55 protein-coding genes, 1 tRNA gene and 2 other RNA genes (1 of these 58 running past the window's edge) are annotated in these 57,671 nt (G+C 33.8%); all 58 read right to left on the reverse strand.

Annotated elements, in window-relative coordinates; translation table 11 throughout:
- Window positions 1–97: 97 nt before the first annotated feature.
- Window positions 98–1,171, reverse strand: a complete 1,074-nt coding sequence (mnmA, locus tag LJ207_RS08420; RefSeq protein WP_229346008.1) for a tRNA 2-thiouridine(34) synthase MnmA — start codon at window positions 1,169–1,171, stop codon at window positions 98–100.
- A 31-nt stretch (window positions 1,172–1,202) separates the two neighbouring features.
- On the reverse strand, window positions 1,203–2,390 hold the full coding sequence (locus tag LJ207_RS08425; protein WP_229346009.1) for a cysteine desulfurase family protein: 1,188 nt from the start codon (window positions 2,388–2,390) through the stop codon (window positions 1,203–1,205).
- Complete coding sequence (locus LJ207_RS08430; protein ID WP_229346011.1) at window positions 2,359–2,808, reverse strand: RrF2 family transcriptional regulator; 450 nt, start codon at window positions 2,806–2,808, stop codon at window positions 2,359–2,361. Before LJ207_RS08430 ends, LJ207_RS08425 begins: the two co-directional genes overlap by 32 nt.
- A 99-nt stretch (window positions 2,809–2,907) precedes the next feature.
- Entirely contained in the window at window positions 2,908–3,537 is a 630-nt protein-coding gene (locus LJ207_RS08435) for an IMPACT family protein (protein ID WP_229346012.1), read from the reverse strand.
- A 2-nt stretch (window positions 3,538–3,539) separates the two neighbouring features.
- Complete coding sequence (locus LJ207_RS08440; RefSeq protein WP_229346014.1) at window positions 3,540–4,871, reverse strand: replication-associated recombination protein A; 1,332 nt, start codon at window positions 4,869–4,871, stop codon at window positions 3,540–3,542.
- Window positions 4,872–4,881: 10 nt separating this feature from the next.
- The gene (locus LJ207_RS08445) at window positions 4,882–5,460 is read right to left on the reverse strand and encodes a 5-formyltetrahydrofolate cyclo-ligase (protein WP_229346016.1); all 579 of its coding nucleotides are present in this window, start codon (window positions 5,458–5,460) and stop codon (window positions 4,882–4,884) included.
- 124 nt (window positions 5,461–5,584) lie between these two features.
- Window positions 5,585–5,760: non-coding RNA, 6S RNA (gene ssrS, locus LJ207_RS08450), on the reverse strand.
- A 118-nt stretch (window positions 5,761–5,878) separates the two neighbouring features.
- Window positions 5,879–7,654, reverse strand: coding sequence for an aspartate--tRNA ligase (gene aspS / locus LJ207_RS08455; RefSeq protein ID WP_229346017.1), 1,776 nt, complete (start codon window positions 7,652–7,654; stop codon window positions 5,879–5,881).
- A gap of 1 nt (window position 7,655) precedes the next feature.
- Window positions 7,656–8,930 carry a histidine--tRNA ligase gene (hisS, locus tag LJ207_RS08460; RefSeq protein WP_229346019.1) on the reverse strand — a complete coding sequence of 425 codons (1,275 nt, stop codon included), beginning with the start codon at window positions 8,928–8,930 and terminating at the stop codon, window positions 7,656–7,658.
- Window positions 8,931–9,041: 111 nt separating this feature from the next.
- On the reverse strand, window positions 9,042–10,253 hold the full coding sequence (locus tag LJ207_RS08465; RefSeq protein ID WP_229346020.1) for a SurA N-terminal domain-containing protein: 1,212 nt from the start codon (window positions 10,251–10,253) through the stop codon (window positions 9,042–9,044).
- 77 nt (window positions 10,254–10,330) lie between these two features.
- Window positions 10,331–10,957, reverse strand: a complete 627-nt coding sequence (locus tag LJ207_RS08470; RefSeq protein ID WP_229346027.1) for an MBL fold metallo-hydrolase — start codon at window positions 10,955–10,957, stop codon at window positions 10,331–10,333.
- A gap of 18 nt (window positions 10,958–10,975) precedes the next feature.
- Entirely contained in the window at window positions 10,976–11,425 is a 450-nt protein-coding gene (dtd, locus tag LJ207_RS08475) for a D-aminoacyl-tRNA deacylase (protein ID WP_229346029.1), read from the reverse strand.
- A gap of 16 nt (window positions 11,426–11,441) precedes the next feature.
- Complete coding sequence (locus LJ207_RS08480; RefSeq protein ID WP_229346030.1) at window positions 11,442–13,589, reverse strand: RelA/SpoT family protein; 2,148 nt, start codon at window positions 13,587–13,589, stop codon at window positions 11,442–11,444.
- Between the two features lie 42 nt (window positions 13,590–13,631).
- Entirely contained in the window at window positions 13,632–14,144 is a 513-nt protein-coding gene (locus LJ207_RS08485) for an adenine phosphoribosyltransferase (protein ID WP_229346032.1), read from the reverse strand.
- Window positions 14,134–16,551 (reverse strand): single-stranded-DNA-specific exonuclease RecJ, encoded by a 2,418-nt coding sequence (gene recJ / locus LJ207_RS08490; RefSeq protein ID WP_229346034.1) that lies wholly within the window; start codon window positions 16,549–16,551, stop codon window positions 14,134–14,136. The genes LJ207_RS08485 and recJ overlap by 11 nt, the downstream gene beginning before the upstream one ends.
- Window positions 16,552–16,568: 17 nt before the next feature.
- A complete protein-coding gene (locus tag LJ207_RS08495) occupies window positions 16,569–18,233 on the reverse strand; it encodes an ABC1 kinase family protein (RefSeq protein ID WP_229346036.1) in 1,665 nt (554 codons plus the stop codon).
- Window positions 18,234–18,327: 94 nt separating this feature from the next.
- On the reverse strand, window positions 18,328–19,188 hold the full coding sequence (gene secF, locus LJ207_RS08500; RefSeq protein ID WP_229346038.1) for a protein translocase subunit SecF: 861 nt from the start codon (window positions 19,186–19,188) through the stop codon (window positions 18,328–18,330).
- A 5-nt stretch (window positions 19,189–19,193) separates the two neighbouring features.
- A complete protein-coding gene (gene secD / locus LJ207_RS08505; RefSeq protein WP_229346039.1) occupies window positions 19,194–20,402 on the reverse strand; it encodes a protein translocase subunit SecD in 1,209 nt (402 codons plus the stop codon).
- Between the two features lie 29 nt (window positions 20,403–20,431).
- Window positions 20,432–20,977, reverse strand: coding sequence for a signal peptidase I (lepB, locus tag LJ207_RS08510; RefSeq protein WP_229346041.1), 546 nt, complete (start codon window positions 20,975–20,977; stop codon window positions 20,432–20,434).
- Between the two features lie 37 nt (window positions 20,978–21,014).
- On the reverse strand, window positions 21,015–21,305 hold the full coding sequence (yajC, locus tag LJ207_RS08515; RefSeq protein ID WP_229346042.1) for a preprotein translocase subunit YajC: 291 nt from the start codon (window positions 21,303–21,305) through the stop codon (window positions 21,015–21,017).
- Window positions 21,306–21,428: 123 nt separating this feature from the next.
- The gene (gene tgt / locus LJ207_RS08520) at window positions 21,429–22,538 is read right to left on the reverse strand and encodes a tRNA guanosine(34) transglycosylase Tgt (protein WP_229346044.1); all 1,110 of its coding nucleotides are present in this window, start codon (window positions 22,536–22,538) and stop codon (window positions 21,429–21,431) included.
- Between the two features lie 2 nt (window positions 22,539–22,540).
- Window positions 22,541–23,584, reverse strand: coding sequence for a tRNA preQ1(34) S-adenosylmethionine ribosyltransferase-isomerase QueA (gene queA / locus LJ207_RS08525; RefSeq protein WP_229346046.1), 1,044 nt, complete (start codon window positions 23,582–23,584; stop codon window positions 22,541–22,543).
- An 18-nt stretch (window positions 23,585–23,602) separates the two neighbouring features.
- Window positions 23,603–24,637, reverse strand: a complete 1,035-nt coding sequence (ruvB, locus tag LJ207_RS08530) for a Holliday junction branch migration DNA helicase RuvB (protein WP_229346048.1) — start codon at window positions 24,635–24,637, stop codon at window positions 23,603–23,605.
- Window positions 24,638–24,639: 2 nt separating this feature from the next.
- On the reverse strand, window positions 24,640–25,242 hold the full coding sequence (gene ruvA, locus LJ207_RS08535; protein WP_229346050.1) for a Holliday junction branch migration protein RuvA: 603 nt from the start codon (window positions 25,240–25,242) through the stop codon (window positions 24,640–24,642).
- Window positions 25,239–25,736, reverse strand: a complete 498-nt coding sequence (gene ruvC, locus LJ207_RS08540; RefSeq protein ID WP_229346052.1) for a crossover junction endodeoxyribonuclease RuvC — start codon at window positions 25,734–25,736, stop codon at window positions 25,239–25,241. Before ruvC ends, ruvA begins: the two co-directional genes overlap by 4 nt.
- 180 nt (window positions 25,737–25,916) lie before the next feature.
- Window positions 25,917–26,681 carry a YebC/PmpR family DNA-binding transcriptional regulator gene (locus tag LJ207_RS08545; RefSeq protein WP_229346054.1) on the reverse strand — a complete coding sequence of 255 codons (765 nt, stop codon included), beginning with the start codon at window positions 26,679–26,681 and terminating at the stop codon, window positions 25,917–25,919.
- 145 nt (window positions 26,682–26,826) lie between these two features.
- The gene (locus LJ207_RS08550; protein ID WP_229346056.1) at window positions 26,827–27,036 is read right to left on the reverse strand and encodes a hypothetical protein; all 210 of its coding nucleotides are present in this window, start codon (window positions 27,034–27,036) and stop codon (window positions 26,827–26,829) included.
- The gene (locus LJ207_RS08555) at window positions 27,029–27,238 is read right to left on the reverse strand and encodes a hypothetical protein (RefSeq protein WP_013406157.1); all 210 of its coding nucleotides are present in this window, start codon (window positions 27,236–27,238) and stop codon (window positions 27,029–27,031) included. The genes LJ207_RS08550 and LJ207_RS08555 overlap by 8 nt, the downstream gene beginning before the upstream one ends.
- Window positions 27,239–27,298: 60 nt before the next feature.
- An RNA gene (rnpB, locus tag LJ207_RS08560) (RNase P RNA component class A) lies at window positions 27,299–27,636 on the reverse strand.
- Between the two features lie 63 nt (window positions 27,637–27,699).
- Window positions 27,700–28,821, reverse strand: a complete 1,122-nt coding sequence (locus tag LJ207_RS08565; protein WP_229346063.1) for a Nif3-like dinuclear metal center hexameric protein — start codon at window positions 28,819–28,821, stop codon at window positions 27,700–27,702.
- A 105-nt stretch (window positions 28,822–28,926) separates the two neighbouring features.
- Window positions 28,927–29,003, reverse strand: a tRNA-Ile gene (locus LJ207_RS08570).
- A 147-nt stretch (window positions 29,004–29,150) separates the two neighbouring features.
- On the reverse strand, window positions 29,151–30,233 hold the full coding sequence (gene rpoD, locus LJ207_RS08575; protein ID WP_229346065.1) for an RNA polymerase sigma factor RpoD: 1,083 nt from the start codon (window positions 30,231–30,233) through the stop codon (window positions 29,151–29,153).
- 1 nt (window position 30,234) lies between these two features.
- Complete coding sequence (gene dnaG / locus LJ207_RS08580) at window positions 30,235–32,034, reverse strand: DNA primase (protein WP_229346067.1); 1,800 nt, start codon at window positions 32,032–32,034, stop codon at window positions 30,235–30,237.
- Window positions 32,035–32,181: 147 nt separating this feature from the next.
- Window positions 32,182–33,195: a deoxyguanosinetriphosphate triphosphohydrolase gene (locus LJ207_RS08585; RefSeq protein WP_229346069.1), complete on the reverse strand. Its 1,014-nt coding sequence runs from the start codon at window positions 33,193–33,195 to the stop codon at window positions 32,182–32,184.
- Between the two features lie 12 nt (window positions 33,196–33,207).
- Entirely contained in the window at window positions 33,208–34,011 is an 804-nt protein-coding gene (locus LJ207_RS08590) for a pyruvate, water dikinase regulatory protein (protein ID WP_229346071.1), read from the reverse strand.
- Between the two features lie 25 nt (window positions 34,012–34,036).
- Entirely contained in the window at window positions 34,037–36,097 is a 2,061-nt protein-coding gene (gene glyS, locus LJ207_RS08595; RefSeq protein WP_229346072.1) for a glycine--tRNA ligase subunit beta, read from the reverse strand.
- A gap of 5 nt (window positions 36,098–36,102) precedes the next feature.
- Complete coding sequence (locus tag LJ207_RS08600; RefSeq protein WP_229346074.1) at window positions 36,103–36,951, reverse strand: glycine--tRNA ligase subunit alpha; 849 nt, start codon at window positions 36,949–36,951, stop codon at window positions 36,103–36,105.
- 94 nt (window positions 36,952–37,045) lie between these two features.
- The gene (gene recO / locus LJ207_RS08605; RefSeq protein WP_229346076.1) at window positions 37,046–37,813 is read right to left on the reverse strand and encodes a DNA repair protein RecO; all 768 of its coding nucleotides are present in this window, start codon (window positions 37,811–37,813) and stop codon (window positions 37,046–37,048) included.
- 17 nt (window positions 37,814–37,830) lie between these two features.
- Window positions 37,831–38,514, reverse strand: coding sequence for a deoxyribose-phosphate aldolase (gene deoC / locus LJ207_RS08610; protein WP_229346078.1), 684 nt, complete (start codon window positions 38,512–38,514; stop codon window positions 37,831–37,833).
- Window positions 38,515–38,593: 79 nt separating this feature from the next.
- Entirely contained in the window at window positions 38,594–39,934 is a 1,341-nt protein-coding gene (gene mgtE, locus LJ207_RS08615) for a magnesium transporter (RefSeq protein WP_229346080.1), read from the reverse strand.
- A 33-nt stretch (window positions 39,935–39,967) separates the two neighbouring features.
- Complete coding sequence (era, locus tag LJ207_RS08620; RefSeq protein WP_229346082.1) at window positions 39,968–40,849, reverse strand: GTPase Era; 882 nt, start codon at window positions 40,847–40,849, stop codon at window positions 39,968–39,970.
- Window positions 40,839–41,261, reverse strand: coding sequence for a cytidine deaminase (locus LJ207_RS08625; RefSeq protein WP_229346083.1), 423 nt, complete (start codon window positions 41,259–41,261; stop codon window positions 40,839–40,841). Before LJ207_RS08625 ends, era begins: the two co-directional genes overlap by 11 nt.
- A gap of 19 nt (window positions 41,262–41,280) precedes the next feature.
- Window positions 41,281–42,372, reverse strand: a complete 1,092-nt coding sequence (locus LJ207_RS08630; RefSeq protein WP_229346085.1) for a DUF3048 domain-containing protein — start codon at window positions 42,370–42,372, stop codon at window positions 41,281–41,283.
- A gap of 18 nt (window positions 42,373–42,390) precedes the next feature.
- A complete protein-coding gene (locus LJ207_RS08635) occupies window positions 42,391–43,650 on the reverse strand; it encodes a hemolysin family protein (RefSeq protein ID WP_229346087.1) in 1,260 nt (419 codons plus the stop codon).
- A 28-nt stretch (window positions 43,651–43,678) separates the two neighbouring features.
- Complete coding sequence (locus tag LJ207_RS08640) at window positions 43,679–44,383, reverse strand: diacylglycerol kinase (protein WP_229346088.1); 705 nt, start codon at window positions 44,381–44,383, stop codon at window positions 43,679–43,681.
- 8 nt (window positions 44,384–44,391) lie between these two features.
- Window positions 44,392–44,823, reverse strand: coding sequence for an rRNA maturation RNase YbeY (gene ybeY / locus LJ207_RS08645; RefSeq protein WP_229346094.1), 432 nt, complete (start codon window positions 44,821–44,823; stop codon window positions 44,392–44,394).
- Window positions 44,820–47,069: an HD family phosphohydrolase gene (locus LJ207_RS08650; RefSeq protein ID WP_229346095.1), complete on the reverse strand. Its 2,250-nt coding sequence runs from the start codon at window positions 47,067–47,069 to the stop codon at window positions 44,820–44,822. Before LJ207_RS08650 ends, ybeY begins: the two co-directional genes overlap by 4 nt.
- A 2-nt stretch (window positions 47,070–47,071) precedes the next feature.
- Window positions 47,072–48,034, reverse strand: a complete 963-nt coding sequence (locus LJ207_RS08655; protein ID WP_229346096.1) for a PhoH family protein — start codon at window positions 48,032–48,034, stop codon at window positions 47,072–47,074.
- 181 nt (window positions 48,035–48,215) lie between these two features.
- Window positions 48,216–48,665, reverse strand: a complete 450-nt coding sequence (locus LJ207_RS08660; RefSeq protein WP_229346097.1) for a hypothetical protein — start codon at window positions 48,663–48,665, stop codon at window positions 48,216–48,218.
- Between the two features lie 30 nt (window positions 48,666–48,695).
- Window positions 48,696–49,679 carry a flotillin-like protein FloA gene (gene floA, locus LJ207_RS08665; RefSeq protein WP_229346098.1) on the reverse strand — a complete coding sequence of 328 codons (984 nt, stop codon included), beginning with the start codon at window positions 49,677–49,679 and terminating at the stop codon, window positions 48,696–48,698.
- Window position 49,680: 1 nt separating this feature from the next.
- A complete protein-coding gene (locus LJ207_RS08670; RefSeq protein ID WP_229346099.1) occupies window positions 49,681–50,970 on the reverse strand; it encodes an NfeD family protein in 1,290 nt (429 codons plus the stop codon).
- A gap of 62 nt (window positions 50,971–51,032) precedes the next feature.
- Window positions 51,033–51,485, reverse strand: coding sequence for a GatB/YqeY domain-containing protein (locus tag LJ207_RS08675; RefSeq protein ID WP_229346100.1), 453 nt, complete (start codon window positions 51,483–51,485; stop codon window positions 51,033–51,035).
- A gap of 23 nt (window positions 51,486–51,508) precedes the next feature.
- Window positions 51,509–51,853, reverse strand: coding sequence for a histidine triad nucleotide-binding protein (locus LJ207_RS08680; RefSeq protein ID WP_229346101.1), 345 nt, complete (start codon window positions 51,851–51,853; stop codon window positions 51,509–51,511).
- 74 nt (window positions 51,854–51,927) lie between these two features.
- Complete coding sequence (gene mtaB / locus LJ207_RS08685; protein WP_229346102.1) at window positions 51,928–53,241, reverse strand: tRNA (N(6)-L-threonylcarbamoyladenosine(37)-C(2))-methylthiotransferase MtaB; 1,314 nt, start codon at window positions 53,239–53,241, stop codon at window positions 51,928–51,930.
- 1 nt (window position 53,242) lies between these two features.
- On the reverse strand, window positions 53,243–53,995 hold the full coding sequence (locus LJ207_RS08690; RefSeq protein WP_229346103.1) for a 16S rRNA (uracil(1498)-N(3))-methyltransferase: 753 nt from the start codon (window positions 53,993–53,995) through the stop codon (window positions 53,243–53,245).
- Window positions 53,996–54,023: 28 nt separating this feature from the next.
- Window positions 54,024–55,145, reverse strand: a complete 1,122-nt coding sequence (gene dnaJ / locus LJ207_RS08695; RefSeq protein ID WP_229346104.1) for a molecular chaperone DnaJ — start codon at window positions 55,143–55,145, stop codon at window positions 54,024–54,026.
- Window positions 55,146–55,231: 86 nt separating this feature from the next.
- The gene (gene dnaK / locus LJ207_RS08700) at window positions 55,232–57,097 is read right to left on the reverse strand and encodes a molecular chaperone DnaK (protein ID WP_229346105.1); all 1,866 of its coding nucleotides are present in this window, start codon (window positions 57,095–57,097) and stop codon (window positions 55,232–55,234) included.
- Window positions 57,098–57,188: 91 nt separating this feature from the next.
- Window positions 57,189–57,671: the 3' portion of a nucleotide exchange factor GrpE gene (grpE, locus tag LJ207_RS08705; protein ID WP_229346106.1), read on the reverse strand. It continues 135 nt past the right edge of the window; 483 of the gene's 618 nt are visible here — the last part of the coding sequence; its start codon lies beyond the right edge, outside the window — the gene reads right to left on this strand; it ends in the stop codon at window positions 57,189–57,191.

The raw sequence follows: 57,671 nt of genomic DNA on the forward strand, positions 1-57,671 counted from the left end.
TTGATTATTTTTACTGCTCAAAAGAACTTGTTTTTTTGTGCTTTTTCTATGCGACGTTTATTATCTTATCAATACTCACTAGCTTTGTCAAGGAGTATTAAAAACTTTCTTTAATTATTCCTCCACCCAAAACTAAATCATCAAGATAAAAAACTACAGATTGGCCTGGAGTTACAGCTCTTTGAGGCTCTTTAAACTCTACTTTTATTTTATCTTCTCCAGTATTTTCAATAACTGCTGGAACAGGGTAACTATTATAGCGAATTTGAGCAGCTACTTCCATTTTGCCATCTAATGATGAAAATGGAATAATATTTATATCCTCTGCGATTAAAGCTTTACTGAAGACTGCTTGATCTTTACCAAGAATAACAGCATTATTTTCAGGATCCAGTTCGACTACATAAGCAGGATAACCAAGTGCTACACCTAATCCTCTTCTCTGACCAATTGTGTAATTAGAAATACCAGCATGGGTTCCAACCTTATTACCTTCACTATCTAGAATAGGGCCAGGCTGAGAAATCTCAGGATAATTCTTATCCAAAAATCTAACATAATCATCATCTGGAACAAAACAAATTTCCTGGCTTTCTGCTTTATTGTGAATTTCAAAACCTAATTCTTTTGCTTTTTGCCTTATTTCTTCTTTAGTAAAATCACCTAAAGGAAAAAGAGTTCTACTTAATTGTTCCTGATTGAGCACATAAAGCATATAGCTTTGATCTTTACTCTGATCATGGCCTTTTTTCAATAGATAACGTCCATTATTTTTTTCTATCTTAGAGTAGTGACCAGTCGCAATATATTCACAGCCTATCTCTCTAGCTTTTCTTAGTAGAGCATCAAATTTTATTTTCTTATTACACATTACACATGGATTTGGAGTTCTTGCCCGACTATACTCATCCACAAAGTAGTCTATAACCTTTTCTTGAAATTCATCTTTAAGGTTAAAAACAAAATGGGGTATATCCAGTTTTTGAGCAACTCTTTTAGCATCTCTAAGAGCAGAATATGAACAGCAGTGATCTTCTCGATCAGTTGCCTCTTCATAATCAGGAAAAATATGCATTGTTCCCCCGATAACCTCATAACCTTTTTCTTTTAATAAAGCAGCAGCAACTGAACTATCAACTCCACCACTCATTGCTATCATAACTTTCTTCATCTAATAATTACACCCTTATCTATATAAATTGTTATTTTAATGATCTTAAATGTCTAACTGTATCTTTTAAATTATCTATCAGATAATCGATTTGAGATTTATCATTAGCCAGGCCAAAAGTAAATCTAACCGCACTTTTAGCACTTTTTTCATCTGCTGAAATTGCTTTCAGAACATGAGAAGTACTAATTGAACCTGAAGCACAGGCTGAACCTGTTGAAACTGCAATTTTTTTGAGACTCAAATTATATAGGATGGCTTCTCCAGCCAAACCTTCAAATGTTAAATTTGCATTATTAGCTAATCTATTTTCACCTTCAGGACCATTTAAAGTGATATTATCGATCTCTGAAAAAACTCTTTTGATAAAATAATCTCTTAAAGCTTTTATTTTTTTTACTTTAGTGACTAATTCCTCTCTAAGAAGCTTAGAAGCTGCAGCCATACCTGCAATTCCTGTAACATTAAGGCTGCCAGCCCTTCTCTTTCTCTCCTGACTGCCACCTGATTGTTGGGGAATTAATTTAATACCACTTTTAAGATAAAGTGCTCCAACACCTTTTGGGCCATTAAACTTATGAGCAGAAACAGATAGAGCATCAACACCTAATTCTTCAACATCTACCTGCATTTGTGGCACTGCCTGCACAGCATCACTATGAAAAAAAATATTATTTTCTCCAGCAATCTCTGCTAATTCTTTAATAGCTTGAACAGTTCCAATTTCATTATTTGCTGTCATAATTGTAATTAAAATTGTATCATCTCTAATAGATTTTTTTAAATCTTTAGGATTGACAAAACCCTCTTGATCTACCTCTAAATAACTGAGCTTAAAACCCAGATGTTTTTCTAGGTATTTACAGCTTTCAATAACAGCAGGGTGTTCTATACTTGAAGTAATTATATGTTTACCCTGCTCAGCATAAGCCATTGCAATTCCTTTAATAATTAAATTATCTGCTTCTGTTCCACCTGAGGTAAATATTATCTCTTCAGCTTTATTGGCCCCAAGCAATAAAGCTATTTCTTCTCTTGCATTTTCAACAGCTCTCTCTGACTTCTCTCCTAAAAAATGTGAACTGGCAGGATTAGCAAATTTATTACTATAAAATTCCTCCATAACAGTTTTTACTTCTTTTCTTAATGGAGTTGTTGAAGCATGATCAAAATAGTATATTTCATTATTATTTAACATCTGATTTTTGTCTTCTTTCATCTTTCTTTTCAGCAAGAGCTCTCGCCAATAAATCAGCCAAAGTAGTATTTTCAATAATCTCGTTCACAGCTTCTGCCATTTCTTCCCAGAGTCCATGCATTACACATCTATCAACATAATTGCAAAAATTTTCTTCAACAACACAATCGACTGGTACAACCGGCCCTTCCAAAGCAGTTAAGATCTCGGCAACAGTTATATCTTCTGGTTCATGGTTTAACATGTATCCACCATGGGCTCCCCGAACACTTTTTACTAATTCCGCTTTGCGGAGTGTTGCAAAAAGCTGTTCTAAATATTGTTCTGATATATCCTGCCTTTCAGAAATTTTTCTAATCGGAATTGCCTTACCTTCTTCATGTTCAGCAAGATCTACCAGGGCTCTCAAACCATATCTTCCTTTTGTAGAAATTCTCATATTTTTCACCTCATATAAACTTGACTTTTGTTATCAACTTTAACTTATTCTAACATATGCCAAAAACTCTGTCAATATTGATTATTCAAATCTACTCACTTACTTAAAAAAAGTAGTTACAATCTTCAGTTCATAGTCTCCAGCAGTTTTTTTCTTGAGCCTTTTTTTAAGCGGCTCTAATTTGTCAGCCCTTATTACAGCAGCAGCTACAGCACCCTGATTACTATATTTGCTCTCATTAATTTCTGCTTCTAATGCTTCAAGTTGGGCTAAAACTATCCCAATCTTGTCAAAGCTTACCTCAACCTCTATTTTATGAAATTCATCTAATTCTTCAATCCCGGCCTCTTGTATAGCTAGCCTGGCTGTACCACCATAAGCCCTAATCAAACCACCAATGCCCAATTTAGTTCCTCCAAAATATCTTGTCACTATTATTACCGTATTTAATAAATCAGCACCTTTTATTGCTTCTAATACCGGAGGTCCTGAAGAACCAGCAGGTTCTCCATCATCATCAAAATATTCTAAAGCTTCATTTTGACCGGCTTCTACTCTAAAGGCTGAAACATTATGAGTTGCATCATCATATTTTGCTTTGATCTCATTAATCCTCATTTCAGCCTTTTCTCTTGAACTGACAGAAAAGATACTGCCAAAAAATTTACTGTCCTTGATGCTTTGTCTAACTTCAATATTTTGAGCAGGTCTTAATTTTTTTCTTGCCATAATTAATTATCAGCTCCAGCTTGATCTCCTTTTAAATAGTTCAAAAAATGCCTAACCTTCTTTTCTCTACCTAAACTGCCAGGTTGATAAAAATCTTCTTGAGTTAATTCATCTGGTAGATAATCTTGCTCAACATAATTTTTTTCATAATTATGAGGATACTTATAATCTAAGCCATGTCCTAAATCTTCAGCCCCACTATAATGGGAATCTCTTAAATGAGGTGGTACTGATGCAGCACCATGATTTTCAACATAGTTTACCGCTTTATCAATCGCCTTTATAACCGAATTACTTTTGGGAGCAGTTGCGATATAGATTACAGCTTCCGCAAGAGGTATTCTGGCTTCAGGAAAGCCAATCTGTTCTACAGCTCTAGCAGCAGACTCTGCAATAATTAAAGCAGTTGGATCAGCCATTCCTACATCTTCAGCTGCATGAATAACCACCCTGCGGGCAATAAATTTAGGATCTTCTCCACTTACTATCATTCTAGCCAACCAATAAATAGCAGCATCAGGATCTGAACCTCTCATGCTTTTAATAAAAGCTGAAATTACGTCATAATGCATGTCACCATTATTATCATAATTTAAAATTCTTTTCTGCATCGAGTCTTCGATGATCTCTTTATCTATATTAATCTGACCGTTTTTGTCTGGTGGTGTTGTTAAAACAGCCAGTTCAAGTGTATTTAAAGCAACTCTAGCATCCCCATCAGCTAATTCAGCGATAAATCTAAGATCTTTTTCAGCAAGATTAACCTCTAGTTTGCCCAATCCCCGCTCTTTATTAACTAAAGCTTTTTTTAAGATCTCAAATATTTGTTCTGCTGCTAATTTTTCCAATCTAAATATTCTTGAACGTGATAGGAGGGGAGAGTTAACTTCAAAATAAGGATTTTCTGTTGTTGCCCCTATCATTATTAAAGTCCCATTTTCAACTGAAGGTAATAAAGCATCCTGCTGAGATTTATTAAAACGGTGAATTTCATCGATAAATAAAATAGTTTTTTTATTATATAAACTTCGATTTGATTTTGCTTTTTTAATAACTTCTCTAATATCTTTAACCCCAGATGTAACAGCATTTAATTTTACAAATTCTGCTTCTGTCTGATTTGCAATTACCTGAGCAAGGCTTGTTTTTCCAGTTCCTGGAGGACCATAAAATATTAATGACTGGAGTCGATCAGCTTTAATCGCTCGACTTAATAATTTATTTTTACCAACAATATCTTTTTGACCAAAAAATTCTTCTAAATTTCTGGGTCTCATTCTATAAGCAAGTGGTTGATCTTTTTTGTCTTGATTAAGGTTTTCGAATAAATTCAATTAAAACACCTCAATTTTCAATCGTAATGATATCAGTTTGGGTAATTATCATATCAACAGCTATATCATGATCTTCAACAGGAAAATCATCAATAATAAATTCCTCATAAGCGAAAGCCACTTTTAAAGCACTTTGACCATGTTCTGCTAAAAATTTGTCATAATAACCCCCACCATATCCAATTCTATATCCTGCTTTGTTAAAAACCGCTCCCGGTACTATAATTATATCCAGATCACCAGGTACCTTTTTATTTCTTAATTCTCTTTTGGGCTCTTGTACCCCAAAAACTCCAGCCTGCAGATCTAAATCTAAATTATTAATTTGAGCAGTTCCTAAAGTACCCTCTTTTTTTAGGGTATAGGGAAGATAAAGCTTAAAACCATTTTCAATTAAAGTTTCAAGTAGGGGATAAGTATTAACCTCTTTTCGCATCGAGATATATGACATTATTTTTTGGGCAGTTTCCAAGTCCTTTAAACTTAAAAATCTTTCATTAATCTTTTTACTCCATTTATTAATTTTTTCAAAAGGAATTTTAGATCTCTTTTCTAAATAATGCTGTCTTAGTTCATTTTTAGTGGCCATTATCTCACCTCAAAATATTTTTAAAAAAAAGAAAATATCTAGCTATATCGTCTAACACTAATAATAGCAGAATTTAAGTGATTCTGCAAAAGAAAAAGCTAACCAATATTTGGTTAGCTAAAGAAAATAATCCGCCATGCCGGTTGATTATTAATTTTGATCCCTGTCTGCCAAGTGGGTGCCCTCCTACCTAGTTTGTATGTCCATCTAAGGCTTATACGCCGCAGGTAGAGACCAGGCTCCCTATGTGTAAGTGTTGGTCAAAATTTTGTTAATCATTATCGCACATAGCAGATTAAATTTATATTTTTTATTATCTTTAATCTATAATAATAGTAACATAAATGCTCCGAATCTGCAAGCAATTATCTTAACAATTTAAGCATATTCTTCTTAAAAAATTATTGCTAACTTAACTTTAAGAAAGCAGTGAAAGCCCTAATTCTTTAAGCTGTTTTTCGGCAACATTAGATGGTGCATTTGTTAGAGGAGAAGTGGCCCTCTGTGTTTTTGGAAAAGCAATGACATCTCTAATAGAATCTGTTCTAGCGGTAATCATCATCAAACGATCCATTCCAAAAGCGATTCCACCGTGAGGTGGTGTACCATAATCAAATGCCTCTAATAAAAAACCGAATTTTTCCTGCTGTTCTTCTTCACTTAAGGAAAGCACAGAAAATACTTTTTCCTGTAAAGGCCGATTATTAATTCTGATACTTCCTCCACCAAGTTCTTCCCCATTTAAAACAAGATCATAAGCGTCAGCTCTAACTGAAGCAGGATCTTCTTCCAATTTATCTATATCGGCTTCGATTGGAGCTGCAAAAGGATGGTGTTTAGCTTGATAGCAGTCTTCCTCCTCATCATACTCGAATAAGGGGAAATCAATAATCCAGACAAATTCATATACCTCCTCAGGTATTAAATCATAGTCTTTTGCTATCTTCAAGCGCAGATTAGCTAAAGCTGCTGCCACAATAGGAGCTTTATCAGCAACTATTAAGAGTAGATCTCCTTCTTCTGCCTCCATTTCACTTAAAATATTATCAATTTCTTCTTCAGATAAGAATTTTGCAATTGGAGATTTTAATTCATCATCACGCAGAGCTATCCAGGCTAAACCTTTTGCCTTAAAAAGTTTAACGTGTTCTTCAAAACTATCAATTTCACTTCTTGAAGAATCTGCTCCACCTTTAAAGTTAATTCCTTTAACCTGTCCACCAGATTTTACTGTACCACTAAATATATTAAAATCACTAGCTTCTACAATTGAAGAAAGGTCTTTCAATTCCATAGCAAAACGCAGATCAGGTTTATCAGTTCCAAACCTATCCATCGCTTCTTGATAGGGCATTTTTTTGATCTCTGAAGGAACCTCAATCTCTGCCTCAGCAAATATTTTTTCCATCAAACCATTAGTAATCTCAAATACATCTTCTCTATTTACAAAAGACATTTCCATATCAATCTGGGTAAATTCAGGCTGTCTGTTTGCTCGTAAATCCTCATCTCTAAAACAGCGGGCTATTTGAAAATATCTTTCCATTCCAGAAACCATTAATAACTGTTTAAAAATTTGTGGGGATTGTGGTAAAGCAAAAAACTGACCAGGATTGACTCTACTAGGCACAAGATAATCTCTAGCTCCTTCAGGAGTACTCTTAGTTAAAATAGGGGTTTCAATTTCCCAAAAGCCATTTTCATCTAAATAGTCTCTGGTTGCTTTAGTGATTTTATGTCTTAAACCCATAATTTTGGTCATTTTAGGTCTTCTCAAATCTAAATACCTATATTTTAACCTAATATCTTCACCGGCATCTATATCATCTTCAACCTGAATTGGAGGAGTTTTAGCTTTATCCAGAATTCTCAACTCATTAGATTTAATTTCGATTTCACCGGTATAGATATCCGGATTAATATTTCCTTCTGGTCTAAGTTCTACCTCACCCTTAATGGCAACCACATATTCAGATCTCAACTGATCAGCCTTTGCAAAAGAATCTTCACCAATATCAGGATTAAATACTACCTGGACAATACCTGATCTATCTCTAATATCTGCAAATATTACTCCACCATGATCTCGCCTTTTTTGTACCCAACCCATAATTATTATTTCTTCACCTTTATTTTTTTTAGAAATTTCTCCACAAAGGTGGGTTCTTTTAAAATCTTTTATTGTCTCTCCCATCTTACTTTTCCCCCTTATCTACTCGCTGCTTCATTTCCTTTAATAAATTTGATAGTTTAATTTCTGCTTCATTACCACTTTTCATATTTCTAATCGTAGCAGAATTATTATTAAGTTCATTTTCCCCAATAATAATTGTATATTCAGCATTCATGCGATCAGCTGATTTCATTTGTGAGCCCACACTTCTATCTAAATAATCAATTTCAGTTTTAAATTCTTCCTTTCTCAATATATCCAGTAGTCTAAAAGCCTCTTTTTTAGCTTTTTCTCCAATCACTGTAATATAGAGGTCAATACCTTCTGCTTCAACTATATTAATCTCCTTAGCCTGCAGGGATAAAAGCAGTCTTTCTATACCTAGAGCAAAACCTATTCCTGGTATATCTCGATTTCCGATCTCTTCGGCCAATCCATTATAGCGGCCACCACCGAAAACCGTGTTTTGAGCACCAAGCGCATTATCCTTGATTTCAAAAGCTGTATGAGTATAATAATCTAAACCTCTAACCAGCAGTGGATTAATAATATATTCAATATTTAAAACATCTAAAAATGACTGAACTTCAGAAAAATGAAGCTCACATTCTTCACAGAGATGTTCTGTTATTTTAGGAGCATCTTTAATTACAGCCTGACAGCTTTGATTTTTGCAGTCTAAAACTCTTAAAGGATTACGTTCAATTCTTTCCTTACACTTATCACAAAGTTCTGCTTTGTTTTTAGTCAAAAAAGTTTTTAATTTTTCCATATACTTAGGCCTACAGCTTTTACAGCCAACACTATTTAGATGAAGTTCAAAATCTTCTAGACCAAATTTTTCTAAAAGACGAATACCTAAAGATATTATCTCAGCATCTAAAGCTGGATCATTAGAAGCAATTGCTTCAACCCCTAATTGGTGAAACTGTCTGAATCTTCCCGACTGAGGTCTTTCATAACGAAACATAGGGCCAATATAATAATATTTTGTTGGTTGTGCCTGCCCATAAATTTTATTTTCTAAAAAAGAACGAATAACTGAAGCTGTTCCCTCAGGTCTTAAAGTTATACTTCTCCCAGATTTATCTTCAAAAGTATACATTTCTTTTTCAACAATATCAGTGACCTCACCTATACCTCTTTGAAATAGCTCAGTATATTCAAAGATTGGGGTTCTAATTTCCTGATAATTATAATTTTTAAAAAGCTTATGAGTTATCTCTTCTATGTACTGCCACTTTTCGATTTCCGGTGGTAGTATATCATTTGTACCTCTTGGAGCATTAAATTTCATTGCTAATTCACCTTCTGTTTTATTCTTTTTTTAAAAAATTTTAGAAAATCTATCAGCGATTTTATCCATTTTAAAAGGATAAAAAAGCTGATAGATTAAAGTTGAATCTAATTAGTTAATTGGATCTTCAATCTCGATTTCTTCTGTATCTTCGATTTCAAGATCTTCAATGTCTTCTTCGATCATTTCTTCCTCTAGTACTGGTAATTCATCTTCTTCGGCTTCCATGTCTTCACTCAAACCCTGGATTATTTCTATTTCATTATTTGCTTCTTCTTCTGCCCCTAATTGACTGAACATAACAAATAACTGATATCTTTTCATAAAATCATTTCCAGCTCTATCGGAAATTTCATTTAAGATTGCAATAGCTTCTTCTCTTTGATTCTGTTCAGCTAAAAACTGGGCATAATTAAAGCCTATATCATCATCATTAGGAAATTCTTCCATAGCCTCTGCGAAAATCTCTTCAGCCGCTTCATCATTTCCTAAAGCTGAATGAGAAAGAGCTAAATAATTATAGAAGACTGGATTGCTTTCTAATTCAATAAAGGAAGAGAATTTTTCAATGGCTTCTTCATAATTTCCTGTTCTATATTCATGATAAGCACTTAAAACCGGCTCATGAATTTCAACATCGGCATCTGCTTTAAGACCATCTAACCATTCTACTACTTTTTCATTTCTTTTGCCTTCTCTAATTTCTTCTGCAAGATCTGCTTCAACATCAGCAAATGCTGCTTCTTCTTCAGGATAACGTTCTAAATAAAGCTCTTCTAATTCTGTTTCAGAAACATCGACTTCCCCTATAGCTTCATTAATAGTCTGAGTCAATCTTTTTGATCTTTCTAAATTTCTTCTAATATCATCTCTTAAATCACCTAAGGTAAAGCCCTGTTCAGATAGGTTTTCAACTAACTCTTCTTCAGTTATTTCATTTTCCTCTAGAAGAGTATTGTAATTTTCATCTACCTCTGCTTCAGTAACTTCTACTTCAACATTAATATCATCAGCTTTTTCTAAAATTAAACGTTGTTCAATGATTGAGTCCAAAACTTCATAGCGGAAACTAATAATCTCTGAACTACTTAAAGTTCTTTGTGGTATCTGCTGCTGTAAAACAGAAAAGAATTCTTCTTCTGAGATTTCATAACCATCAACTTCAGCAATAACACCTGGATTTTCACTGCTTGGTGGCTGAGTTCCTCCTCCACCACCTCCGTTAAAATAAGCTCCATAACCCATAAAAGCACCAGTTATTACAAATGCCACAACAACTATATATACAATGATTCTACTATTATTTCTTAAAGTATTAAACAAACAACTTCACTCTCCTTTCTTGGATATTACTTTCACCTGTTTAATTTTAACTTATTAAACTCAGCATGTCAAACAGCTTAGAGCATCTTCGGCCAAACATCTTCTTTAAAGTCTTTTATATTTCCTCTTGCACCATGTCCAGGACAAAACTCTGTCTGTTCTGGAAGAGTCAAAACCTTATTTTCTATAGTTTTTTTGAGAACTTCAAAATCACTGTCTTCAATATCAGTTCTACCAATTCCATTACTAAAAATAGTGTCACCAACAAAAATAATGTCTTCTTGAGCAAGATAAAGAGCTATTCCTCCACTACTGTGTCCGGGTGTATGAATAACTTCAAATTCTAATGATTCAAAATTAATAATAGCTCCATCTTCTAAAAATTTATCTGCTGAAGGTGAAGTAATTCCATCACTAGTAAAAAATTTAGAAAGATTTTTATCTGCCGAAAGTAATTTATCAGCTTCATTTTGATGAATATAAAGCTCGGCTCCAGTTTTTTTCTTTAAAAACTCATTAGCACCAATATGATCAAAATGAGCATGTGTATTAATAATTATTTTTAAATTTAATTGATTATCTGCAAGATATTGATAAAGTTTTTCACCATCACCACCAGGATCAATAATCAATGCACTGCCATTCTCCGATATTATATAACAGCGAGTTAAAAATTGTCCTACCGAAAAGTGCTTAATTTTCAATTTTTACACCTTCTTTATTTAAAAGTTTTTATTGCTGTCAATTAGCATTGTTACCGGGCCATCATTGACAAGGCTAACATCCATCATTGCCTGAAATTCACCAGTTGCAATATCCAAACTACTTTTTTTAGCTTCTGCTACCAGATAATCATATAATTTCTCTGCCTTTTTGGGTCGAGCAGCTGCAAAAAAGCTAGGCCTCCTACCTTTACGACAATCTCCGTAAAGAGTAAACTGCGAAACAAGCATTATATCTTTATTTAGATCAAGAGCCGAATTATTAAGCTTTTCTTCCTCATCTTCAAAAATCCTTAAATTAATTATCTTATCTAACAAATAATCTGCATCTTCTTGACTATCTTCTTTAGCAATCCCTATAAACACCAATAAACCGGGGCCAATTTCCCCGGTTATTTCACCATCAACCTCTACAGTTGATTTTTTTACTCGTTGAACTACAGCTCTCATTTAAAACAACTCCTTATTAAGCAGGGTTTGATCTACTAACATTTAAAACTCCTGATATGGTTTCTATTTTCTTCATTATATCATACATGTGCTCGGTTGAACTTAATTCTAAAGACAGATTGATTATAGCTTTACTATTTTCGTCGGTTCTAGCCATAACTGATAAAAGATTTAGTTTTTCTTCTTTAATGATATGAGTAATATCATTTAAAAGTGCACTTTTATCAACAGCATCAATTCTAAGATCAACCTGATATGATTCAGTCCTACCTCTTTCCCAACTTACTTCAATTATTCTTTCAGGTTCACTATCTTGTAAACCTTTTAGATTTTTACAGTCAGTACGATGGACTGAAACCCCTCTTCCCCGGGTAATATAACCGGTAATCTCATCTCCAGGAACCGGATTACAGCATTTTGCCATCCTAACAAGCATATTCTCCATCCCTTTAACTGAAACACCTTTATCAACAGATCTTTTTTTCCTTTTTCTGGTTATATCTTTTTTGCCAATTTCTTTTTCAGCTTGATAATCACTGAATTTACTAATAACCTGTTTGGGACTGATGTTGCTGTATCCAACTTCTTCCATTAGATCTTCAACATCTTTTCTTCCTAATTCTTTGGCAATTCCCTTTAATTCTTTTTCTTTTTCTTTTTCAGTAATTTCAATATGATGTTTCTTTAAATGTTCATTGATTATATCTCTGCCTTTTGCGATAATTTCATCTTTACGTTGTTTTTTAAACCAGTGTTTAATTTTACTTCTTGCTCTCGAAGTTTTGACAAAATTGAGCCAGTCTCTAGTTGGGCCACTACTTTTTTTAGAAGTTAGGATTTCTACAATATCACTGTTTTCCAGCTTATATTCAAGGGGAACTATTTTGCCATTCACTTTTGCCCCTACACAGCGGTGGCCAACTTCTGTATGAATATGATAGGCAAAATCAACTGGAGTACCACCCTTAGGTAATGATACAACATCACCCTGAGGTGTAAAAACAAAAACTTCGTCTTCAAAAAGGTCGATTTTTAAAGTCTCCATAAATTCTTGTGGTTCTTGTAAATCTTTCTGCCATTCTAAAAGTCTTCTCAGCCAGGAAAGTTTTTCTTCAAATTTTTCATCCCCAACCTTGCCTTCTTTATATCTCCAGTGAGCAGCAATACCATATTCTGCAGTTTTATGCATATCATAGGTTCGAATTTGTACTTCTAGTGGATCTCCACTAGGAGCAATTACAGTTGTATGAAGTGACTGATACATATTTGATTTAGGCATTGCAATATAATCTTTAAATCGACCAGGCATAGGTTTCCAGATCTCATGAATAATTCCTAAAACTTCATAACACTCTTTGACATTTTCTACTAAAACTCTGACAGCAGTCAGGTCATAGATTTCGTCAAATTCCACTTCTTTACGTTTCATCTTATTGTAGATACTGTATAAATGTTTTGGTCTACCATAAATTTCTGCATCTATATCATGGTCTTCAATAGTCTCTTTTAATTTATCTATCGCTTCCTTAATGCTTTTTTCTCTTTCTTCACGATTAGTCTGAACTTTATGGGAAACCTCATAGTACATGTCAGGTTTTAAATAGCGGAAACATAAATCCTCTAATTCCCATTTTAATTTTGACATACCTAATCTGTGTGCTAAAGGTGCATATATTTCTAAAGTTTCTCTTGATTTTTCTTTTCTCTTCTCTTTTTTTAAATAATTTAAAGTCCTCATATTATGAAGCCTATCAGCCAATTTAATCAAAACTACCCTGATATCTTCAGCCATAGCAACAAACATTTTTCTTAAACTTTCAGCCTGCTGATCTTCTTTGGTTTTAAACTGCATTCTGGTAAGTTTGGTAACACCTTCAACAATATGAGCTACTTCCTCACCAAATTCTTTTCTAATATCATCACTTGTTATCTCTGTATCTTCGACAACATCATGCATCATCGAAGCTACTATGGAAATGATATCAAGTTCTAAGTCAGCTAAAATCATGGCAACACCAATTGGGTGATCCACAAAAGGTTCACCAGATACTCTGTACTGACCTTCATGAGCTTTCTCAGCATAATTATAGGCTTTAATAACTAAATCAAGATCAGGATCATCCATATAGCTTTTTATTTTATCTAATAAATTTTCTAGCTTCATATATATAAAAATACCCCTTTAGTTTTTCTCAATAAAACAGAATCAGTCAATTAACAATGATTGAACTTCATAATCTTTTAATATTTCTCTCCCATTAAGAAAATCAAGTTCTAATAAAAATCCACATGCTACTACTTCTCCCCCAAGTTCTTCTACCATTTTACTTGCAGCATATGTAGTACCACCGGTAGCTAAAAGATCATCTATGATGAGGATTTTATCTCCTTCATTAATTGCATCTTTATGTATTTCTAAAACGTTTTTACCGTATTCTAATTCATATTCCTTTTTTAAGACTTCATGTGGTAATTTACCTGGTTTTCTGATTGGAATAAAACCCCTATCTAATTCTATAGCAAGAGGGGTACCAACTAAAAATCCTCTGGCCTCTATACCAACCACATAATCAATTTCATAATCCCTAAAAAAATCAGCTAATTTAACGATAGCTTCTTTTAGAGCCTCACTATCTTTTAAAAGTGGGGTGATATCTTTAAATAAAATCCCCTTTTTGGGAAAATCAGGAATGTTTCTTATTTTAGCTTTAAGATTCATTTTCTTCCTCCTTAAAATTATTCAAGTTTTCAATCAGTGCAAATAGATTTTCAGCAAAGACAATATCTTTAAAATGAGAAAATTTTTCTATTTGCCTGGATAATTTATTATACCGTAAAGATGCTTTAAAGTCCAATTGATTTTTCTGCTCAGGCTTGAACTTTAGAACCTGACTTTTAAGATCAAATAGATCAAGTTCAGCTGCTATTTTCAACATCTGATTAAATAAAGTACTGTTTTTTAAATTGAAACTGTTGGCAAGTTCATATTCTTTTTTTATTAAATTTAAGTTGATATCAGCTCCCTGCTGAGGATTAATATTACTTAGTAAAAGCATAAATTCTTCCATCATCTCTCTACTGGGACATTTATGTTTGATTAGATTAAAATTAAAAGGGATTTCTTTTTCTGAAAAAAGCAGAATTATTTTTTTCTTTTTATCAGTAAAATTAGTGATAATCTCATTTAAATGCTCTAAACAAAAAGGAAGTGAATAAAATATTAAATGAGAAAAGCACTCTTTGTTTTTTCTTTCTTCACTAAAAAAATAATGAGCTTTATATTGCAGCTGTAGTTTCTTTTTTAGCTCTTTTTTATTTACATAAACTGCAGCTTTATCAATAAAAGAATCTTTAAGTAAATAATTGAGTTTTTGCTCTTTATTTTTATTATTTCTAAAATCATAGATCTTATAATCTTTTTTAGTGAAGACCAGTGGTGGGATATTTTCCCCTGCTTTTCTAAGATCAGATATTTTCAGCTGGATATTTTCTCTTCCCTGCCAGTGGTTAATTTCTGCCTGGGCAATTACATCGATTTTTTTAGCTGCCAACTCCGAAAAATAGTCACCCATATTAAAAGCAACAGCAGATAGATTGGAATTAAGCTTTATTTTTAAGTGATTATTTTTTTTGCCCATTTTATAATAATTTTTTAGCTTTAAATTTTGAAATAAAAACTTTGGTCTGGGATTTGCAACCCCAAAAGGACTAAAAACTTCTAATTTATTAATCAGGTCTTTATTTAGCTCCTTGATATCTAAATTTAAATCTATTTTTTTGAGCTCAAAAAAGTCTTCTTCAGCTAAGTTTTGCTTTAAATAGTTATTAAAGGCCTCTTTAAAATCTGCAATTTTGTCTTTTCTGATACTAAAACCAGCTGCTGCTTTATGACCACCAAAATTAAGCAGATATTCTTCGGCAGCTTTAAGTGCTTGATAAATATTTAGCTTTTCTATACTTCTAGCTGAAGCTTTAGCTTGCTCCTTGTTTTCAGTTAAGGCAATTAAAATAACAGGTAAATTATATTCTTCCACCAGTTTAGAGGCCACAATCCCGATAATACCAGAATGCCATCTCTGATCAGCCAAAATAATTGCTTTTTGCTCTTCAAATTTTATTGATTTAATTTTTTCTAAAGCCTGCTGATAGATTAATTCTTCTTCTTGCTGTCTCTCTCTATTTATTTTAATTAAAGAGTCAGCTATTTTTGCTGCTTTTTTATGATCATCGGTAATTAAAAGTTCTAAAGCTTTATCTGCATGGTAAATCCTTCCCGCTGCATTGATTGGAGGAGCTATAATATAGCCTACCTGACCAGAAGTAATTCTTTTACTATCAATATTTAATTTATCAATTAAGGTCTTTAAACCGAGATTTTTAGCTTTTTGCATCATTTTTAAACCATGTTTAACAATAATTCGGTTTTCTGCTTTTAAAGGAGCAATATCGGCTATAGTTCCAAGGGCAACAATTGGCAAAAAATCTTTTGCTAAAGCTTCTAATTCGAAAGACCTATCTTTCTCTAAAGCCTGAAGTAATTTAAAGGCAGTACCAACTCCAGCTATTTCACTTAAAAAATGGTTTTTTTCTTTAATTAAATGATGATTTATAACAGCATCTGCTCCTACTGGAGTTTCAGCAGGTGTATGATGATCTGTAATAATAACTTTCATCCCAAGCTCTTTGATTAATTCAACCTCTTTAAAGGCTGTAATTCCACAATCAACTGTTATTATTAAGTCAATATCCCTGGCTTTAATTTGATGAACCGCTTTTTTGCTTAAACCATAACCATTTTCAATTCTATCAGGAATAAAATAATCTACTTCGATATTAAAACGACTTTTAAAATATTTATATAATAAAGCAGTTGAAGTTATACCATCAACATCATAATCACCATAAATCAAAATCTTTTCTTTATTATTTAATGATTTATTTATTAGCTCTACTGCCTTATCCATTCCGGGCAGCAGGAAGGGATCACTTAAATATTTAAGGTCTGAACTTAAAAATATCTCTTTATCCTCTTGCTTAGTAAAAGCTCTTTCTTCTAATAAATAGTCAATTAAATTTTCACTTTTAATATTATTTTCATATTTTTTAATTTGCCAGAATTTATTCATTAAACCACACCATCTTTTTAATATTTACCAGAACGAAAAATAGAAATAATCAGTAAAAAACCCAAAAAACCTGCAAAGATATAACCAATAAAACCTAAGACTGGAATATTAAAAATCATTGGCTCCATTTCACTCTGAATTAATAAAGTTGAGCCTATTATTATGGAAGAAATAATCATACTCATCGATAAACGATTTGAAACAATATCAAGTCTGGCTATAAAGTTTTCTAAGTTTGTATGCCGGAAATTAATCGTGAAATTATCTTCTTCTATTTTTGTTAATATTTTTTTCAGTTTTGAATTAAGTTCATATTTTTTGCGGCCAAATTTCCAGACTTCTGAGCCCAATCTATTCATAATCTTTTTAGGCTGCATCCTATCTTCGATAATCTCATTTAAAAAGCCTTTACTTACTTCAATCACATTAAAATCAGGGTCTAATGCTTTTCCAACCCCTTCACTAACAGCTATAGCTCTAAATAAAAGAAAGAAATCCTGGGGCATTCTAATTTTATGTTCATAAATAAACTGCTGTAAATCTTCGAAAACTGCTTTTATTTCAATTTCTGAAAGATCACTACCGTAATATCTATCAAGCAATTTTTCCATATCTAATTGAAAGCGCCTTCTGTTAAAATCATTGGGTTTATCACCTAGAATTAAAATAACATCCATCAAAACATTAATATTTTTATTAACCAGAGCATAAAATAATAGGGCCATTAAATCCCTATCTTCCTGGGTTATTCTGCCCATCATTCCAAAGTCGACATAAGCAATGGTTTTTTCATCAGTAATAAAAATATTACCCGGATGAGGATCAGCGTGGAAAAAGCCATTAATCAAAACCTGCCTCATTAAAGCAGTAGCTCCAAGCTCTGCAATAAACTTATTATGGGGATGACTTTGATCTACTTCTCTTAATTTGCTGCCTACAATCTCTTCCATTATAATTAGATTCATAGTAGATAATTCAGAATATACTTCAGGAGCAGTAATATAAGGGTTATCAGCAAAGTCGCTTCTAAAACGCAAAATATTTGCGATTTCACCTTTGAAATTTAGTTCATCTTTGATAGTTCTTTTAAATTCTTCAACAATATTGACAGGACTAATCATAGAATGGAATAATTCTCTTTCCTCAGCAATTCTAGCTAAGTTCTGCATTATTTCTACATCAACATTAATCTTTTTTTCTATGCCCGGTCTTTTAACTTTCATAATAGCCTTTTTATTCCCTTTTAAAATAACCCTGTGGGTTTGAGCAATTGAAGCAGCAGCACTTGCTTCCTCTTCTATTTTTAAAATCTCTGTTTGATAAAGTTCTCCCAGCTCATCTTTTAAATAATTTTCGATTTCTTCAAAATCCTCTGCCGGAACTTTATCCTGTAGATTTCTCATTTCCTGTATAAAAATTGGAGGAAACACATCTGCTCTGGTGCTTAAAAGCTGACCTAATTTTATATAGGCAGGGCCAAGCTCCTGCAGTACTTCCCTAATTCTAACTGCAAGCATTTCATTTGTAGGGCGCTGTGTTTTACTAACCCTTTCTTTAAAAGGCAAATATCTATTTAGGTCAAGTTTAGCTATTAAAAAACCAAGACCATTTTTTACAAAGATCTGAGCTATCTCGCTATAACGTTGAAAATGCCGATAATGTTTGGGAAAATTAATATCCATCGCAATCACAGCCTTTTTTAAAGTTAGAAACCCCTCCAAATTTAACTCGGGAGGGGTTTTTATTAAATACTAAGTTATCTGTTATTAGAACAGCTTATTTGCTGATTCTATTTTGCCAGGTAACCAATAATGGACTGGCTACAAAGATAGAAGAATAGGTACCGGCAAACATACCAATAAATAATGCCAGCATAAATGTCTGTAATGATGCTCCACCGAAAAAGTAAATAGCAAGTATAGCAACCAAGGTTGTTATCGAAGTATTAATAGATCTTGGCAATGTATCAACAACAGCACTATTGGCCTGCTCAATAAAAGGCACCTTATGCATTAACTTCATATTCTCTCTTATTCTATCAAAGATTACAATAGTATCATTTATCGAATAACCAACAATGGTTAACAATGCCGCAACAAAAGGAGTGTTTACTTCTCTCCCGAGTATAGCAAATATACCAATTGTTATCAGCACATCATGCATAAGAGTAATAATCGATACAGCTGCAAATCTAAATTCAAATCTAAAACTTATATAAGCTACTATAGCAATTGAAGCTACCAACATTGCCAACAGGGCATTTATTCTTAATTCCTGCCCAATTGTTGGCCCAACCATATCGGTTCTTAGCATCTCCACATTTTGAAACTCATCCCTTACCGCCTCTTCAACAGCAACAATTTCATCAGAATCTAATGCCTGACCTCTTATCATAATACCTCTTAAACCATCTTGATCAGTTTCCTGAATATTAGCATCTTCAGCAATTCCAATTCTCTGTAATACTGCCCTTACATCTTCGGTTCCAACATTTTCTTCAACAGCAAATTCCATTATAGTTCCACCAATAAAATCTATACCAAAATTCAAACCATTTATTAATAAGAAAACTAAACCAATCCCTATCACAATTGATGATACTATATACCATATCTTTCTTTTACCTAAAATATCCACTTCAATTACCCCTTTCTGACCCCGAAGGCTTTTTCTGCCTGCATTAGTTTACTCCCTGTGAAAATATCAATAACATTTCTTGTCACAAAAAAGGCAGTAAACATACTAACTACAATACCTATACCAAGGGTTACAGCAAAACCTCTAACTGTACCACTTGTAAAATAGGCCAGAATCAGAGCAGTTATTATAGTGGTTACATTGGCATCTAATATTGTGATATAAGCTCTCTTAAAGCCTGAGTCTACAGCAGCCCTCAATGTTTTACCACTTTTCATTTCATCTTTAATCCTCTCAAAAATAATAATATTAGCATCAACAGCCATACCAATAGAGAGTATTAAACCTGCTATACCAGGTAAGGTAAGCACAGCCTGTAATCCGGCAAGTGTTCCCATCAACATTGCACCATAGATAGCTAATACACCTGCAGCTAAAACACCTGGGAAACGATAGTAATAAATCATGTAAGCACCTACAATTAATAAACCAATTAAACCAGCAATTATACTTCTTTGAATTGCTATTGAACCTAAGGTTGGTCCAACTGTTCTGGTTTCAATTACCTCCACTGGAACTGGTAAAGCACCCTCTCTAATTAAAATTGCATGCTCTTCAGCTTCCTGTACAGAATCATAACCTGTTATCTGTCCTCTTTCTTCAATAACAGCTTGAACTGTAGGATTTGTAAGTTGTTCATCATCTAAATATATTCCAATTCTTCTTCCCATATATTCTCTAGTAATATTTGCAAATCTATCTGAACCTTCAGAAGTTAGAGTAAATGAAACAACAGCTCTTCCATATTGATCATGATCTGCTCTAGCATCTCTAACTGCCTCACCTGACATTAAAACATCCCCATCGTCATTTCTAAATGTTAACATAGCTGTTCTACCAATAGTTTCAATTGCCTGATTTGGATTATCAACAGCAGGAAGTTCAACTAAAATTCTGTCACTTCCTTCTCGCTGAATTAAGGGTTCAGACAACCCTAATTGATTAACCCTTCTTTCAATTACCCCAACTATACCTGCCATAACACTATCATCAATTTCTCTATCTTCAGTTGGCTGGGCCTGTAATGTTATCTGGGCTCCCCCCTGTAAATCTAAGCCTAAGTTAATCCCGTAATGAAGAAATAAAAAGAGAGAAAAAGCAATAATAGCTAAGATAATGATAAATTTAATTCTTCTTTTTTGCTTATACCTCATTAAATATAAATCCTCCTAACAATAAATATCTAATTTTCAAATGATAAATCATAATCATGATGTTCAATTAGCCTCATTTCGTTCAGTGGCCAGTAAACCCAAAAAGCTTTTCCAGAAATCGAATCATAATCTACAAAACCAACTATACTATCAAAGCGACTATCAGCACTGTGATTTCTATTGTCACCTAAAACAAAAACACTCTCTTCCGGAACTTCATAAGGGCCAAAATCTCCTATTGCTTTTTCTTTGATATAATCTTCCTCTATTGCCTCACCATTTACATAAGTAACACCGTCTTTAATATAGACGGTATCATCTGGAAGACCTATCACCCTTTTAATGTATTTTTGAGCAGGAGCTCCTTGGGGACTAAATACTATTATATCTCCTCTTTCAGGAGGGTTTATTCTGTAAATAAACTTATTTACAAAAAGTCTTTCTCCATTTTGAAGTGTATCTGCCATAGAGTTTCCATCAACAACAAAAGACTGGGCAACAAAGGTAATTATAAAGAAAGCTAAAATACCTGCTATTACCAGTGACTGTAAAAATTCTTTTATCGCACCTTTCACATTATATCCCCCAGTTCATTTAAGTCCAATAATATTCTTATTTATCTGCGCTCTCTTGACTATTATTACCTTTTTCTTTGACCTTAGAAATAGCACTTTTAACAAAGTCAATATCTACTTCTGAACTAACTCTAACTCTAACATTGTTATCTCTGATTTTAACTACCTTACCTTTAATACCACCTATGGTTACTATCTGATCTCCCACAGAAAGCTTGTCCAGCATATCCTGATGTTCTTTTTTTTGTTTTTGCTGTGGTCTGATAAGGAAAAACCAAAAAATACCGAAAATTAATATCCAAGGTAAAATCGCGTACAAATATTCCATTTAATATCCTCTCCTAATTAATTATTATCTCTCATAACTATTTCAACAATAAAAATAATATTCCTGCTAAATAAAAGATTTATTACAAGAATAATATCATCAATCCTTAAGATTTTCAACAACTTACTTCAATTTGTATTTTTGATAAAACTCTTCTCTAAAATCTAAGAATCTATCTTCCTTGATTGCTTTTCGAATTTTTTCACTAAATTCAAGCATAAAGTAGAGATTATGATAGCTTGTTAACCTCACACCCAATATTTCATTTCTCTTCAATAAATGTCTAATATAACCCCGGGTGTAATTTTGACAAACATGGCAGTCACAATCTGAATCTAAAGGATTAAAATCTTCTGCATAAACTGCATTTCTAACAGTTAGTCTCCCTTCAGCGGTGAAAACCTGTCCATGTCTAGCAATCCTGGTTGGCATTACACAATCAAACATATCGATACCATAATAAACACCTTCTAATAAATCCTCAGGTGTACCTACTCCCATCAAATACCTCGGCTTATTCTTAGGCATAATAGGAGTTGTATAATCTAAAATCTTATAAATTTCTTCTTTGGGCTCACCAACACTAACTCCACCAATGGAATAACCGGGAAAATCTAATTTACAGATCTCTTTAACACTTTCTTTGCGTAATTCCGGGTAAACTCCACCCTGAATTATACCAAAAAGTGCCTGCTCACTATTTTCCATCTCTTTTTTAGATCTTTCTGCCCAGCGCAAAGTTCTATTGAGAGATTTTTCTACATAACTTTTTTCAGCAGGATAAGGTGGACATTCATCAAAAGCCATTACAATGTCTGAACCCAGATTTTTTTGGATTTGCATTGATTTTTCTGGAGAAATAAAATGCTTAGAACCATCTAAATGAGAGCGGAAATAGACTCCTTCTTCTTTAATTTCCCTCATATCTGAAAGCGAAAATACTTGAAAACCACCACTATCGGTTAAAATAGGGCGATCCCAGCTCATAAAATCATGTAAACCACCAGCTTTTTTGATCAATTCATCTCCAGGTCTGAGATATAAATGATAGGTATTGGCAAGAATTATTTGAGAATTGATCTCTTTTAATTCTCTGGAACTCATAGCCTTTACTGTAGCTTGGGTGCCTACCGGCATGAAGATCGGAGTTTCTATTTTTCCATGTGAAGTTGTTATTTCAGCTAATCTTGCCTCAGTGTTTTTAGATTCCTTTAATAATTCAAAATCAAACAAAACTAATCTTCCTTCCTGTTTAAGATCAACATCGCATCCCCTAAACTAAAAAATCTATATTCTTCTGCTACCGCTTTATTATATGCTTTTAAGATAAATTCTTTTCCGGCCAGAGCAGAGACGAGCATTAAAAGAGTTGATTTAGGTAGATGAAAATTTGTGATTAGAGAGTCAATTACCTTAAAGTCATAACCCGGATAAATAAATATATCAGTCCAACCTTTAAAAGCTTTTAAGCTTCCCGACTGAGCTGCAGCCTCTAAAGTTCTTGTCACCGTAGTACCAACAGCAACAACCTTATTCCCTCTTGCTTTAGTTTCTTTAATTTTTGCCACAGTTTCTGAAGAAATTTCAGCATATTCTGCATGCATTTTGTGATCTTCAATTTTTTCGCTTTTGACCGGTCTGAAAGTTCCTAAACCTACGTGGAGGGTAATATAATCGATCTTAACTCCATAGTTTTTTAGATCATTTAATAGCTGATCTGTGAAATGAAGTCCTGCAGTTGGTGCAGCAGCTGAGCCTCTTTTTTTGCTGTAAACTGTCTGATATCGCTCCGGATTATCTAGTTTTTGCTTAATATATGGTGGTAAGGGCATTTCACCAAGTTTATTTAAGATTTCTTCGAAACTACCAGCCTTCTCATCCCAGCTGAATTGAACAATTCTTCCCCCAAAATCGGTGTATTCCACAACTTCCGCCTCTAATATATTTTGGAATTGAACCTTGACCCCTTTTTTAGCTCTTCGCCCTGGTTTGACTAATACTTCCCAGCGTCCTTCTTTTAGTTCATTTAATAATAAGACTTCAATTTCAGTCCCGGTTGGAATCTTTTCTCCATATAACCTAGCCGGTATAACCCGACTGTTATTTAAAACCAATCTATCTCCGGGTTCTAAATATTTTTTTATATTTTTAAAAAGATCATCTTTTATCTCTTTATTCTGGGGATCTAAAACCATTAATCTTGACATATCTCTTTCCGGAAGCGGTTTCTGGGCAATTAACTCTTCCGGCAGCTGATAATCAAATTCCTCTACTCTCATTTAATAATACCTCCAAAACTAATCTGAAAATAAATCTAAATTGCGTTTTTTAACATCTTCTTTGATATTTAAATGCTGATATGCTTTTAAAGAGGCAACCCTACCTCTGGGAGTTCTTTCTAAAAATCCTAGTTGAAGTAAATAGGGTTCATAAACATCTTCAATTGTTTCTGTTTCTTCACTAATAGAGGCTGCCAGGGTATTTAATCCCACCGGACCTCCTCCAAATTTTAAGATAATTGTTTTTAATAATTTATGATCAATTCTATCTAAACCAAGCTCATCAATTTCCAGCAATTTTAGAGCAGAATCTACTACTTCCTGACTTATTATACCATCTGCTTTAACTTGGGCAAAATCCCTCACCCTTTTTAAAAGACGGTTAGCAATCCGGGGAGTCCCTCTTGAGCGTCGAGCAATCTCTAAAGCTCCATGTGCTTCAATATCAACATTTAATATTTCTGCAGAACGGAGTATGATCTCCTGCAGCTCATCTTTATTATAAAACTCAAGTCTATTGATAACCCCAAACCTATCTCTTAAGGGGGAACTTAATCTACCTGCTTTAGTTGTTGCTCCAACCAGAGTAAAAGGAGCTAAATCCAATCTAACCGATCTTGCACTTGGACCTTTGCCGATAATAATATCTAAACAGTAATCTTCCATCGCAGGATATAAAACTTCTTCAACCATTTTATTTAAGCGGTGGATTTCATCAATAAAAAGAACATCTTTGCTCTGTAAATTAGTTAAAATAGAAGCTAAATCACCAGGTCTTTCAATAGCAGGGCCAGATGTTTGATGGATATTAACATTTAACTCATTGGCAATTATACCTGCCAGGGTAGTTTTCCCAAGCCCTGGAGGACCATAAAGCATTACATGGTCAAGGGCTTCTTCTCTATTGCTGGCTGCCTCAATAAATATTTTTAATTTTTCTTTAGATTTACTCTGGCCAATATAATCTGCCAGGCTTTGAGGACGCAGCCCCTTATCTACTGCTTTATCGTCTTTTTTCTTTTTAGGAGAAACAACTCTTCTTTCATTTTCCATCTTTATCTCTCCTTACCTAGATAACTTAATACCTGTCTAATCTTTTCAGAAACAGCTAATCCATCTTCAAAGCTTATCTTCCTCAATGCTTTATTTATTTCAGAAATCTTATAACCCAGTGCTGTTAAAGCATCAACAACATCCTGTCTATCCGCATCTTCAGCTGTTTTGACTGCTGAACTCTCCTGACCAGATTTTAAATAAGCAAAGTCTTCTAATTTGCTCTGTAGTTCAAGTATTAAGCGCTGAGCAGTTTTTGGTCCAATACCAGAGATTTCTTTTAAAATAATTTCATTTTCCTGCATAATAGCAGAAATAAAACGATCAGCAGGCATGGTATTAATAATATTTAAACCGGCTTTGGGGCCAATCCCGTTGACAGTTATCAGTATTTCGAATAATTCTTTATCTTTTCTGCTGGGAAAGGCAAACAATTTTAAAGCATCTTCTCTGACATAGGTATATATATAAAGTTCTATATCATCACCAATGGTGGGCAATTTATCAAAACCTGCCAGCTCAACTTCATAACCTACTCCATTGATATTTATTATAGCCTGTCCTGCTTCTAAATAAATCAATTCTCCTTCTAAAAATCCTATCATAATCTTTCCTCCCATCCAGAATGGGCACTGTAAACATGACCATGACAAATAGAGATTGCCAGTGCATCAGCAGCATCATCAGGTTTGGGCAGTTCAACTAAATTTAATAGTGATTTAACCATCTGTTGGACCTGTCTTTTATCAGCCCTGCCATAACCAACCACTGCCTGTTTAATCTGAAGGGGAGTGTATTCAGCTACTTTTATCCCAGCCTGTGAACCAGCTAAAAGTATAACCCCTCTGGCCTGCCCAACTTTAATTGCAGTTTTAACATTTTTGTTAAAAAACAGTTCCTCTACAGCCATCTCTTCAGGTTTAAACTCTTTAATCAATTCTTGAATATTTCTGTGGATAATTTCCAGTCTTTCGATATTTTCTTTATCTGCTGAAGTTTTAATAACTCCATACTCTAAGACTTTAAAGCTGTTACTTTCTTTATCAACCAGAGCATAACCAATAGTAGCAAGCCCTGGGTCAATCCCTAAAATCCTCAATTATAACACCCACCATTCAAACATAAGTTTGAAATAATTATATCATAAAATAGCTTATTCGACAATCTAAATGCGATATTTACGGTTCATAATTAATTCGCAAAAAAATAAAGACACTTTTTACAGTGTCCTTATTAAGAGCTATAATCAGCTTAAACCAAAGAACAAATATTAACTATTTTAATCTTCTTCTGCTTCAATCTCTTCTCTAATCTCTGCTTCTATTTCAAAATTAGAGTAAACATCCTGTATATCATCATGGTCTTCTAGTTTATCTATTAAACGCAGCATCTTTTTAGCATTGCTCTTATCAAGTGATACCATATTATCAGGTATCATCGCTAAATCAGCAGAAGCAAACTCATAACCGCTCTCTTCCATAGCTTTTCTGGTTGATTCAAAATTTCCTGGTTCTGTATAAATATAAGCTTCTTCTGCCTCGATTTCTAAATCTTCTGCTCCGGCTTCAAGAGCCTCTAAAAGAAGTTCATCTTCATCAATTTCGAATTCATTAAGATCGATTATCAATTCACCTTTGCGTTGAAACATCCAGGAAACACAGCCGTTTTCACCTAAATTACCGCCATTTTTATCTAAAACATGTCTTATTTCAGCAGCTGTTCTATTTCTGTTATCTGTCATAATATCCATATATATTGCAACTCCACCTGGCCCATATCCTTCATATACAAAAGATTCATAACTCATACCTTCCAGGTTACCGGTTCCTCTTTTAATAGCTCTCTCTATATTATCATTGGGCATATTATTATCTTTTGCCTTCTGAATAGCCATTCTGAGATCTGCATTCATTTCAGGATCTCCGCCACCTTCACGAGCAGCGACAGCAATTTTACGGCTCAATTTGGAAAAGAGTTTTCCTCTCCGTTTGTCTTCTTTTTTCTTTTTATGCTTTATATTTGCCCATTTAGAATGTCCAGCCATAATTCAACCTCCTTATAATCAGTTTGCAGTTAATTTTAACATAATTACTGCTATTTTTCAATATTTGCTAGGCTTTCTTTAATAGAAAAAAAGATAATTAGTTAAAGAAACCATGACGGTTAAGCCATGGTTAATTTATAGAAAATTATTTAGCTTTTCTTAAATTTCTAACTAAATTTTGTAGTTCTTTTTTGCCATTTTCAGACCAGTGAGAAATAAATGCCTCTATTTTTTCTTTGTCGTACTCAGTTAAATTTTCTGCTATTTCATTAATATCTTTTTTGTCTATAACTTTCATCATATCGATAGATTTTTTTAATGGGTACTGTATTTTGTAGTATATTTGGTCAACCATTATTAACCTCCTCAAATTGATTTATCAATTTCTCTAAAGTAGGCATAGTTTCTCTTTCGATAAATCTTAAATATCCTTCAAGTGTAATTATTCTGTTATCAAGCACTCTTTCACTCATTTCAGGAGAATAATTATCGAATTGGTTAGTTTTGTTGATTGCTGAGTCGATATAGTTGATTAATTCTAGTACATCTTTTGGCATTTAAACACCCCTTTTTGAGTTTTTTAAAAATTACAAAAATAAAAGCCTTCAAAAAAATATGAAATAAGTTGACCTTTAAGCCGGGTTCTGTCTGGGATGATCATCTATCTAAATAAACAGTTGCCTGTTTATTTTAGCGTCCTAACCCGGAGAAGAGCGGATCACTCTTAATTTCTCCCTATTTGGACTTACTCCGGATGGGGTTTACCTGGCATTTCAGTTACCTGAAACCCGGTAAGCTCTTACCTTACCTTTTCACCCTTACCCCAAATAATTGAGGCGGTATATTTCTGTGGCACTAGCCTGGGAGTTACCTCCACCGGGTGTTACCCGGCATCCTATCCTATGGAGCCCGGACTTTCCTCATCTCAAAGAGATGCGATCATCTGGTCAACTTATTTTTTTCCATTTAAAGTATATCACCAGTCTTATAATATGTCAAGTAATTTACTCAACTTAAATCATTCCCATACTTTCCAGGGATTTGTATTTTTTTGAGACTGAATAAAATTGATATTTTGCATCGATTTTTTTTCTGCTTTTTTAGTTAATTTTTTAAATAATAATTCTTTAACAAATTTCTCACTGCCATAATGGCCAAAATCTATTAAAGCCAGATTTAATTCTTCAGCTAATTGAGCTTCATGATATTTTAAATCACCGGTGAGATATAAATCAGCTCCATTAAAAGCGGCATCTTTTATAAAGTCAGCCCCACTACCACTACAGAGAGCTACCTTTTTAATCATTTTATCTTTACTACCAATATATTTAAAATTATTTAAAGCTAATTTATTTTTAAGCTTAATTATAAATTCTTCTAAACTGAGCGGCTCTTTTAAATAGGCAATCCTTCCTATCCCTTTTGATTCTTTAAGGTTTTCTAATTTATATAAATCCCAGGCAGGTTCTTCATAAGGATGTGCTTTGATCATTTTTTTGCTTATTTTGCTAATATCTTCAGCTTTAATAATGGTTTCTAGCCTATATTCCTCCACATTATTTACTCTACCCTTTTCACCTGAAAAAGGATCTGAATCTGCTAAAGGTTTAAAGCTCCCAGTACCACTTACTTCAAAACCACTGTGGCTGTAATTGCCTATCCTACCAGCTCCATTTTCATACAGTGAATCTTTAAGTGTCTGCAGATGAGATTCGGGCACAAAAACAACTAATTTATAATAGTTCTTTTCGCTGCTGACACTTAAAATCTCGAGCTTTCTTAAATCCAATTTATCAGCTAAAAAATCATTTAAACCACCTTCAGCAATATCTAAATTAGTATGAGCTGAAAACAAGGCGATATCATTTTTAATCAGCTCCATAATTAAACGTCCTGTTTCACTTTGAGTATTAATAGAGTTAATGGCTTTGAAAATTAAAGGGTGGTGGGTAATAATCAAACCACAATCTTTGGCTTTAGCTTCCTCTAAGACTGCAGCATTTAAATCTAAGGCCAGCAGCACATTGTTGATTTCTAAACTTGGATCTCCAACCTGTAGGCCTACATTATCCCAGTCTTCGGCAAGTCTAACCGGGGCTATCTCTCCCATTAATTGAATAACTTCATCTATTTTAGCCATTAAAACTTCCTCCTTTTAAAAAATTCATAATTTCTTTAAGCAAGAAAAAAATATATATATTCAGACAAGAAAACCCTGCTCTATATCAGAACAGGGTTAATATACTGGTGGGCCCACCAGGATTTGAACCTGGGACTAACCGGTTATGAGCCGGTTGCTCTGACCAGCTGAGCTATGGGCCCGCTAAAGATTTTTTATTTGCAACGACAAGATTAATTATATGATATAAAAGCCAATAGGTCAAGACCTTTTTTGCTTTTTTTTCAACTTTTAATAACAGTAAAGTAATAAGAGCTATAAAAAGCTAATAATAACGCAATTATTCAGGATTATTCTAAATAATCCTTCAGTTTTTTACTCCGACTTGGATGACGAAGTTTACGCAGTGCTTTTGCCTCGATCTGTCTAATTCTTTCTCTTGTTACTCCAAACTCTTTACCTACTTCTTCTAAGGTTCTTGGTCTACCATCTTCTATACCAAATCTTAGTTCTAAGACCCTTTTTTCTCTTTCAGTTAAAGTATCAAGTACTCCATCAAGCTGTTCTTTTAAGAGAATATAGGAAGCAGCAGAAGCTGGCGCAGGAGAATCTTCGTCTTCTATAAAATCACCAAGGTGACTGTCTTCTTCCTCACCAATAGGTGTTTCTAATGAAACCGGCTCCTGAGCTATTTTCATAATCTCTCTAACCTTTTCAGCCGAAATATCCATTTCTTCACCAATTTCTTCTGGCTTAGGTTCTCTACCTTTTTCCTGTAACAACTGACGTGAAACTCTAATCAGTTTGTTAATGGTCTCAACCATATGAACAGGAACACGAATAGTTCTTGCCTGATCTGCAATTGAACGAGTTATTGCCTGTCTAATCCACCAGGTAGCATAGGTACTAAACTTATAGCCTTTAGTATAATCAAACTTCTCTACGGCCTTCATTAGTCCCATATTACCTTCCTGTATTAAGTCAAGAAAAAGCATTCCTCGACCCACATATTTTTTAGCAATACTAACTACCAAACGTAAATTTGCCTCAACTAACTGCTGTTTAGCCCACTCATCACCCTGTTCCATTCTTTTGGCGAGCATAACCTCTTCATCAGCTGTTAGAAGATCTACTTTACCAATTTCTTTTAAATACATCCGAACGGGATCATCAATGCCGACACCTTTTGGTACACTGAGGTCTAGACCACTATCATCATCCTCTTCCTCATCTTGCTGAAGTTTTTCATTCACAATATTTATATTCTTTTCATTAAAAAGATCATAAATTTGCTCTATATCTTCAGAATCAAGGTCTATATCCTCAAGAGCATCCATTATTTCCTCATATGTCAGCTCCCCTTGTTCTTTGCCACGGTTAATAAGAGCCTGTACTTCATCTATTTTAGCAGGACTTATATCTTTTTCAGCCACTTTAGTCCCTCCTTTCAATATTATAATTCATCTTCTGAAATGTAACTAAAATACTATTTAATTTATCAAGATCATAATTTTTACTTGCTAAAAATTTGCAAATCTTTTCTTTGCTTTTTGAGATCTTATAAGAACTGATATATTCTGCCAGTTCAAATATTCTTGCTTCACTTAAAGAACTTTTCTGTTTAACTATAATTTCTGACCAATAAGAATAAAGCTCATTATCAAGTTCATCTTTTATACTATCATTGTTAACTGAAGCGCTAATTACTCTGCCTTTAAACAGTCTATCTGCTAGCTGGGCTGCTCTACCGCTAAAGTCATCGGGAGTTAATATTTCTGAAATTTTCTCCCTTAGTTCAGGTTTAGTTATATAGTGAGCTAAAATTTGTTCTTCGATCTTTTGATAATAAGAAATCTGAGTATTTAAATCTACTTTTTTTGACTCACTATTATTTTTTTCTATATCTTTGCGATAATTCCTGCTTTTAATTTTTTTAACTTCTTTTTTTACCTCTTTTGCCAGGACTTCAGCTTTAAAGGATGTTTTTTCAGCAGCTCTTTCCAGGTATATTTCTCTTTTTAGTTCATCTTCAATCTCAGCGATCAATTTTATAATTGATTTTAAGACCTTAATTCTCACCCCTGGTTCTGTAAGATCTTTATCCTTAATTATCATTTCAATTTTAAAATCAACCAGGCTTAAAGCTTCAGCAAGGTATTCAGAAAAAATATCAGCCCCTTCTTTTCTTAACAAATCATCGGGATCATTTCCCTCAGCAAGTTGAATAACTTTTACATCAATCCCAGCATCACTTAAAATATCCAGGCCTCTTAAAGTAGCCATATTGCCGGCTGTATCAGCATCATAAGCTATATAAGCTTTTTCTGCATATCTTTTTATCAATTTAGCCTGCTCCTCTGTAAAAGCAGTCCCTAAAGAAGCTATAGAGTTCTCGAAACCTTTTTTGTGAGCCTGAATAATATCAGTATAACCCTCCATTATAATACAGCTATTCTTTTTTCTGATTGCATCTTTAGCAAGATGCAGACCATAAAGGTTTTTCTTTTTGCTAAAAATTGCTGTTTCAGGAGAGTTTAAATATTTAGGCCCATAATCAGCGGCCTCCGTTGCTAAAATCCTGCCCCCAAATGCTATTACTTCACCTCGATTGTTATAAATCGGAAAAATAACTCTATTTCTAAATTTATCATAATAAGAATTATTTTTTCCTTTTGTAATTAAACCTGCTTTGTGGATTAAATCAAGACTAAAATCTCTTTTCTTTAAAAAATTTAAAAGCAGCTGCCACTCATCAGCAGCATAACCAATTTGAAATTTATTTATATCATTTTGATCAATATCTCTTTTTTTAAGATATTCTAAAGCTTTATTTCCCATTTCTTTTTCTGTCAGTAGGTAATTATAAAATTTTGCAGCTAATTTGTTTAAGGCAAATAATTTTTCCCGTTCCTTATATCTTCTTCTCTGAGTATCACTAAGATCAGGTAATTCCATACCACTTCTTTCAGCTAAAAGCTTAATCGTTTCTGCAAAAGTGAGGTTTTCAATCTCCATCACAAAATTTATTAGATCTCCACCAGCTCCACAGCCAAAACAATGATAAAAATTATTATCAGGATTAACAAAAAAAGATGGAGTTTTTTCACTATGAAAAGGACAAAGCCCCTTATATCTATTACCTGATTTTTGCAGCTCAATATAATCAGAAACAAAATCCACTATGTCTGCATTGCTTTTTAATTCTTCAATAAAATCATCTGAATATCTGGCCAATTTATCCACCCTGACCTTTTTAATATACTTCTGTTGTAGTTATATTTCTCTAAAAAATAAATTTATCCTGCATTTAAAATAAATAACTTCTGCCTCCACAGCCCTTTAAAATTTATTCCCGAATCAAGCCAATATTCCTGCAAAAAACTAATTATTTTTTTGCAGCCAGGGAGTAGGAATAAATAATTCTTTACCCAAATTAATCGCATAGCGATCTGTCATCCCCGCAATATAATCAATGATAGCAGTTTTTTTATTAGCTTCAAATTCCAAATATTCTTCAGGTAAAAGATCAATATTTTCAAAAAAGTGTTTATAAAGCATCTTAAGCAAGCGCTTAGCTTTAGCTACTTCATTTTTACCCTTAGAATCTATATACACATTGGCAAATAAAAATTCTCTTAAATCACTGCTTGCATTTTTAACCTTGTTAGATCTTTTTATCTCTGACTGCTGCCAGCTTTCCTTGATTATATCCCTGACCATTACATTGATTCTTTTAGAATGAGTATCACCAAGGATCTCCATAGTTTGCCTGGGAAGATCATTGGCTGAAATCAAGCCTGCTCTTAATGCATCATCTATATCATGATTTATATAGGCAATCCTGTCAGCTATTTTAACAATTTGACCCTCTAATGTAAAGGGCTTATCCTCACCTGTATGCTTTAAAATTCCATCTCTGACCTCAATACTCAAATTTAAACCTCTTCTACCATTACTTCTTTTTTCTAAAAGATCCACAACCCTTAAACTCTGATTGTTATGCTGAAATTCTTTATCACTTATTTCTGAAAGAACAGCTTCTCCAGCATGTCCAAATGGAGTATGGCCTAAATCATGACCTAAAGCAATCGCTTCTACCAGGTCTTCATTTAGTTTAAGAGCTCTAGCAATAGTTCTAGCAATTTGAGCAACTTCAAGGGTATGAGTTAATCTAGTCCGGTAATGGTCACCTTCTGGGGCGATAAAAACCTGGGTTTTATGTTTCAGCCTTCTAAAAGCTTTAGAATGGAGGATTCGATCACGATCATGTTGGAAAATCGTTCTAATATCACACTTTATATCATCCTTTAACCGACCCCTGCTTTCAGAACTCAAAGCAGCAGCCGGTGAAAGTTTTTCTTGTTCCCATTTTTCTTGTTCTATTCTGGAAAACATAAAAATCAACTCCTAGCCATTAAAATAGGCTAATACCTCTACAGCTGTTTCTTCTATATTGTTATCGGTAACATCTATTACAGGACAACCGATCTCTTCCATTATAGAATCAGCATATTCAAATTCTTCTTCTATTCTCTCCTTAGCAGCATAGGTTGCTTCATCACCTAAACCCATTTTTTTGAGTCTTTCGATTCTAATGTCATTTAAGAGCTCAGGATCAATTGTTAAACCAACTACTTTATTATCTTTGTTTTTCATTACTGCTGGATGAACATCAACCTCTGGAACAAGTGGTACATTAGCAGTCTTATAACCCAGATAAGAAAGATGAATAGATAGGGGAGTTTTAGAGGTTCTAGAAACACCTACTAAAACAATATCGGCTTCTTCAATCCCTTTTTCTTCATTTAGATCATCAAACTGCAGGGTAAATTCCATTGCTTCAATTCTTTTAAAATAATCCTCATCAAGTTTGTATTTTAAGGCAAATTCCTCTCGTGGTTCCACTTCAAGTCTCTTTGTTAAAATTTCTAATGGTTTGGTCATCATATCAACATATTCGAGATCATTTTTTTCAGACTCATCGATTATATATTTTCTAAGCTCTTCTTTGACTGTAGTAAAGGCAATTATTGCATTATCCTCTACAGCCTGCTCAATAATTTCATCGATTTTTTCTTTAGAACGGACAAAGGGAAAATTTTTCTTTTCAACTTTATGATCAGGATATTGACCGGAAGCAGATTCAACTAAGTTCTTAGCTGTCTTACCAGTACAATCTGAAACAACATAAAATAAAACATCTACATTCATCTTTTACACCCCTTTGAATATTTTTTTAATCAAGAGCTATTTCTTCAATATTAATTACCTCTCTCATCAGCTCTGAAATGCCAGCAAGTATAGCCAGCCGGTTCTTTTTAAGAGCCTCATCTTCAACCATAACCATAACATTATCTAAAAACTGATCTATATCTTCTTTTAATTCAACCAATAAATAAAAGCCCTGCTTATACTCTTTAGCAGCAAAATGCTCTTTAATTAATGGCTGATTATTTTGATAAGCCTTATATAACTGTTTTTCTTCATCGGCAGCTAATAATCCTGCATTAATCTCTGTTTTAGACTCTAAATTCTCAGAAATATTTTTAGCTCTTACTAAACCTCTAACCAAATCAACAAATAATTGAGGGTTCTGAGACCTAAATTCCATTAATTTTTCTGCTCTTTGATAGATATCTACAAAATCATTATCATTCACATCAATCACTGCATTAATAATATCATAGCGAATTTCTAAATCAGAAAGTAGATTTTCAAGCCTCTGTTTGATAAATTCTTTCAGCTGGACAGCAGTTTCATCTAGAGCAGATTTATTGATATCAACAATTTCCATGCTCATTTTTATCATTTCTAAAATATTAACCGAGAGTTTTTCTGCTAAAATTATTCTTAAAAGCCCTGTTGCCTGTCTGCGGAGTGCAAAAGGATCTTGTGAACCACTAGGTATATTACCAAGTAAGAAGTGGCTGCTTAAATTAAATAGCTTCTCAGCCATCGCTAAAAGCTTACCAGGATCAGTTTTGGGTAAACTATCACCTGCATATCGAGGCAAATAATGCTCATAAATAGCATCTGCAGTTGCTTCAGCTTCTCCAGCTAATAAAGCATATTCTCTACCCATAATCCCCTGGAGATTGGCAAATTCGTTTACCATTTCTGTTGCCAGGTCATTTTTAGATAATTCAGCTGCTCTAACAGCCTTTTCTTTTTGATCTGCACTATAGTTTAGTTTATCTGCCAGTTCAGCAGTTATTTTCTCAAGTTTTTGAACTTTATCATAAACACTACCCAAATCCTGTTGGAAAACAATATCTTTAATATCTTCACTTCTATTTATAAAACCATATTTTTGATCTTCAGCAAAGAAAAATTGAGCATCATCTAATCTACCTTTTAAAACCATCTCATTTCCTGCTATTACTTCAGCTAAATAATCTCTACCACCATCTCTAACCCCAATAAATTCTGCCTGCAATTTCCCCTCAGCTTTAACAGGAAAATAGCGCTGATGTTTTTCCATAGCAGTAATTAATACTTCATCTGGAAGCTCTAAATATTCTTCTGAAAACTGTCCCTTAAAAGCTGTAGGATATTCAACTAAATCTACAACCTCATCTAAGAGGCTTTCTTTAATAACAGCTTTACCACTTAAATTTAATTTAGCAATCTGATCCTTGATAATTTTTCTCCTGGTAGTTTCTTTAACAATAATATAATTGTCCTGGAGAATATTAAAATAGGCATCAGCATGTTTAAGCTTTACCTTACCCTCACTTAAAAAACGGTGACCAAGACTAAAAACTTCAGAATTAACTTCTGCAATCTCTAAATCTATTTTTTCTTCCCCAAATAGGGCAAGCAGCCATTTGATAGGGCGAATAAATTCCATTTTTACACTTCCCCAGCGCATTGCTTTAGGCAGGGGAACTTTTTTCACAATACTTTTTAAAATATCGGCTAAAATATCTTTAGTGGCTTTACCTTTTTCAACTTTTTCAGCATATAGATAGCCATCTTTTTCTACCAGCTCAGCTACCTCTAATCCCTGTCCTCTGGCAAAACCCTGACCGGCTTTGGTAGCTTCACCATTTTCATCAAAAGCAATATTAACTGCTGGTCCCCGAACACTTTCTCTTTTATCTTTTTGCTTTTCTGCTAAATTTGTGATTGATAATACCAATCTGCGGGGAGTTGAATAAACATTTACTGCTTCATACTCTAAATTATTATTTGCAAAAATTTCTTTTGCAGATTCTAAATAATCTATTCTAAATTTTTTCATTGACTCTGCTGGCATTTCTTCAGTTCCAATTTCAAATATTAAATTCTTAGCCATTGCTATCACTCCTGATCTCCTGAGTCCAGATATCTGGCTGCACATTTATGGGCCAGCTTGCGAACTCTTTTAATAAATCTTGTTCTTTCAGTAACACTAATCGCTCCTCTTGCATCTAATAAATTAAAATTATGGGAACACTTTAGGGTATAATCATAAGCAGCCAGTGTTAAACCAGCTTCAAGACAATTTTCTGCCTCTGCTTCATAAATATCAAATAGTTTAAATAATCTATCTATATCTGCTGTTTCAAAATTATAGGCAGATTGTTCAACTTCATTTTGATGATAAATATCTCTATATTTTACCCCTTCTACCCAGGTCAAATCATAGACATTGTTTACTTCCTGTAAATACATTGCAATTCTTTCTAATCCATAGGTGATTTCTACTGTAACCGGGTCTGCTTTAAAACCTCCAACCTGCTGAAAATAGGTAAATTGGGTTATTTCCATACCATCAAGCCAGACTTCCCAACCAAGCCCCCAGGCTCCAAGGGTTGGTGATTCCCAGTTATCCTCAACAAAACGAATATCATGTTTTTTAGCATCTATGCCTAAAGCACCCAAACTTGCTAAATATATTTCCTGTATATCATCAGGAGAAGGTTTCATAATTACCTGATATTGAAAATATCTCTGTAGACGATAGGGATTATCACCATAACGTCCATCAGTTGGACGCCTACAGGGTTGTACATAAGCAGTATCCCATCCTTCTGGACCTAGTGATCTTAAGAAAGTTGAAGGACTCATAGTCCCTGCCCCAACTTCAATATCATAAGGCTGTTCTATTACACAACCCTGATCACTCCAAAATTTATCCAGAGCAAAAATTATTTCCTGGAAATTCATAAATACACTTCCTCTCTTTGGTCATTTTTCTATTTAAAATTAATTAAAATCATTTCTCAAAACAAAACCTTATCCTTTAGGACAAGGCCAAAGTTTAGCTATTCATATTCCTTAGGGTATATAGAAAAGATAAAGACTTTGGGTTTAAATCGAGGTGATAGGCTAAAAATTTTTCCGTAAGCTCCATTAACTTTTCTGTTAAAGACTCAGAAAATTGTTCAGCTTTTAAAAGCGATATTTTAGCAAAAATAATCTTGTAGAGAGCCCTCATCTGATTAAGAGAAAAATCGCTGTAATCAAATTCAGCCTGGGCCAGACACTCTCTGCAAATTGAGCCACCTTCTTTTACCCCAACTGCAGTAAAACCTTTTAAATCAAGTTTTTTTGCACAAACTGTACAGTTTTCTATTTCTGGTTTAACTCCCAGTAATAACAGTAATTTGGCTTCAAATACAGTTAAATAAAATAGCAGTTCATTTTTCTCAGCTTTATTCATATACTCTAAGATTAAAGCCAGCAGAGAAAATAATGCCTGATCTGCTTCATATTCAAGACCTGCCCTCTCAATATATTCAGCAGCTACACTAGCATAAGCCATATAATCAAGATCCTCACGCAGCTTAGAGTTCATCGCAATAGATTCAATATGATTTATTTTAGCCAAAGATCTACCTTTATATAAGCTGAAATGGTGATGACTAAAGGGTAAAACAAGACCTGAGCGGGACTTATTACCCTTTCTAGCACCTCTGGCAACTGCTTTAACTTTGCCTTTTTCCTTTGTATAGAGGGTAATAAGCCTATCTGATTCACCTAGATCAAATTGTTTTAAAACAACTGCTTCGGTCTCAAATTTAGCCAAATTAATTCAACTCCAATTTAATCTTTCTCATCAGTCACTATAGTAACCCCTGAGCTGGCTCCAATTCTATTTGCACCAGCATCAAGCATATCTAATGCTTCTTCAAAATTATGGATCCCACCTGAAGCTTTAACACCTACATCACGGCCCACTGTTTTCCTCATTAAACTTACATCTTCAATTCGAGCACCATGACTGCCAAAACCGGTTGAAGTCTTAACAAAGTCTACTCCGGCATCTTTAGCTATTTCACAGGCCTGTTTAATTTCTTCTTCATCTAAATAACAGGTCTCTAAAATAACCTTAACAATAATATCAGAGGTTACTCCAGCTGTTTTAGTAGCATCTACTACTGCTTTAATATCAGACTTGAATATTTCTAGGGCTCCAGATTTGAAAGCACCAATATTCATAACCATATCAATTTCCTGGGCACCATTTTTAATCGCATTTCTGGTTTCATAAGATTTCACTTCAGTAGTATTTGCTCCCAGGGGAAATCCAACTACTGTGCATACTTTAACCGAGCACTCCTCTAATAGTTTTGCTGCTAAAGGAACATAAATCGGATTTATACAGACAGAGGCAAATTCATGTTCTTTAGCCTCTGCACATAATTTTTTAATGTCATCCACTGTAGCAGTGGGATTTAAATTAGTATGGTCAATCATTTTAGCCATATCTTTTGGTTTGATCGCCATTATAAAATTCACTCCTTATTTTCTTTTAATTTCCATCAGTCAATAAATATATTCTTCAAATTCAACAATAATCCTGCATTTAAACCAATCTTTCTAATAAAATAGTGGCCAGGGTAAAATAGATAAAAAGTCCAGAAATATCAACCAATGTAGTTATGAACGGACCTGCTGCAACTGCAGGGTCAATACCAAAATAATCAATTATAAAAGGAATACTGGTTCCCAAAATGACAGCTGTGATCATTGTTGTAACCATTGAAAAACCAACCACAACAGCAATAGCTATATTATTATGCCAGATAAATGTAATCAGCAATAGAGAACCACCAATTAATAAGGACATAACTATTCCGGCTTTAAATTCATTTAATAAATGCTTAAAAAAGCTTTTCAACTCCAGTTCATCTGTAGCAAGACCTCTGACAACTATGGTTAAGGACTGGGTACCAACATTACCCCCCATATCCATTAAGACCGGTATAAATATTGCTAAAGCAGCGATTGACTGTAGTGCTTCTTCAAAACGACCTATAACAGTCCCTGACATCAAGCCTCCCAATAAGAGTATAAACAACCAGGGAATCCTTTTTTTAACAGCCTCCATAAAGTTACCATGGATATCATATGTACTGGTTGCACCAGACATTTTAAATAAATCCTCAGTAGTTTCTTCTTCAATTATATCTAAGATATCATCTACTGTAATAATACCAACTAATTGTTGATGTTTATTTATAACAGGAACTGCCAGCAAATCATATTTAGAAAGTATCTTAGCTACTTCCTCCTGATCTAAATTAACATCTACTTTTACCACATTTTCGTTCATAATATCATTTAACTGCTCATCTCGATGAGCTGTAAGCAGCTGTCTAACCGAGAGCACACCGAGCAGTTCTTTTTTTCTGGAAATAACATAAATATAATAAATCATTTCGGGCTCTATCATCAAATCTTTTATCTTATTTAAAACAGTCCCAACAGAATTATCAGCATAAAAAGCAATAAACTCTGTTGTCATCCGTCCCCCGGCACTTTCATCATCATATTCTAGAAGTTCTTTTAATTCCAGTGCCTTATTTTCTTTCATTAATTTTAAAACTTCTTTTATTTTTCCTACTCTTAAAACACCCAATAAATCAGCAGCATCATCACTATACATATTGCTTAAAATTTCTGCCAGTTTAAATGTAGTTAATTTGCTAGTAATCTCTTTCTGCAGATCTTCATCAAAAAATATGATTATTTCACTTAAAACTGCTGGAGAAAGCTTAACAATATTTTCAAGTAAAACTTCTTCTTCTAAGGATGCCAAAAATTCTGCCACATCAGCTGGATAATTATCCTCATAAAAGTCATAAAAGTTTTCATAGTTTTCAGGAACTAATTCATCGGTAATGTTTTCTTTGATAATTGTCATTAGCATCACTCCAATACTCAAACTAAAAAGTTTTTATTTATAACCCATTCTTTTCATCAAATTATCTTTGTCCCTCCAATTTTTTAATACTTTAACCCAGAGGTCTAAATAAACCTTTGTCTGCATCAAATCCTCAATCTCTTTTCTCGCTTCTCTGCCTATTTTTTTTATCATCTTACCATTTTTACCAATTATAATGCCTTTATGAGATTTTTTTTCAACATAAATATTAGCCCTAATATAATAATCCTCATTTTCTCTTTCTTTAACCTCTTCAACTAAAACAGCTGCTCCATAAGGAACTTCTTCTCTGGTTAGATAAAAGATCTTTTCTCTGATCAGTTCTGCAAAAACAAAACGTTCAATCTGATCTGTTATCATATCTTCGGGATAATATTGAGGTCCTTCTGGTAAATATGAAAAAATCTCTGCTAAAAGAGTATCAATATTTTTGTTATTTAGAGCAGAAATAGGGATAACTTCTTCCCCCACTTTTTGAGTGTATTTTTTCTGTCTTTTCTGCAGCTCTTTATTAGAAATCTTATCAATTTTATTCATCACATAAATAATATCTTTTTTGGAGTTTTTTATTTGATCATAGATCATCTGATCATTTTTGCCCCAATAAGTACTGCCATCAAGAATAAATATGATTAGGTCTATACCTTCCAGACTACTGTATGCCTCTTCTAACATATATTTATCAAGTTTGTTTCTAGCCTGGTGGATTCCCGGAGTATCAATAAAAATGATTTGACCATTTTCCTCTGTATAAATGGCTTTTATACTATTTCTGGTTGTCTGGGGACGAGGGGAAATGATATTTATTTTTTCTCCAACTAAATTATTAACTAAAGTTGACTTTCCTACATTTGGCCTACCAATAACTGTGACAAAACCTGATTTATAAGTCATTATTTTTCTCCATTGATTTCTCTGTAAATGCACCTGGTAAAAGTTCTAAATTGCTCATAGTTTTTTCTTTCCCACCTTTTTTTGTTACCATTATAATTTCTATTTCTCCATCTGCAAACTCATTGATTACCTGTCTACAGGCCCCACAGGGTGTAATTGTTTCTTCAGTATTACTTACTAATAAAAGGGCTTCAACTTTTGCTTTACCATCTGAAACAGCACTAAAAATAGCCGATCTTTCTGCACAATTTGTTAGGCTAAAAGATGCATTTTCTATATTTGCCCCACTGTAAATCGAACCATCTTCCATCAGCACAGCAGCTCCTAAGGGGAAATTAGAATAGGGAACATAAGCATTTTTTTGGGCTTTTAAAGCAGCCTCTAAAAGTTTATTTTTTATCTTTTTATCCATAAGCAATCAACTCCCTGTACTAATAATTGACTTCTGTACCATTAGGAACTAGCTGAATCCAGCTTTGCCCCGGGTTTAACTCGATTTCACTGCCATTGTTATCTAAATAAGTGATCTGATTGTTAGAATTTCTTTCCCAGTTTCCCTCAATAACTGTACCATCTCTAAAGAGTTTGATCTCACCACTAGAGTTAAGATTAATCTCCTGGCGTCCTTCTTGATCTTTAGTTGAAGTCTCTACAAACTTTACGATAATATTTTTAGCATTCAAATGGGCACCACTTTCAACCTGATGTGGTGTCTCAAAATCATAAATATAACGATCATAATTATTTTGCAGGCTATTATAACGGTATAAGACATTATAATCTCCCCAATAATTAATAGTTATTTCTTCTGCAGGACTAAAATTACTGAGCACAGAAGCGGTTATAAAATTAAATTGTTCAGGATACTCTCTTTCAGCCAAGTTATTTAAGTAGTCATCTAAAGAAGGTCTACCTGTATAAAGGTTATTGGGAGCCCTTCTTTTGCTGCTGCGCCAAAAATACTGGCTTTGGTAAATTTCATCTAAATGCAGAATACCATTATCATTTAACATTTGGAAACCATCTGGACTAGCTCCTGCATGTAAAAATAGTGCATCATAAGCAGCTGCAGTTTCAATCAAAAATGGTCTAGCACTCCTAATCGGCCCTATTTTTTCTGGTAGATCAGGCCAATAAATAGCTAAAAATCTAGTGATTCCACCTTCAAGCATAAATTCGTAAATAATTTCTGCCTCCTCAAGCCCACTCTGAGGACGAGCTGCCGGAGAATTTTCAACTGCGACAGCTACAGCTCTTTTATAATATTCTTCTGCAAGCGGCATTCCGGTAAATGGAGAAGTTGAACTATAACTTGGCTCAGCATCAGCACCTATTTGCTCTTCGTCAGCTTCATATTCAGCTTCGATTCTATCCAGCTGCTCATCGATTTCCTCATCACTGAGTTCTTCCTGAACAGGCTGTTCTTCCTCTCTAAGCTGGTCTTGATCTTGACTGCCACAGGCAGCAAGAAAAACCAAAGTTAAGATAAGCAATAATGCCAGTAGAATTGACTTTTTTCTCATTTTTACACCTCTATCTAACTATTCATTTTCTTTAAGTTCTAAATCTTTTTTGCTGATTAGTTTAACTTTTCTAATCCTATTGTCAATTATATTTTCGACTATTAAAGTTAATCCTTTTATTTTAATTTTTTCTCCCTGTACAGGTAATCTATTTAAGCTATTTAAAATTAAACCACTTACAGTTTCAAAATCATAATTATCTTCTAATGGTTCTTTTAAAAATTTATTTAATTCTTCTATATCTGTCCTGCCATCTAATAATAATTTATTATTATCGATTACTTCAATATAACTTTTCTCAAGATCAAATTCATCCTGAATATCACCAACTATCTCTTCTAAGAGATCCTCTATAGTTATAAGACCTGAAGTTCCTCCATATTCATCAACTATTATCGCCATATGCTCTTTTCTTTCCTTCATTTCTGATAATAACTGATTGATCGGTTTACCCTCAGGAATAAAATATATTGGTTTTATAAAGTCTTCAATCTCATAGTTTTCTTCTTTTTTTAGTAATAACTCTAATAAATCCTTGATATAGACTAGGCCAATAATATTATCGATTGATTCTTCATAAACCGGGATTCTAGAATGACCTTTTTTAACCCCTGATTTTATCAGCTCTGTTAAAGATTCGTTCTTCTCTATACAAACTATATCGATTCTTGGCACCATAATTTCTTTAACCAGAGTGTCATCAAATTCAAAAACGCTCTGAATCATCTCCTGTTCTGTTTCTTTAATAACTCCTTCACGGTGACTGACTTCAACAAAACGCCTGATTTCATCTTCACTTAAAAAAGCAGAGGAAATCAAGCTTGAATCTTTAACAAAAAGATTAACTATTTTAGTAAGAATAAAAATTACCGGCATAAATATTTTTTCCATATAATATAATGGAGCAGCAGCAGTTTTAGCATAAGCAATAGATAAATTGTTGCCTAAAGCTTTAGGTGTAATCTCACCGAAAATTAAGATTATAAAAGTAACAAAGCCTGTAGCTATACCCACCCCTTTATTGCCAAATATCTCTATGGCAAGAGCTGTCGCTATGGAGGATGCAGCAATATTAACCAGGTTATTACCAATTAAAATAGTTGTTAATAATTTAGTTTGGTCTTCAAGTAATTTATCAACCTGAGAAGCACCTTCATCACCATGTTGTACCTTATCTTTTATTTTTATTCTATTTACTGACATAAATGCAGTTTCAGAGCCAGAAAAAAAGGCTGATAAAAATAAAAGTATTAACAACAATATAAGTTCTAAATACATGCAATCTCCCCCAAAAAAATCTATTTCTTTATCTTAATCTAAAGAAATAAAAAATAATAAATGTTGTTATAAAACCCAGCATAGCTCCAAAAAAGATCTCTTTGAAGGTGTGAGTTTCAGACTCTAAACGACTTTGAGCAATCAAAAACAAAAGCACAAGCGATAAAGTAAAGGCGATCAAGTTAGCTGTTAAAAATAATATTATCAAAGAAGCGGATGCAGCAAGGGCTGTATGGCCGCTCACGATACCGCCTCTTAAAGGTGTACCACTACTAAAAATCGATTTTAAAGCCACAACAAATATAAAAATAATTATTATATTGATAAAGGTTAGATGTAAGGGTTCATGTCTAATTGTTAAAATTGTAGCTGCAGAAATAGCCTGGAATTTATTAAAAAAAACTAAATAAGCTATAAATAATGCATTACCAGCAGCGATCAAAACTGCAGCAGCACTGATATTTTTAGCAATTCTTGCTTTAATGGTATACTCCTGACTAACAATATCGATTATAACCTCTACCGCAGTATTAAGCAGTTCAGCAAAAATCACGAAACTGATAGAAATAATTATCAGACCCAGTTCAACCCTGCTTAAACCTAAAAAAAGACCTAAGCCCAGGACAGATACTGCAGCTATAAAGTGGATCTGCATATTTAATTGACTTCGAAAAGAATGAATCAAGCCTGCTATAGCATGATTAAAGCTGTTGATCGTTTTTAAAAGCCACATAATAACACCTAATCCCTGCTTAAATCTAACTCAGTCAGTATTCTTTCTTCTTTTTGTCGCATTTCGTTTTTTTCTTCCTGACCATGATGGTCATATCCAAAGAGATGCAAAATACCATGAACTGTTAAATAGGCTAATTCTCTTTTTAAAGAATGACCATATTCTTCTGCCTGTAAAGCAGCTCTTTGCGATGAAATTATTATATCACCCAACACCTCATCATCGATGGGAAAAGATAATACATCAGTAGCTTCATCAAGTTCTCTATATTTTTTATTTAACTTCCTTATTTCTTCATTGCTAACAAAAGCTACACTAACCTCACCACCACTATAGCCCTCTACTTCTGCAGCAGTAGTTATAACCTTTGCTAATAGATCCTTCATCTCTTGATCAATCTCTAAAAAATCCTGCATATCATTAAATTCTACATTAATCATTTTTTATCTCCGCCTTTCATCTCTTTGAGCAGGTTCTCTGGATATTCTACTCTCTGATGATAAATACCGGTTAAAACTTTGACAAAACTATTTGTGATCTGATCCAAATCTCTCAGAGTTAAATCCGATTTATCCAATTGGTTTTCAATCAATTTATCTTTGATTAAGCCCCTAACAAAACCTTCTATTCTATCATGATTATTTTTATTAAAGTTTTTAGACCTTACAGCAGCTTCAGTAATATCTGCCAGCATAATAATTGCTGCTTCCTTACTTTGTGGTTTAGGGCCATCATAACGAAAATCTTTTTTTTCAATATCATCATGCTTATTTTCCTGTATTGCCTGCTGATAAAAGTAAGAAATTAAGTTTGTCCCATGGTGTTCTTTGATAATATCAATTATTTTACCGGGCAGACCATGCTCTTCAGCCATTTCAACCCCATCTTTGACATGGGATTTGATAATTAAAGCACTTAAATTAGGAGAGGTTTTATCATGAGGATTTTCAGCCCCAAAATGATTCTCTGAGAAAAAGTAAGGCCGTTTCAATTTACCAATATCATGATAATATGCAGCAGCTCTAGCAAGTAAAGAATCTGCCCCTACATCTTCTGCAGCTGTTTCAGCAAGGTTACCAACAATAATACTATGATGATAAGTTCCAGGTGCTTCAACAAGCATCCTTTTTAAAACATTTTGGCTTGGATTAGATAATTCTAGTAGTTTAACAGAAGAAGTCATATCAAATAAATCCTCTAAATAAGGTAAAAATCCATTAGCTAAAACTCCTACTAAAAGTCCATTTGTTATTCCTCCTCCAACTGCCCAAATCATATAATTCCAGTTGGGATTTTCCTGTAAAAGAGATAGTCCAGCTATTAAAAACATTAGAACAACACTAATATTCAGACCTGCCCTTATAATATCTCCCCGTTCTTTTACCTTGCTTACACTGTATATACCAACCAATCCGGCCAGCAAAGAGACTAAAACTATATTATAGTTCATATCATATATGGGAGCAATCAACATACTTAAAAATAAGGTGGAAACAAGGGCAGTATCAGTATTAATTAATACAGTTAATAGAATTGATGCCATAGCAGTAGGAACAAGAAAATCTACAAATGGATTTTGAAAAAGACTAAATATTTTTGCCAGCAAAAGAACTAGCACAATTAAAATCTCAATTAATAATAATTGGCTGTTATCCTGCCAGATTGACTTTTTATATTTATAAAAATAAAAAGCTAATAAAAGAACAATGATAAAAGCAATTAATATTCTACCAATTATATTATAATAATTCATTTCTGATCTCTGTAAGCCGAGTCTTTCTAAAATTTCTACATCAGCCTCAGTTACAACATCACCCTGGCGAACAATGATCTCTCCCTGACGAACCGTATTTTGAACTGGTTCAATTTGGGCAGCTGCCTCTTGGCGTCTGGCCTCTGTAGCCTCAGTATTTAAAAACATATTTGCCTGCAGAGTATTTTCGCTTATTTCTGCCAGGGCAAGACGTTTATCTCTAGAAATATCTAAACCCATTGCTGTTTGAGCGATATTATCTCTAGCACTTGATAGCTCAGCAGGTAAAATTCTTCTTGATAGGGCAGAACTCAATAACTCATCTGCTCTACTTCTTAAATCTTCTAGTTCTTCCCTGGGCAGGCTGATTAAAGTCTGTAGATTATCATCAGAAATTTCAAAATCAATTTCCTCTTTAACATTTGTTATTATTAGATTAATATCTTCAGAATCTAAACTTGCTAATTCTTCTTCACTAAAGCTAATTTCTGGCTCAGAATCATCAATTAAAGCTGCAAATTCTTCTTCAATTTCTGGATCAGCACTTTCCAGGGCAGCAAATCTCTCGATCAGTATACTTTGCCGTTCTTCTATAATTGAATCAAATAAAAGATTGATTTGCTCATTAATATCCCTTTCCACAGTACCATCTTCTTCATAAACCCTTGGCGCACTTTCTTCTGCTCTTTGTCTTAATTCTTCGGTTCTAGTTTCATCTATGAAAGTAATGGTCCGTGGAGCGGTTATATTGCTTTGACTTACCTGGCCAGGTCTTAAATCTACCTGGTCCGGGATTAGGTCTAAACTAAGTGTTACAGCTATTATAATAAAAAATAAAACTCCCCAAATTATTTTATATGTCCTGGGAGAAAAGTCTAAATATTTTTCCCTCCATTTACGGAGTCTTAGCCTTATTTCTTTCATTAATTTCATAATTAGCTCCCACTTTCATAACTTTCGTATGCTTTAATAATTTCTTTAACAAGATCATGGCGTACAACATCATGTCTGGTTAAATAAACAAAATCTATTCCTTTAATATTCTTCAATATTTTCTGCACAGTTGCTAGTCCGGAATTTTTCTTATGGGGTAAATCAATCTGAGTTATATCACCTGTAATTACTGCTTTAGAATTAAAACCAATTCTGGTTAAAAACATTTTCATCTGTTCTAAGGTCGTATTTTGAGCTTCATCTAAAATCACAAATGAATCATCTAAAGTCCTTCCCCTCATATAGGCTAAAGGAGCAACTTCAATAATATCTTTTTCCTGATATAATTTTGCTTTTTCGGGTCCTAAAATATCATAAAGAGCATCATATAAAGGTCTTAAATACGGATCAACTTTTTCCTGCATATCACCTGGTAAAAAACCTAGATTTTCTCCTGCCTCAATTGCAGGTCTTGTTAATACTATCCTATTAACCTGGTTGTTCATCAGGCTTTTAACCGCCATTACCATAGCTAAATATGTCTTACCTGTCCCAGCAGGTCCAATAGAAAAAACTATATCCCTATTTTTGATCGACTCAATATATAATTTCTGGCCCATGGTTTTAGCTTTAATTTTTCTTCCCTTATAATTTTCCTGAATTACCTCATCATAAATATCGTTTAAATTGATTTCGGGATTCCTTTTCAACAATTCAGCTGCATATTTTAATTTCCGGGGTGGAAACTCATCTTTTTTATTAGTCATAGAAAGAAGCTTTTTGATTATCATCTCTTTTTTCTCTATATTACAATCCTGACATTCTATTTTTATTTGGTTGCCTCTTCCACTAAGTTTAACAGCTAGTATATTTTCTAATAATTTTAAATTTCTATCATTATGCCCAAAAAAGTTTTGAGCAATCTGGTAATCATTTATTTCTATTCTACTTTCTTCTTTAGACAATTTTTAATCCTCCCTCATTATTTTATTAACTTCTAGAGTAAAGAAAATAATCCTTCCTTTTTTAGACAAAGGATTTAATTAAAGGCTATTTTTTTATTATATCATAGAATTGGATGTGGATTACAAATTACTTGAAAAAACTGCAACCAAGCTAGGCTGCAGCTTTTACAAATATATGAATTTACCTTCTTTTCTGCAGGGCTTTTGGCTCTGACAAAATTTCTTTATAAATTACAGCCTTTTCTAATTCGCTGAAATCTTTAAATTCCTCAGCAAGATAAACTTTCCCCTTTTTAGCAGCAGAAATTGAACGCTCTTTTTGCTTTTTTGCTTTATCTTTAGAAATAGCTTCTTCTGCGGTAGAACTCTTTTCAGCTTCAACCTGCTCATCTTCTTCAACTTTTTCTTCTTCATAAGCTAATTTATAATCATCATAAGCTTCTTCTTGATGATCATATTGATAGTCATAATTAGAGTCTTTTCTTTTTGAATAATCTTCTTTCCTTTCTCTTTCTATTTCTGCGGCTTTCTCTTGAATAAAGTCAAATAGCCTTTTAAAGGTTTTAATTATTTTAGCCATAATAACGAAAAAGAAGATTAAAACAGGAAGTAAATATATTAAACTCTCCATACAATTAATCCCTCCTGTTAATGGTTCAAATTAATTTTCACTGATCTCTTTGTTTTTTTCTGATGATTCAGAAATACTTGATCTCATCTTTGTATCAGATTCGATATTTTTAAAATTCATATAATCCATAACACCCATATTACCTTTTTTAAGAGCTTCTGACATAGCTAAAGGAACTTGAGCCTCTGCTTCTACCACTTTAGCTCTCATTTCCTGTACCTTAGCTTTCATCTCTTGTTCTTCTGCAACTGCCATTGCTCTTCTTTCTTCAGCTTTAGCTTGAGCGATTTCTTTATCAGCTTCTGCCTGATCTGTCTGCAGTTGAGCACCAATGTTCTTACCAACATCTACATCAGCGATATCAATAGATAATATTTCAAAAGCAGTACCTGAATCAAGGCCTTTATCTAAAACAGTTTTTGAGATAGAATCAGGATTTTCAAGTACTTTTTTATGGGATTCAGCTGAACCTACAGTAGTAACAATACCTTCTCCAACTCTAGCCAGTACTGTTTCTTCGCCAGCTCCACCAACTAAACGGTCTATATTAGCTCTTACAGTAACTCTGGCTGTAGCCATAACCTGAATACCATCCATAGCAACTGCTGTAACAATAGGAGTTTGAATAACCTTAGGGTTTACACTCATTTTTACAGCTTCTAACACATCTCTTCCTGCCAGATCAATTGCTGCTGCGCGTTCAAAGCTGAGCTCAATTTCTGCTCGATGAGCAGCTATTAAAGCATCAACAACCCGATCTACATTACCTCCAGCAAGATAATGTGCTTCAAGCTGATCACTGCTTATTTCCATACCAGCTTTGTGAGTTTTGATCATCGGTCCTACTATTGATGATGGAATAACCCTTCTTAATCTCATACCGATTAAATTAAAAAAACTAACCTTTACTCCAGCTGCTGTAGCTGAAATCCAAAGTCCAATTGGTATAAAGTAAAAAAACAGGACTAAAAATGCCAATAAGGCAATTAAAAATAACACTGTTAATAGTTCCATTTTATTCTGCCTCCTCTTCTATTTCTCTAACAACTATTCTGCTGCCAGAAACTGATACAACTTCTACTAAACTGTCTTTTTCTATAAAACCACCTTCACTTACTGCATCAATCCTTCTGTTATCAATTTCTATTGTACCTGCCGGTCTTAATTTGGTTATTGTAAGAGCTTTGCGGCCTACATAATCCTGTTTGTCTGAAGATGAATAATATTCTTTTGAACTTGTCTCAAGTGATATTTTATTCCAGAAACGGCTTGTACCCATCTTTTTAACCATTAGAAAAGCAATTAAAAGGGTGAAAAACACAACCCCCAACAGTACATTAAGCGCTATTGCTCGATTGGGGAAAACAAAGAATAAACTGATTAAAACAGCTGTTATACCACTTATACCGGCTACACCAAAACCTGGAATAACAAAAATCTCGAAAAAGATCAGTATAATGCCAATTATAAAGAGAATTACCATTCCAGTTCCAATTGCTCCGGTCAAAATATGACCGGCAAAAAATATCAATAAAGAAATAATTCCAAGCGTACCACCCACAGCAAAGCCGGGTGTTAAAGCTTCAAAAATTAAAGCAGAAAAAGCAATTATTAATAACAGACCACTAAAATAAGGATTTGTTATTATAGCAACAATGTTATGCAAACTGCTTCTTTCTATACTTATAATTTCTCCGGGATCAATCGCTTTTAATTCACTCAATTCGTTTAAATTTTCAGCTATAAAATCTCCCATCCCCAACTCAACCGCTTCTCTGGCTGTCAGGGTAAGCAGCTTTTCTCTTTCGATTATCGACTCAATTTCAATATCAGAGTCGACCATTGCTTCTGCTATTCTTCCATCTCTGCCTGTTCTTTCTGCGGTTGCAGCAAATTCTTTTCTGAGAGCAGAAATTATTTTTTCTTCCTGAGGTCTGGTTTCTGCTGCTCCAATACTGGAGCCTGAGGAAAGATATATTTCATCGCCGGTCAAAGCAATCAAGGCTGCCGCAGACCAGGCTCTACCATTAACAAAGGTGATAATCCTCAGCGGAGAATCAAATATTCTATCTCTAATTCTCAAAGCAGGATCAACAAAACCACCAAGACTATTTATTTCAATTATAAACTCTTCAGCTCCTTCGGCTTCTGCCCTGCTTAAAGCATCATTAATAAAAGAATACTGAGCTATATTTATTTCACCTTCTAAACGGATATGATAAATAGAGGCTTCAGCCTGTTCTACTGAAGAAAAAACAGAGATAACCACTAAAAACAATATTAAAAAAACCAAAATTTTTCTCATCAATTTTCACCCCCATAATGAGGACTGGGAGGATATGAACCTCCTCTATATAAATAAATCAGCTATTTTTGACTGAGCTTTTCTTTAACCTTTTGGCTGACTAAACTACCATCAGCCCTTCCTTTTATCTTGGGCATTATTTTAGCCATAACCTGGCCCATATCCTGCATGCTTTCTGCACCAGTTTCAGCAATTACTGCTGCAACAGTTTTATCGATTTCCTCTTCTGACATCTGTTCTGGTAAATATTCTTCTAATATTTCCATTTCTCTATAAAGTTTATCCATTACCTCTTTTTTGCCTGATTTTTTGAAATCAGGTATTGAGTCTTTAATCGATTTTAGCTGTTTTGCTATTACAGCAATTACTTCTTTATCATCTAGCTCTTTGCCAGTTTCAATCTCTTTATTTTTTATTTCTGATCTTGTCATTCTTATTACTGCTAAGCGCTCTTTATCTTTTTCTTTCATAGCTTTTTTCATATCTTCTAAAAGTCTTTTCTTTAAAGCTTCCATTTTGCCAACTCCCTAATTTTATATTAGCCTGGAGGCCACTGCAGTTTCCTTCCCCCTAATAAATGAAAATGAATGTGATAAACAGTCTGACCGCCATCTTGATTGCAGTTACTAACAATTCTATAACCACTTTCAGCAATGTTTTTTTCTGCAGCCAGCTCTTTTGCCACCTGATAAATATGACCTATTAACTTATTATCTTTTTCTTCTAAATTATTGAGATCAGAAATGTGTTTTTTTGGTACTATTAGAAGATGAACAGGTGCCTGAGGATTAATATCTTCAAAAACCACAAGCTTTTCATCACTATAGACAAAGTCTGTATCAATTTTTCCTGCTGCTATTTTACAGAAAAGACAATCTTCCATTCTAACACCTCCAAAAATAATTATTTTGCTTTATCATCTATTACTTATATTCTCTTAAAAGCTCTTAGTTCCTGCTATTCTATGATTTTTCCTTTTATATGAGAATAATCAAATGAACTCTCGAGCTCAACTTCTGTTAAAGTGTTTTTAATTTTATCAGGGCCAGCAAGCAGCACCTTAAGATAATTATCTGTATAACCGGTTAATAATCCTGTTTGCTGATCTCTTTCTTCTTCTATTAAAACTTTTTTGCTTTGACCCAAAAATTTAGCCTGATACTCTTTCATTAATGATTGATTGAGCTCCCGCAGTTTTTTGCTGTATTTTTTAATAATATTGCCATTAACTTTGTTATCCATCTTATAAGCGGGTGTACCTTCACGAGCTGAAAAGGGAAAAACATGTACTTTAGTAAATTTAAGCTCTTTGACCAGCTCTAATGTTTGCTCAAAAGTTTTTTGCGTTTCTCCGGGAAAACCAACAATAACATCAGTTGTAATTGCAATATCAGGTATTTTAGCCCTTATTTTATTAACAGTTTTGGCAAATTCTTCAGCTGTATAGGGTCTCTGCATGGCTTTTAAAATTTTATTGCTCCCACTTTGCAGAGGTAGGTGGAGGTGGGGACAAAAAATATCCTTTTCTGCCATTAAATCTATCATTTTACTATCAATTTCTGTACCTTCAATTGAGCTAAGCCTGAGCCTCTGCAGATTTTCCACTTCACTTAATTCCTGCAGTAGTTCACCTAAAGCAGCGGTATTGTTTTTCTCACTTCCATATGCTCCCAGATGAGTTCCTGTTAAGATGATCTCTTTAACTCCCTCTTCAACCATCTTTTTAACCTCTTTTAGAATTGATTTTTGCTCTCTACTCCTGACAGGTCCTCTGGCATAGGGAATTATACAATAACTGCAGAATTGATTACAGCCATCTTCAATTTTTATATTAGCTCTGGTTCTATTTGTTAATCTTTTTAGCTCAAGTTCTTCATAATCTTTTAATTCTTGATAATCTTTTATTTGATTCTCTATTTCCTTACCAGCCAGTAATTTATCAACCTTTTTAACAATTTTAGCTTTGTCACTACTTCCCATCACAAAATCAATTTCAGATATGGAACTGACCTCTTCCGGAAATGCCTGGCTGTAACAGCCAACAACAGCGACTAAACTCTCATTATTACTTCTTTTTGCTCTTCTAGCAATTTTTCTGCTTTTACTGGCAGCTTGATTGGTTACAGTACAGCTATTAATTATATAAATATCTGCCTCATCAGAAAAATCTACAACCTCAAAATCATTATCTAAAAAAATATCTATGATTGCTTCTGTTTCATATTGATTTACTTTACAGCCGAGAGTATAAAAAGCTGCTTTTTTATTCATTTTAACCACCAAGTTCACCTTTCTCATATAATAAACAGGATAAAGCGGAAATCCCTGCCGTTTCTGTTCTCATTATTCTTGGTCCCAAGCTAATAACCTCTGCCTGCAGATCTTTTTTTGCTTTTTCAACTTCTTCTGCAGAGAAACCACCTTCTGGCCCGATAATCAATAATATTATAGCATCATCTGCAGGCTGATTTTGCTTAAAAAATTTTTTTAGAGAAAATTCAGCTTCATCTTCCCACAAAATTAAAGAATAATCAAATTCATCTTTCAGTTCTTTTAAAGCAGAAAGAGAACAAAAATCTCTTATTTCCGGGATCAGAGATCTTCCCGACTGTTTGGCAGCTGCTTCTGCAACTCTCTGCCATCTTTTAAGTTTTTTCTGCTTCTTTTTATGATTATATTTAACTATTGTTCTCTCTGTTTCTAATGGTATCAGAGCTTTGAAGCCAATTTCAGTTGCCTTCTCAACAATTAAGTCCATTTTTCTTTTTTTGGGCAGCCCCTGAGCTATAATAACCTTCAATTCTGCTTCAACTGCAGATTTTTCGCGCTCGATGACCTCTAATTCAGCTGAGTCATCATTAAAAGCAACTATCTTTGCCTGCAGATCAAAACCATCTTTATCAGAAACAATAACCCTGTCACCTATATTAAGGCGCAGGGAATTTTTAAGATGATTATAATCATTTCCTTGAATAGAAATTTTTTCTCCAATTGCTGCACTTTCTTTAATGAAAAATTTATTCATTTTCTTTCACTCCGTATAATTTCTTTATTCATACATTAAGTGCGTCTTTTATTTTTTTTAAAAAACTTTTATGCTCCGGGTTTATTTCTTCACCACTTATTTCAGCAAATTTAGCCAGTAATTCTTTTTGTTCATTATCAAGATTTTTAGGTATAATAACTTTTACCTTAATATATTGATCACCACGGCCATAGCCATTGAGATGAGAAATACCTTTATTTTTTAATCTGAATGAAGTTCCTGGTTGGGTACCTTCAGGAATATCAAATTGAACTTTACCTTCTAATGTAGGGACTTTTATCTTGTCACCTAAGGCAGCCTGAACAAAGCTTATCGGTACCTCACAGTAAAGATCATCTCCTTTACGATCAAATATTTCGTGATCTTGAACATCGATAATTATATATAGGTCTCCTGCTGGTCCACCTTTTTCTCCAGCCTGACCTTCCCCGGCCATTCTTAAACGAGTTCCGGTGTCAACACCTTCAGGAATATTAACGGTTAATTTGCGTTTTTTACGAACTTTACCTGAACCATTACATTTAGTACAAGGTTCAGAGATTATTTTACCTTCACCTCTACAGGTCGGACAAACCCTACTTTGAGTAAACTGACCAAAAGGAGTCTGTTTACTGGTTCTAACCTGACCCTGACCATGACAATCTGGACAGGTTTTTACATCTGAGCCAGGTTCTGCTCCACTACCATCACAGCGGTCACATTCTTCTTCACGGGGCAGCCTAATTTCTTTTTTACCACCAAAAGCAGCTTCTTCAAAAGAAATTTCCATTCTATATTGAAGATCTGCACCACGTTTTGGTCCATTTTGTCTTCTACTGCCACCACCAAAACCAAACATGTTGAATAGGTCGTCAAGACCACCAAAACCACCACGAGCAAAGTCATCAAAGTTAAAGTCATTATCATTGATACCAGAGTGGCCATATTGGTCATAACGAGCTCTCTTATCAGGGTCACTCAATATCTCATAAGCTTCAGAAATCTCTTTAAATTTATCAGATGTATCTTCTCCATCCTGGTTCATATCAGGATGATACTTTTTTGCCAATTTACGATATGCTTTTTTAATTTCACTTTGATCAGCATCTCGGCTTACACCAAGTATTTCATAATAATCTTTTTGAGCCATCTTAAAGTCACCTCTCTAAAAAAAAAGATAAACAGTTATAGGGAGAGCCTAACTCCCCCTTTAACTGAGTTTATATCTTATTTTAATTATTTCTCTTCGTCTTCATCTACTTCTTCATAGTCTACATCTACTGTATTGTCATCTTCACTACTTTCTGTTTGCGCTCTTCCTTGTGCTCCGGGCTGAGCTCCAGCTGCTCCAGCACCAGCTTGAGCACCTTCTGCCTGACTATAAAGCTCAGAGCTTAGTTCTGTCAATTCTTCAGTTAAAGCTTCCATTTTAGCCTTAATTTCATCAATATCATCACCTTCTAATGCCTTCTCAAGTTCATCTTTTGCTGCTTCTACTTTATCTTTGATTTCAGCAGGAACTTTATCTCCAGCATCTTTGAGGGTTTTTTCTGTTTGATGAACAAGTGCATCTGCTTCATTGCGAGTTTCAATTTTTTCTACTCGTTTTTTATCTTCTTCTTCATGTTCTTCTGCATCTTTAACCATCTCTTCAATTTCTTCTTCAGATAAACCACTTGTAGACTTGATTGTGATATTTTCTGAATTACCAGTTCCTTTATCTTTAGCAGATACATGGACAATTCCGTTTTTATCAATCTCAAACTCAACCTCAATTTGTGGTACTCCACGAGGTGCAGGTGGAATATCTGTTAATTGGAAACGGCCTAATGTTTTATTATCTTTGGCCATTTTTCTTTCACCCTGCAGAACATGAATATCTACACTTGTTTGATTATCACTTGCAGTTGAGAATATTTTACTCTTTGAGGTAGGAATTGTAGTATTTCTTTCAATCAATTTAGTAAACACTCCACCTAAGGTTTCAATACCTAATGATAGTGGTGTTACATCAAGTAATACTACATCATCAACCTCACCAGAAAGAATACCTCCCTGAATTGCTGCCCCAACAGCAACAACTTCATCAGGATTAATACCTTTATGAGCATCTTTACCGATTAGATCTTCAACAGCTGACTGAACAGCTGGAATTCTAGTTGAACCACCAACCAGGATAACCTCATCAATATCGGAAGATTCCATACCTGCATCACTTAAAGCCTGACGGGCAGGTTTCATTGTATCTTCGATTAAGTCACTAATTAGCTTTTCAAATTTAGCTCTAGTTAAATCTATATCTAAATGCTCAGGACCTGATTCTGTCTGAGTGATAAATGGCAGATTAATATTAGTTTGTTTAACACTAGAAAGCTCTATTTTTGCTTTTTCTGCAGCATCTTTAAGTCTTTGTAAAGCCATTTTATCTTTTCTAAGATCAATTCCGGTAGAATTTTTGAATTCATCAGCTAAATATTGAATAATTCTTTGGTCAAAATCATCTCCACCTAAGTGGTTATTACCACTGGTAGCAATTACCTCAAAAACTCCATCCCCTATATCAAGAATAGAAACATCAAAGGTACCTCCACCAAGGTCATAAATTAAAATTGTTTGTTCTGATTTATCATCAAATCCATATGCTAATGAAGCAGCAGTTGGTTCATTAATTATTCTTTCAACTTTCAAACCGGCAATTTTACCTGCATCTTTTGTTGCCTGACGCTGACTATCAGTAAAATAAGCTGGTACAGTTATTACAGCTTCATCTACTTCTTCACCTAAATATTCCTCTGCATCTCTTTTTATTTTCTGCAAAATCATAGCAGATATTTCTTGTGGTGTATATTTTTCTTCATTAAGCTCAACACTATGATCTGATCCCATTTCTCTTTTAATAGAGGTTACTGTTTGATCAGGATTAGTTATTGCCTGACGTTTAGCATGTTCACCTACAATTCTTTCTCCCTTTTTAGAATAAGCGACAACAGAAGGAGTTGTTCTTCCACCCTCTTTGTTTGGAATAACAGTAGGTTCTCCACCTTCCATTACTGCTACACAAGAATTTGTAGTTCCTAAGTCAATACCTATAACTTTACCCATTTTATCTTCCTCCTTAAAAATTCTATACCATTTTTTATAAGTTTTATCTAAATTTATTAATAACTATAATTTAAAAAGATTTAACAACACTTTAAACAGCGACCCTAACCATAGCTGGTCTAATAACTCTTCCCTCGATCATAAAGCCTTTTTGCATTACATCTATTACAAGTTCTTTATCAAGCTCCTCTTCAGCTTCAACCTTCATAATAGCTTCATGAAACTCGGGATTAAATTCTTCACCTTCAGCCTCAATTTCTTCTATTCCTTCATCTGAAAAAGCCTTTAAGAATTGCTTATATATCATTTCTACCCCACTATAGAATTCAGAATCACTATCTTCAGCCTTTAATGCCCTTTCAAAATTATCAAAAATTGGCAGCAGACTGGAAGCAAGTTCTATTTTACCCTGAATAGTCATTTCAGCTTTTTCTCTCTGACTTCTTTTGCGATAATTAACAAAATCAGCCTGAAGTCTCTGCAATCTATTTAATAGATCATCAATTTCTGCATCCAATTCTTCAATCTTTTGGTTTTTCTCCCTTAATTCATCTACTAATTCTTCTCTAGTTAG

The sequence above is a fragment of the Halanaerobium polyolivorans genome, from assembly GCF_020711195.1.
GTDB classification, from domain to species: domain Bacteria; phylum Bacillota; class Halanaerobiia; order Halanaerobiales; family Halanaerobiaceae; genus Halanaerobium; species Halanaerobium polyolivorans.

Bases quoted from the DNA above. Each gene is read 5' to 3' on its own strand.
- mnmA (WP_229346008.1), bottom strand. From the start codon at position 1,171: ATGAAGAAAGTTATGATAGCAATGAGTGGTGGAGTTGATAGTTCAGTT.
- LJ207_RS08425 (WP_229346009.1), bottom strand. From the start codon at position 2,390: ATGAAAGAAGACAAAAATCAGATGTTAAATAATAATGAAATATACTAT.
- LJ207_RS08430 (WP_229346011.1), bottom strand. From the start codon at position 2,808: ATGAGAATTTCTACAAAAGGAAGATATGGTTTGAGAGCCCTGGTAGAT.
- LJ207_RS08435 (WP_229346012.1), bottom strand. From the start codon at position 3,537: ATGGCAAGAAAAAAATTAAGACCTGCTCAAAATATTGAAGTTAGACAA.
- LJ207_RS08445 (WP_229346016.1), bottom strand. From the start codon at position 5,460: ATGGCCACTAAAAATGAACTAAGACAGCATTATTTAGAAAAGAGATCT.
- aspS (WP_229346017.1), bottom strand. From the start codon at position 7,654: ATGGGAGAGACAATAAAAGATTTTAAAAGAACCCACCTTTGTGGAGAA.
- hisS (WP_229346019.1), bottom strand. From the start codon at position 8,930: ATGAAATTTAATGCTCCAAGAGGTACAAATGATATACTACCACCGGAA.
- dtd (WP_229346029.1), bottom strand. From the start codon at position 11,425: ATGAGAGCTGTAGTTCAACGAGTAAAAAAATCAACTGTAGAGGTTGAT.
- LJ207_RS08480 (WP_229346030.1), bottom strand. From the start codon at position 13,589: ATGAAGCTAGAAAATTTATTAGATAAAATAAAAAGCTATATGGATGAT.
- LJ207_RS08485 (WP_229346032.1), bottom strand. From the start codon at position 14,144: ATGAATCTTAAAGCTAAAATAAGAAACATTCCTGATTTTCCCAAAAAG.
- recJ (WP_229346034.1), bottom strand. From the start codon at position 16,551: ATGAATAAATTCTGGCAAATTAAAAAATATGAAAATAATATTAAAAGT.
- LJ207_RS08495 (WP_229346036.1), bottom strand. From the start codon at position 18,233: ATGGATATTAATTTTCCCAAACATTATCGGCATTTTCAACGTTATAGC.
- secD (WP_229346039.1), bottom strand. From the start codon at position 20,402: ATGAGGTATAAGCAAAAAAGAAGAATTAAATTTATCATTATCTTAGCT.
- yajC (WP_229346042.1), bottom strand. From the start codon at position 21,305: ATGGAATATTTGTACGCGATTTTACCTTGGATATTAATTTTCGGTATT.
- queA (WP_229346046.1), bottom strand. From the start codon at position 23,584: ATGAGAGTAGAGGAATTTGATTATCAGCTGCCGGAAGAGTTAATTGCC.
- ruvB (WP_229346048.1), bottom strand. From the start codon at position 24,637: ATGGAAAATGAAAGAAGAGTTGTTTCTCCTAAAAAGAAAAAAGACGAT.
- ruvA (WP_229346050.1), bottom strand. From the start codon at position 25,242: ATGATAGGATTTTTAGAAGGAGAATTGATTTATTTAGAAGCAGGACAG.
- LJ207_RS08545 (WP_229346054.1), bottom strand. From the start codon at position 26,681: ATGGCTGGACATTCTAAATGGGCAAATATAAAGCATAAAAAGAAAAAA.
- LJ207_RS08550 (WP_229346056.1), bottom strand. From the start codon at position 27,036: ATGGTTGACCAAATATACTACAAAATACAGTACCCATTAAAAAAATCT.
- LJ207_RS08555 (WP_013406157.1), bottom strand. From the start codon at position 27,238: ATGCCAAAAGATGTACTAGAATTAATCAACTATATCGACTCAGCAATC.
- LJ207_RS08565 (WP_229346063.1), bottom strand. From the start codon at position 28,821: ATGGCTAAAATAGATGAAGTTATTCAATTAATGGGAGAGATAGCCCCG.
- LJ207_RS08585 (WP_229346069.1), bottom strand. From the start codon at position 33,195: ATGTTTTCCAGAATAGAACAAGAAAAATGGGAACAAGAAAAACTTTCA.
- LJ207_RS08590 (WP_229346071.1), bottom strand. From the start codon at position 34,011: ATGAATGTAGATGTTTTATTTTATGTTGTTTCAGATTGTACTGGTAAG.
- glyS (WP_229346072.1), bottom strand. From the start codon at position 36,097: ATGGCTAAGAATTTAATATTTGAAATTGGAACTGAAGAAATGCCAGCA.
- LJ207_RS08600 (WP_229346074.1), bottom strand. From the start codon at position 36,951: ATGAATTTCCAGGAAATAATTTTTGCTCTGGATAAATTTTGGAGTGAT.
- deoC (WP_229346078.1), bottom strand. From the start codon at position 38,514: ATGGCGATCAAACCAAAAGATATGGCTAAAATGATTGACCATACTAAT.
- mgtE (WP_229346080.1), bottom strand. From the start codon at position 39,934: ATGACAATTATCAAAGAAAACATTACCGATGAATTAGTTCCTGAAAAC.
- era (WP_229346082.1), bottom strand. From the start codon at position 40,849: ATGACTTATAAATCAGGTTTTGTCACAGTTATTGGTAGGCCAAATGTA.
- LJ207_RS08625 (WP_229346083.1), bottom strand. From the start codon at position 41,261: ATGGATAAAAAGATAAAAAATAAACTTTTAGAGGCTGCTTTAAAAGCC.
- LJ207_RS08630 (WP_229346085.1), bottom strand. From the start codon at position 42,372: ATGAGAAAAAAGTCAATTCTACTGGCATTATTGCTTATCTTAACTTTG.
- LJ207_RS08635 (WP_229346087.1), bottom strand. From the start codon at position 43,650: ATGTATTTAGAACTTATATTGTTGTTAATACTTTTATTTTTATCAGCC.
- LJ207_RS08640 (WP_229346088.1), bottom strand. From the start codon at position 44,383: ATGTGGCTTTTAAAAACGATCAACAGCTTTAATCATGCTATAGCAGGC.
- ybeY (WP_229346094.1), bottom strand. From the start codon at position 44,823: ATGATTAATGTAGAATTTAATGATATGCAGGATTTTTTAGAGATTGAT.
- LJ207_RS08650 (WP_229346095.1), bottom strand. From the start codon at position 47,069: ATGAAATTAATGAAAGAAATAAGGCTAAGACTCCGTAAATGGAGGGAA.
- LJ207_RS08660 (WP_229346097.1), bottom strand. From the start codon at position 48,665: ATGGAGAGTTTAATATATTTACTTCCTGTTTTAATCTTCTTTTTCGTT.
- floA (WP_229346098.1), bottom strand. From the start codon at position 49,679: ATGGAACTATTAACAGTGTTATTTTTAATTGCCTTATTGGCATTTTTA.
- LJ207_RS08670 (WP_229346099.1), bottom strand. From the start codon at position 50,970: ATGAGAAAAATTTTGGTTTTTTTAATATTGTTTTTAGTGGTTATCTCT.
- LJ207_RS08675 (WP_229346100.1), bottom strand. From the start codon at position 51,485: ATGGAAGCTTTAAAGAAAAGACTTTTAGAAGATATGAAAAAAGCTATG.
- LJ207_RS08680 (WP_229346101.1), bottom strand. From the start codon at position 51,853: ATGGAAGATTGTCTTTTCTGTAAAATAGCAGCAGGAAAAATTGATACA.
- mtaB (WP_229346102.1), bottom strand. From the start codon at position 53,241: ATGAATAAAAAAGCAGCTTTTTATACTCTCGGCTGTAAAGTAAATCAA.
- LJ207_RS08690 (WP_229346103.1), bottom strand. From the start codon at position 53,995: ATGAATAAATTTTTCATTAAAGAAAGTGCAGCAATTGGAGAAAAAATT.
- dnaJ (WP_229346104.1), bottom strand. From the start codon at position 55,145: ATGGCTCAAAAAGATTATTATGAAATACTTGGTGTAAGCCGAGATGCT.
- dnaK (WP_229346105.1), bottom strand. From the start codon at position 57,097: ATGGGTAAAGTTATAGGTATTGACTTAGGAACTACAAATTCTTGTGTA.